The 57671-nt window shown below is 70.4% G+C and carries 53 protein-coding genes and 1 tRNA gene (1 of these 54 only partly in view); 24 read left to right on the top strand and 30 right to left on the bottom strand.

Features of this window, described 5'->3' with window-relative positions; all coding sequences use genetic code 11:
• On the top strand, positions 1-1990 hold the 3' portion of the coding sequence (locus RM445_RS19690; protein WP_311558180.1) for an ATP-dependent helicase. The gene continues 1361 nt to the left of window position 1, outside the view; the window shows 1990 of its 3351 coding nt (coding positions 1362-3351); its start codon lies beyond the left edge, outside the window; it ends in the stop codon at positions 1988-1990.
• A gap of 140 nt (positions 1991-2130) precedes the next feature.
• Here the strand turns inward: RM445_RS19690 and RM445_RS19685 are convergent, their stop codons facing one another.
• Positions 2131-3771 (bottom strand): solute symporter family protein, encoded by a 1641-nt coding sequence (locus RM445_RS19685; RefSeq protein ID WP_397469368.1) that lies wholly within the window; start codon positions 3769-3771, stop codon positions 2131-2133.
• The gene (locus RM445_RS19680) at positions 3771-4154 is read right to left on the bottom strand and encodes a DUF485 domain-containing protein (protein ID WP_397469367.1); all 384 of its coding nucleotides are present in this window, start codon (positions 4152-4154) and stop codon (positions 3771-3773) included. Before RM445_RS19680 ends, RM445_RS19685 begins: the two co-directional genes overlap by 1 nt.
• A 232-nt stretch (positions 4155-4386) precedes the next feature.
• Between RM445_RS19680 and RM445_RS19675 the strand changes: the two genes are divergently transcribed.
• Complete coding sequence (locus tag RM445_RS19675) at positions 4387-5313, top strand: alpha/beta fold hydrolase (RefSeq protein WP_311558177.1); 927 nt, start codon at positions 4387-4389, stop codon at positions 5311-5313.
• A gap of 48 nt (positions 5314-5361) precedes the next feature.
• The gene (locus RM445_RS19670) at positions 5362-6597 is read left to right on the top strand and encodes a helix-turn-helix domain-containing protein (RefSeq protein ID WP_311558176.1); all 1236 of its coding nucleotides are present in this window, start codon (positions 5362-5364) and stop codon (positions 6595-6597) included.
• A gap of 7 nt (positions 6598-6604) precedes the next feature.
• Here RM445_RS19670 and RM445_RS19665 read toward each other — a convergent pair whose 3' ends face one another.
• From RM445_RS19665 to RM445_RS19645, 5 genes are all read right to left on the bottom strand, one after another.
• Positions 6605-8287, bottom strand: a complete 1683-nt coding sequence (locus tag RM445_RS19665; RefSeq protein WP_311558174.1) for a sodium/solute symporter — start codon at positions 8285-8287, stop codon at positions 6605-6607.
• Complete coding sequence (locus RM445_RS19660) at positions 8284-8658, bottom strand: hypothetical protein (protein ID WP_311558172.1); 375 nt, start codon at positions 8656-8658, stop codon at positions 8284-8286. Before RM445_RS19660 ends, RM445_RS19665 begins: the two co-directional genes overlap by 4 nt.
• Before the next feature lie 13 nt (positions 8659-8671).
• On the bottom strand, positions 8672-9460 hold the full coding sequence (locus tag RM445_RS19655) for a LytR/AlgR family response regulator transcription factor (protein WP_311558171.1): 789 nt from the start codon (positions 9458-9460) through the stop codon (positions 8672-8674).
• Entirely contained in the window at positions 9457-10563 is a 1107-nt protein-coding gene (locus RM445_RS19650; RefSeq protein ID WP_397469366.1) for a sensor histidine kinase, read from the bottom strand. Before RM445_RS19650 ends, RM445_RS19655 begins: the two co-directional genes overlap by 4 nt.
• 87 nt (positions 10564-10650) lie before the next feature.
• Complete coding sequence (locus RM445_RS19645; RefSeq protein ID WP_311558169.1) at positions 10651-11019, bottom strand: DoxX family protein; 369 nt, start codon at positions 11017-11019, stop codon at positions 10651-10653.
• Between the two features lie 208 nt (positions 11020-11227).
• On the opposite strand from RM445_RS19645, the gene RM445_RS19640 reads away from it, so the two are divergent.
• From RM445_RS19640 to nudC, 9 genes are all read left to right on the top strand, one after another.
• Complete coding sequence (locus RM445_RS19640) at positions 11228-12226, top strand: potassium channel family protein (protein ID WP_311558278.1); 999 nt, start codon at positions 11228-11230, stop codon at positions 12224-12226.
• Positions 12227-12247: 21 nt separating this feature from the next.
• Positions 12248-13102 carry an exodeoxyribonuclease III gene (locus tag RM445_RS19635; protein ID WP_311558168.1) on the top strand — a complete coding sequence of 285 codons (855 nt, stop codon included), beginning with the start codon at positions 12248-12250 and terminating at the stop codon, positions 13100-13102.
• A 73-nt stretch (positions 13103-13175) separates the two neighbouring features.
• The gene (locus RM445_RS19630; protein WP_397469365.1) at positions 13176-14534 is read left to right on the top strand and encodes an aldehyde dehydrogenase family protein; all 1359 of its coding nucleotides are present in this window, start codon (positions 13176-13178) and stop codon (positions 14532-14534) included.
• A 103-nt stretch (positions 14535-14637) separates the two neighbouring features.
• Entirely contained in the window at positions 14638-15390 is a 753-nt protein-coding gene (locus RM445_RS19625) for a DUF4142 domain-containing protein (RefSeq protein WP_311558166.1), read from the top strand.
• Positions 15391-15507: 117 nt separating this feature from the next.
• A complete protein-coding gene (locus RM445_RS19620; RefSeq protein WP_311558164.1) occupies positions 15508-16065 on the top strand; it encodes a class F sortase in 558 nt (185 codons plus the stop codon).
• 123 nt (positions 16066-16188) lie between these two features.
• The gene (locus tag RM445_RS19615) at positions 16189-17460 is read left to right on the top strand and encodes an aldehyde dehydrogenase family protein (protein ID WP_311558163.1); all 1272 of its coding nucleotides are present in this window, start codon (positions 16189-16191) and stop codon (positions 17458-17460) included.
• A gap of 46 nt (positions 17461-17506) precedes the next feature.
• Positions 17507-18802, top strand: coding sequence for a M16 family metallopeptidase (locus RM445_RS19610; protein WP_311558161.1), 1296 nt, complete (start codon positions 17507-17509; stop codon positions 18800-18802).
• A complete protein-coding gene (locus RM445_RS19605) occupies positions 18799-20223 on the top strand; it encodes a M16 family metallopeptidase (protein WP_311558160.1) in 1425 nt (474 codons plus the stop codon). The genes RM445_RS19610 and RM445_RS19605 overlap by 4 nt, the downstream gene beginning before the upstream one ends.
• Entirely contained in the window at positions 20220-21236 is a 1017-nt protein-coding gene (nudC, locus tag RM445_RS19600) for an NAD(+) diphosphatase (protein ID WP_311558159.1), read from the top strand. Before RM445_RS19605 ends, nudC begins: the two co-directional genes overlap by 4 nt.
• A 209-nt stretch (positions 21237-21445) precedes the next feature.
• Here nudC and RM445_RS19595 read toward each other — a convergent pair whose 3' ends face one another.
• Entirely contained in the window at positions 21446-21694 is a 249-nt protein-coding gene (locus RM445_RS19595; protein WP_311558158.1) for a mycoredoxin, read from the bottom strand.
• A gap of 85 nt (positions 21695-21779) precedes the next feature.
• Here RM445_RS19595 and RM445_RS19590 point away from each other — a divergent pair, with 85 nt between their 5' ends.
• A complete protein-coding gene (locus tag RM445_RS19590) occupies positions 21780-23858 on the top strand; it encodes an ATP-dependent DNA helicase UvrD2 (RefSeq protein WP_311558157.1) in 2079 nt (692 codons plus the stop codon).
• 357 nt (positions 23859-24215) lie between these two features.
• Positions 24216-24587, top strand: coding sequence for a WhiB family transcriptional regulator (locus RM445_RS19585; protein ID WP_311558156.1), 372 nt, complete (start codon positions 24216-24218; stop codon positions 24585-24587).
• A 214-nt stretch (positions 24588-24801) separates the two neighbouring features.
• On the opposite strand, the gene RM445_RS19580 is transcribed toward RM445_RS19585, so the two are convergent.
• From RM445_RS19580 to RM445_RS19570, 3 genes are read right to left on the bottom strand one after another with little or no spacing between them, the layout of a single operon-like run.
• The gene (locus RM445_RS19580) at positions 24802-25737 is read right to left on the bottom strand and encodes a quinone oxidoreductase family protein (protein ID WP_311558155.1); all 936 of its coding nucleotides are present in this window, start codon (positions 25735-25737) and stop codon (positions 24802-24804) included.
• A gap of 55 nt (positions 25738-25792) precedes the next feature.
• A complete protein-coding gene (locus tag RM445_RS19575) occupies positions 25793-27109 on the bottom strand; it encodes an ABC1 kinase family protein (protein ID WP_311558153.1) in 1317 nt (438 codons plus the stop codon).
• Between the two features lie 22 nt (positions 27110-27131).
• A complete protein-coding gene (locus RM445_RS19570) occupies positions 27132-28166 on the bottom strand; it encodes a ubiquitin-activating E1 family protein (RefSeq protein WP_311558152.1) in 1035 nt (344 codons plus the stop codon).
• 181 nt (positions 28167-28347) lie between these two features.
• On the opposite strand from RM445_RS19570, the gene RM445_RS19565 reads away from it, so the two are divergent.
• The gene (locus RM445_RS19565; protein WP_311558277.1) at positions 28348-28887 is read left to right on the top strand and encodes a M48 metallopeptidase family protein; all 540 of its coding nucleotides are present in this window, start codon (positions 28348-28350) and stop codon (positions 28885-28887) included.
• 33 nt (positions 28888-28920) lie between these two features.
• Here the strand turns inward: RM445_RS19565 and RM445_RS19560 are convergent, their stop codons facing one another.
• Entirely contained in the window at positions 28921-30384 is a 1464-nt protein-coding gene (locus RM445_RS19560) for a zinc-dependent metalloprotease (RefSeq protein ID WP_311558151.1), read from the bottom strand.
• A 49-nt stretch (positions 30385-30433) separates the two neighbouring features.
• On the opposite strand from RM445_RS19560, the gene RM445_RS19555 reads away from it, so the two are divergent.
• From RM445_RS19555 to RM445_RS19545, 3 genes are all read left to right on the top strand, one after another.
• Positions 30434-31450 (top strand): YlbL family protein, encoded by a 1017-nt coding sequence (locus RM445_RS19555; protein ID WP_311558150.1) that lies wholly within the window; start codon positions 30434-30436, stop codon positions 31448-31450.
• A gap of 179 nt (positions 31451-31629) precedes the next feature.
• Positions 31630-34560, top strand: coding sequence for a UPF0182 family protein (locus RM445_RS19550; protein WP_311558276.1), 2931 nt, complete (start codon positions 31630-31632; stop codon positions 34558-34560).
• A gap of 166 nt (positions 34561-34726) precedes the next feature.
• Positions 34727-34803: transfer RNA gene (locus RM445_RS19545), tRNA-Met, on the top strand.
• Positions 34804-34881: 78 nt separating this feature from the next.
• On the opposite strand, the gene RM445_RS19540 is transcribed toward RM445_RS19545, so the two are convergent.
• From RM445_RS19540 to RM445_RS19485, 12 genes are all read right to left on the bottom strand, one after another.
• Positions 34882-36246 carry a tyrosine-type recombinase/integrase gene (locus tag RM445_RS19540; RefSeq protein WP_311558148.1) on the bottom strand — a complete coding sequence of 455 codons (1365 nt, stop codon included), beginning with the start codon at positions 36244-36246 and terminating at the stop codon, positions 34882-34884.
• Positions 36243-36437, bottom strand: a complete 195-nt coding sequence (locus tag RM445_RS19535; RefSeq protein WP_311558146.1) for a helix-turn-helix domain-containing protein — start codon at positions 36435-36437, stop codon at positions 36243-36245. Before RM445_RS19535 ends, RM445_RS19540 begins: the two co-directional genes overlap by 4 nt.
• The gene (locus tag RM445_RS19530) at positions 36434-37849 is read right to left on the bottom strand and encodes a replication initiator (protein WP_311558144.1); all 1416 of its coding nucleotides are present in this window, start codon (positions 37847-37849) and stop codon (positions 36434-36436) included. Before RM445_RS19530 ends, RM445_RS19535 begins: the two co-directional genes overlap by 4 nt.
• Positions 37846-38061, bottom strand: a complete 216-nt coding sequence (locus RM445_RS19525) for a hypothetical protein (RefSeq protein ID WP_311558143.1) — start codon at positions 38059-38061, stop codon at positions 37846-37848. The genes RM445_RS19530 and RM445_RS19525 overlap by 4 nt, the downstream gene beginning before the upstream one ends.
• Complete coding sequence (locus RM445_RS19520) at positions 38061-38345, bottom strand: hypothetical protein (RefSeq protein WP_311558142.1); 285 nt, start codon at positions 38343-38345, stop codon at positions 38061-38063. The genes RM445_RS19525 and RM445_RS19520 overlap by 1 nt, the downstream gene beginning before the upstream one ends.
• Positions 38342-39817, bottom strand: coding sequence for an FtsK/SpoIIIE domain-containing protein (locus RM445_RS19515; RefSeq protein WP_311558141.1), 1476 nt, complete (start codon positions 39815-39817; stop codon positions 38342-38344). Before RM445_RS19515 ends, RM445_RS19520 begins: the two co-directional genes overlap by 4 nt.
• 136 nt (positions 39818-39953) lie before the next feature.
• Positions 39954-40142 (bottom strand): hypothetical protein, encoded by a 189-nt coding sequence (locus RM445_RS19510; protein WP_311558140.1) that lies wholly within the window; start codon positions 40140-40142, stop codon positions 39954-39956.
• Positions 40143-40144: 2 nt separating this feature from the next.
• Positions 40145-40465, bottom strand: a complete 321-nt coding sequence (locus RM445_RS19505; protein ID WP_311558139.1) for a hypothetical protein — start codon at positions 40463-40465, stop codon at positions 40145-40147.
• A gap of 4 nt (positions 40466-40469) precedes the next feature.
• Positions 40470-40706 (bottom strand): hypothetical protein, encoded by a 237-nt coding sequence (locus tag RM445_RS19500; protein WP_311558138.1) that lies wholly within the window; start codon positions 40704-40706, stop codon positions 40470-40472.
• A gap of 332 nt (positions 40707-41038) precedes the next feature.
• Positions 41039-41242, bottom strand: a complete 204-nt coding sequence (locus tag RM445_RS19495; protein WP_311558136.1) for a hypothetical protein — start codon at positions 41240-41242, stop codon at positions 41039-41041.
• Positions 41243-41341: 99 nt separating this feature from the next.
• Complete coding sequence (locus tag RM445_RS19490; RefSeq protein ID WP_311558135.1) at positions 41342-41731, bottom strand: hypothetical protein; 390 nt, start codon at positions 41729-41731, stop codon at positions 41342-41344.
• 139 nt (positions 41732-41870) lie between these two features.
• The gene (locus RM445_RS19485) at positions 41871-42647 is read right to left on the bottom strand and encodes a GntR family transcriptional regulator (protein ID WP_311558134.1); all 777 of its coding nucleotides are present in this window, start codon (positions 42645-42647) and stop codon (positions 41871-41873) included.
• A 67-nt stretch (positions 42648-42714) separates the two neighbouring features.
• Here RM445_RS19485 and RM445_RS19480 point away from each other — a divergent pair, with 67 nt between their 5' ends.
• Complete coding sequence (locus RM445_RS19480) at positions 42715-43143, top strand: NUDIX hydrolase (protein WP_311558132.1); 429 nt, start codon at positions 42715-42717, stop codon at positions 43141-43143.
• Between the two features lie 346 nt (positions 43144-43489).
• Entirely contained in the window at positions 43490-44359 is an 870-nt protein-coding gene (locus RM445_RS19475) for an alpha/beta fold hydrolase (RefSeq protein ID WP_311558131.1), read from the top strand.
• A 561-nt stretch (positions 44360-44920) separates the two neighbouring features.
• Here the strand turns inward: RM445_RS19475 and RM445_RS19470 are convergent.
• The 3 genes from RM445_RS19470 to RM445_RS19460 form a co-directional block, all read right to left on the bottom strand.
• Positions 44921-48604 (bottom strand): NACHT domain-containing protein, encoded by a 3684-nt coding sequence (locus RM445_RS19470; protein WP_311558130.1) that lies wholly within the window; start codon positions 48602-48604, stop codon positions 44921-44923.
• A gap of 986 nt (positions 48605-49590) precedes the next feature.
• Positions 49591-50022: a pyridoxamine 5'-phosphate oxidase family protein gene (locus RM445_RS19465; RefSeq protein WP_311558128.1), complete on the bottom strand. Its 432-nt coding sequence runs from the start codon at positions 50020-50022 to the stop codon at positions 49591-49593.
• Positions 50023-50386: 364 nt separating this feature from the next.
• A complete protein-coding gene (locus RM445_RS19460) occupies positions 50387-50659 on the bottom strand; it encodes a helix-turn-helix domain-containing protein (protein ID WP_311558127.1) in 273 nt (90 codons plus the stop codon).
• A 273-nt stretch (positions 50660-50932) separates the two neighbouring features.
• Between RM445_RS19460 and RM445_RS19455 the strand changes: the two genes are divergently transcribed.
• The gene (locus tag RM445_RS19455) at positions 50933-51058 is read left to right on the top strand and encodes a hypothetical protein (protein WP_311558126.1); all 126 of its coding nucleotides are present in this window, start codon (positions 50933-50935) and stop codon (positions 51056-51058) included.
• Positions 51059-51214: 156 nt separating this feature from the next.
• Here the strand turns inward: RM445_RS19455 and RM445_RS19450 are convergent, their stop codons facing one another.
• Positions 51215-52684, bottom strand: coding sequence for a sugar porter family MFS transporter (locus tag RM445_RS19450; protein ID WP_311558124.1), 1470 nt, complete (start codon positions 52682-52684; stop codon positions 51215-51217).
• A 1007-nt stretch (positions 52685-53691) separates the two neighbouring features.
• Here RM445_RS19450 and RM445_RS19445 point away from each other — a divergent pair.
• The 3 genes from RM445_RS19445 to RM445_RS19435 all read left to right on the top strand — a co-directional run bounded on the left by RM445_RS19445 (position 53692) and on the right by RM445_RS19435 (position 56392).
• Positions 53692-54723, top strand: coding sequence for a Gfo/Idh/MocA family oxidoreductase (locus RM445_RS19445; RefSeq protein ID WP_311558122.1), 1032 nt, complete (start codon positions 53692-53694; stop codon positions 54721-54723).
• Complete coding sequence (locus tag RM445_RS19440) at positions 54720-55520, top strand: TIM barrel protein (RefSeq protein ID WP_311558120.1); 801 nt, start codon at positions 54720-54722, stop codon at positions 55518-55520. The genes RM445_RS19445 and RM445_RS19440 overlap by 4 nt, the downstream gene beginning before the upstream one ends.
• Positions 55521-55633: 113 nt before the next feature.
• Entirely contained in the window at positions 55634-56392 is a 759-nt protein-coding gene (locus RM445_RS19435) for an IclR family transcriptional regulator (RefSeq protein ID WP_311558119.1), read from the top strand.
• Positions 56393-56450: 58 nt separating this feature from the next.
• Here the strand turns inward: RM445_RS19435 and RM445_RS32430 are convergent, their stop codons facing one another.
• Both RM445_RS32430 and RM445_RS19430 read right to left on the bottom strand, forming a co-directional pair.
• Complete coding sequence (locus RM445_RS32430) at positions 56451-56753, bottom strand: helix-turn-helix domain-containing protein (RefSeq protein ID WP_397469364.1); 303 nt, start codon at positions 56751-56753, stop codon at positions 56451-56453.
• A 156-nt stretch (positions 56754-56909) separates the two neighbouring features.
• Positions 56910-57500 carry a helix-turn-helix transcriptional regulator gene (locus tag RM445_RS19430; RefSeq protein ID WP_311558117.1) on the bottom strand — a complete coding sequence of 197 codons (591 nt, stop codon included), beginning with the start codon at positions 57498-57500 and terminating at the stop codon, positions 56910-56912.
• Positions 57501-57671 lie beyond the last annotated feature (171 nt).

Below are 57671 nucleotides of genomic sequence, written 5' to 3'. Positions count from 1 at the left end.
CGACCTGCCCGTGGAGGTGGTGGGCCTGGGTGGGCTGCTCGACACCCCCGAGGTGCGCGACCTGGTCAGCGCCCTGCGCCTCGTCGCGGATCCGCTGGCCGGACCGGCTGCGGTGCGCCTCCTCACCGGTCCGCGGTGGCGGCTGGGCGTGGCGGACCTCGCAGCGCTGTGGGCGCGCGCCCGCGAGCTGGCTCCGGGGCCGTCCACCTACGCCGCGTCGTCGAGCGCCGCGGAGCTGGCACTCGGCGCGCTGCCCGGGGAGCACGCCGAGCAGGCCGGCCTCGTCGACGCGCTGGACGATCCGGGGGAGCCCGGGCGCTACTCCCCGGCGGGCTTCGCGCGGGTCCGCCGGCTCGCCGGCGAGCTGCGCCGCCTGCGGGCGCGGGCGTCGGTGCCCCTGACGGACCTGGTCGCCGACACCGAGCGTCTTCTCCTGCTCGACGCGGAGACGGCCGCCCGTCCCGGACCGGTCGGCCGGGCCCACCTCGACGCCTTCGCGGACGTCGTCGCCGACTTCACCGCGGGCGCGGAGGTCTCCACGCTGCCCGCCCTGCTCGACTACCTCGACACCGCGGAGCGGGCGGAAGACGGGTTCGCGCCCGGCGAGGTCGAGGTGGCGCCGGACCGCGTGCAGGTGCTCACGGTGCACGCCGCGAAGGGCCTCGAGTGGGAGATCGTCGCCGTGCCGCACCTCGTGGGGCAGGTGTTCCCCGGACGCAAGATCAGCGGGAGCTGGCTGACCGATCCCGCCGCGCTGCCCGTCCCGCTGCGCGGCGACGCCGCGGACCTTCCGGGGTTCGAGGCGCCGCCTCCGGGCGCGGACCGGAAGGTCGTGGAGGCCGCCCTGACGGCCCACGACGATGCCCTGGACGAGCGGCGGCTGGTGGAGGAGCGGCGGCTGTTCTACGTGGCGCTGACCCGGGCGGAACGGGTGCTGCTCGTGTCCGGGCACCGGTGGGGCCCGACCGGCGACCGGCCGCGGCTGCCGTCGGCGTTCCTGCAGGAGGTCCGCGACACGGTGGAGGCGACCGGGGTGGGTCGTGTCGAGCACTGGGCGGAGGAGCCCGAGTTCGGCGTGCACAACCCGGCCACCGCGGAGACCGTCACGGCCGAGTGGCCGGTCGACCCGCTGGGTGCGCGGTCCGCCGCCGTGCACGGCGGGGCCGAGCTGGTGCGCGCGGCGCTGCAGGAGCAGGCAGCGGCCGAGCCCGAGCAGCCGGCCGAGCCCGAGCAGCCGGCCGAGCCTGAGCACCCGGCCGAGCCCGACGACCCGGAGGTGCCCGACGACCCGGAGGTGCCCGACGACCCGGCCGACCCGGACGGCTGGGCCTCCGACGTCGACGTGCTCCTCGCCGAGCGCGCCGCCGCGGGAGTACGCCCGGTCGTCGCGCTGCCCGCGCACCTGTCGGTCAGCAGGCTCGTCGAGCTGGCGACCGACCAGGGCGCCCTGGCCGCGCGGCTGCGTCGCCCGCTCCCGCTGCCGCCGAACCCGCACGCCCGCCGCGGCACGGCCTTCCACGCCTGGCTCGAGCAGCGGTTCGGTGCCGCTCAGCTGCTCGACGTCGACGAGCTGCCCGGCGCCGCGGACGAGGGCGCCGCGTCGGACGACCTGCTGGAGGAACTGCAGGAGGCGTTCCTGGCGTCGCGGTGGGCGGAACGCGAGCCGTACGAGGTGGAGGTGCCGTTCGAGACCGTGATCGACGGGATCTCCGTGCGCGGGCGGATGGACGCGGTGTACGCCGAGGCCGACGGGGGCTGGACGGTCGTCGACTGGAAGACCGGCGCGCTGCCCGATCCCGCACGCCGGGCGACGCTGAACGTGCAGCTCGCCGCGTACCGGATCGCCTGGGCCGCACTGGCGGGATGCCCGCCGGAGCGCGTGCGGGCGGCGTTCCACTACGTCCGCCACGGCGTGACGCTGCGCCCCGTCGACCTGCTCGACGCTGACGGCCTGCGCGCGTTGCTCGCCGCGGTCCCGGTGGCCGGCTGACCACGTCATGACAGACATCTGGCCCCGCTCGATGTCGAGCGGGGCCAGAACGGGGCAGTTCGGCGTCCGCCTGTCTGTTCACGTAAGACGACAGCGGGTGTCCGGACGCCGAGCTGCCCCGGTGAGGGGGAGTGGACGTGTCAGTGCACGAGCGCCTTGGCCGCGTCCGCGCCGGTCAGCGACTTGACCTCCATCTCGGCGACCTTCTTCGCGTTCGGCCGCTCCTTGCTGAGCACGGTGCCCAGGTAGCCGAGCAGGAACGACAGCGGGATGGAGACCAGGCCCGGGTTGTCGAGCGGGAACCAGTGGAAGTCGACGCCCTGGATCATCGACGTGCTGCGGCCCGTCGCCGGGTCGACCGGCTTCCCGGACACCACCGGCGAGAAGATGATCAGGATCAGGGTGATCCCGAGGCCGCCGTAGATGCTGCACAGCGCGCCCATGGTGTTGAACCGCTTCCAGAACAGCGAGTACAGGATCGTCGGCAGGTTCGCCGAGGCCGCCACCGCGAAGGCCAGCGCCACCAGGAAGGCGATGTTCTGACCGTTCGCCAGGATGCCGCCGAGGATGGCGACGATGCCGATGACGATGGCCGTGCGCCGGGCGATCTTGACCTCGGTGTGCTGCTCGTCCTGCACCTTGCCGTGCTTGATCACGTTGATGTAGATGTCGTGGGCGAACGACGCCGACGCGGTGATCGTCAGGCCGGCCACCACCGCGAGGATCGTCGCGAAGGCGACCGCGGCGATGATGCCGAGCAGGATGGTGCCGCCGAGCTCGTAGGCCAGCAGCGGAGCGGCCGAGTTGGCACCGCCCGGAGCCTTCTTGATCGCATCCGGGCCGACCAGCGCGCCCGCGCCGTACCCGAGGGTCAGCGTGAACAGGTAGAACAGGCCGATCAGGGAGATCGCCCAGACCACCGAGCGGCGGGCCTCCTTGGCCGTGGGCACCGTGTAGAAGCGCATGAGAATGTGCGGCAGGCCTGCGGTGCCCAGCACCAGCGCGAGGCCCAGGGAGATGAAGTCGAGCCGGGTCGTGCCGTTCTTGCCGTACTGCGCGCCTGGCGACAGCAGCTTCTCACCGCCCTGGCCGGCGCGGTCGACAGCGGCGCCCATCACCGACGAGAGGTTGAAGCCGAACTTGGCGAGCACCCAGACCGTCATGATCCCGGCGCCGGCGATGAGCAGCACCGCCTTGATGATCTGTACCCAGGTCGTGCCACGCATGCCGCCGATGAGCACGTAGGCGATCATCACGGCGCCGACGATCGCGATGACGACGCCCTGGCCGGTCTTGCTGGTGATGTTGAGCAGCAGCGCGACGAGGCCGCCGGCGCCCGCCATCTGGGCCAGCAGGTAGAAGAACGAGACAGCGAGCGTGGACGTGGCGGCCGCCGCGCGGACCGGGCGCTGCCGCATCCGGAACGCCAGCACGTCGCCCATCGTGTACTTGCCGGTGTTGCGCAGCAGTTCGGCCACCAGCAGCAGCGCCACCAGCCACGCGACGAGGAACCCGACGGAGTAGAGGAAGCCGTCGTAGCCGTTGATCGCGATGGCGCCGGCGATGCCGAGGAACGACGCGGCCGAGAGGTAGTCGCCCGAGATCGCCACGCCGTTCTGCGGGCCGGAGAAGCCGCCGCCCGCGGTGTAGAAGTCGGACGCGCCGCTGGAGGCGCGCTTGCTGACGCGGATCACGATGGCGAGCGTGACCACGACGAACAGCCCGAAGATCGCCAGGTTGAGGATCGGGTTGCTGCCCGCAACCCCTTGGGCGAGCGGCATCACTTGGCGTCTCCTTCGGTTCCTTCGGTGCGGCGGCCGTGCTCGATGTCGTCACGCAGCTGGAAGGCCAACGGGTCCAGTTTCCGGTCCGCGAAGCGGACGTAGAGGAACGTGATCAGGAACGTCGACACGAACTGCAGCAACCCGAACACGAGCCCGACGTTGATGTTGCCGAAGAGCTTGATGGCCATGAAGGCCGGCGCGTAGCTGGCCAGCAGCACGTAGAGCAGGTACCAGCCGAGGAACAGCCCCGTCATCGGGAACACGAAGCTGCGCAGCCGGTGGCGCAGGATCTGGAACTCGGGTCGGGAGGAGATCTCCTCCCAGTCCCGCTCCTCTGACCCCGACGGATCGGGGGGTGACGGTCGTTCGGTCGCAGTCACGGTGCCTCCTCGCACGTCACGGCGCCCTCGCGGGCTCCCGGTGGACAAGGAAAGGCCGAAACCGGTCGTCGAGGAAGTCGTGCGGGCCGCGCCGCCGAGGGAATCGACAAACGGCCGACGAACGGTCGAAGTTCCCGACGAACGGTGATGTGGGTCACGCGCGGGTCTCGGACGTCATTGCAAGGTTCGTGCAACGGTGGCGAACCGGGCCGGACGCGCACCACCCTCCGTCGTGACGAACGACCACGACGAGGAGGTCGAGATGTCCGAGCTCGGACGCGGCCGGGTAGCGGCCAACGGCATCACCTTCGAGTACCTGGAGGCCGGCGAGGGTCCGCTCGCGCTGTGCATGCACGGATTCCCGGACTCTCCGTTCACCTACCGGTACCTGCTGCCCGAGCTCGCGCGGGCCGGCTTCCACGCCGTCGCCCCGTTCGTCCGCGGGTTCGCCCCCACCGAGCTGCCTCCGTTGCGCTACAACGTCCACACCAGCGTGATGGTCGCCGACCAGATCGCGCTGGCACGGGCGCTGGGCGGGGATTCCGACGCGCTGCTCGTGGCCCACGACTGGGGTGCGGTCGGGGCGTGGGGCGCACTGGGTCGCGCACCGGAGCTGTGGGGCCGGGCCGTCATCATCAACATCCCGCCGTTCGACATCTTCGGCGAGAACCTCGGCACCTACAGCCAGATCAAGAAGAGCTTTTATTTCTGGTATTTCCAGATGCAGCGGGTGATCGAGGACCGCATCCGGCAGGACGACTTCCAGTTCATCCAGGACATCTGGGGCGACTGGTCGCCGGGCTACCGGGCCGACGACGACATGGTCCACATCCGCGAGGCGCTGCGCGATCCCGACCACCTGCGCGCCGCCCTCGGGTACTACTGGGGCCAGTTCGACCCGACGCGCTTCGGCTCGCCTGAGTGGGCCGCCGAGCAAGAGTCGGCGTGGGGCGGCAGCGCGCCCCAGCCGGTGCTCTACCTGCACGGCACCAACGACGGTTGCCACGGCGTGACGAAGGAGCAGGTCGAGCGGGTCAAGGGCTACGCCGGAACGGACTCGGACGCCGAGCTGATCGAGGGTGTCGGGCACTTCATGCTCGTCGAGCGCCCCGAGGAGATCAATAAGCGCATCACGGACTGGCTGGCCCGCACCTCGTAGCACCGGTCGACGCTGGTCAGGATGATGTTGCGGGCGCAGGATGAGGACGTGGACGACGGGGTCTGGGCGGTGCGCCGGGGCACCGACCTGCGCAGCCACGCCCACCTGCTGCACCGCACCCACGAGGCGATGCTGACCGGGCACACGCTGCCCGCCGCCCCGCGTGGCGTCGTGGCCCGTTCCTGGACGCGGATGCAGGCCGACGGGCACGACCCGGACCGGGCATCGGCGGGCGACCCGGTCGGGGTGGACGACGTCGAGCGGCGCCGCCGGGCCAGTCCGCTGCACGGCGTGCTGCCCGGTCTGCGGGCGAGCCTCGCGGCGGTCGCGGACGAGGCGCAGCACATCATGGTCGTCACCGACGCGGACGGCGTGGTGCTGTGGCGCGACGGGTGCAACGGCGTCCGGCGCCGGGCGGACGTGCTCGGCTTCACCGAGGGAGCGACCTGGACCGAGACCGCGGTCGGGACGAACGCGATCGGCACCGCGATGGTCGAGCGGGCCGCTGTGCAGCTGTTCTCCGCCGAGCACTACCAGCGCAGCCTGCACTCGTGGACGTGCACCGCCGCTCCGGTGCACGACCCGCGGACCGGGGCCCTGCTCGGGATCGTCGACATCTCCGGGCCTGCGGCGACCGTGCACCCCGCGGCGGTGGCGCTGGTCGGCACTGCGGTGCGGCTCGCCGAGGCGGACCTGTGGCGGCAGCGCGAGGCCGGCTTGGAAGCGCTCCGGGTGACCGCCGCCCCGATCCTGCGCCGGGTCGGCGGCCCCGCGGCCGTCGTCGACCACGACGGCTGGGTGGCGGCGGTCAGCGGGGCGATCGGGACGGCCCGGGTCGCCGTGCCCGTCCAGGGCGAGCGGTGCATGGTGCCCGGCATCGGCAGCTGCGTGCCGGAGCCGGTGCCCGGCGGCTGGCTGTTGCGCCGCGACGAGTTCGGCGCCGTCCCGACGCGGTTGCGGCTGGACCTGCGTTCCCGCCCGCCGCACGCCGTCGTCGAGGGCAGCGCGGTCTGGCGGCACCCGCTGACCCCGCGGCACGCCGAGCTGCTCGCGCTGCTCATGCGGGCAGGACCGGCGGGTATGGACGCCTTCGCGCTGAGTTCGGCGGTGTTCGGCGACGACCGGCACGCGGTGACGGTGCGCGCCGAGGTGTCGCGGCTGCGCCGTCGGCTCGGCGGCATCCTGCTGGCGCGGCCCTACCGGATCGCGCCGAACATCGTCGTGCAGCCGTGTGACCCGGCAGCGGTGCGGGCCCTCCGCCCGCCCCGGCCGTCCGCAACCTAGAGCCGCGTCAGGGCCGCGGAGCCGCCGGCGCCGACTCGTCGAGGTGCAGCCGCAGCATCGCCGACGCCGCTCCCGAGGGCGGGTTGCCGCGCAGCGAGACCGCGATCATCGTGACGAACGCCAACGGCACCGACCACAGCGCAGGCTGGGCCAGCAGGAGCGCCGGGATCCCGGGCTCCAGGCCGGCAACCAGCCCGGCGGCCATCACGCCTGCCGAGCTCACCAACCCGACGACCATCCCCACCAGCGCCCCGCGCGCCGTCAGCCGTCGCCACCAGATCCCGAGCACGAGCAGCGGGCAGAACGTCGACGCGGCGACCGCGAACGCGGAGGTGACCAGCGCCCCGACGTCGAGGCGCGCTCCCGGTAGCGCGAGCAGCACGGCGACGGCCGCGGCGGCGAGCGGCGTCAGCCGGAGCCGGCGCAGGCCGGCGGGGACCAGGTCGTGCGAGACCGCCCCCGAGACCGCGAGCAGCATCCCCAGCGACGTCGCCAGGAACGCCGCGAAGGCGCCCGCGGTGAGCAGCGCGGTGAACAGGTCGCCCGGCCAGCCCGGGTCGACCCGCAAAGGAAGCGCGACGACGACCGTGTCGGTGGCACCGGAGAGGTACAGCTGCGGGAGCAGCACCGCGCCCAGCAGCCCGTACACCGCCGGGAACAGGTAGAACGCGCCGAGCAGCGCGACGGTGATCGCGGCGGTGCGCCGGGCGGCGCGGCCATCCGGGCTGGTGTGGAAGCGGACCAGCACATGCGGCAGCCCCATCGTGCCCAGCGCCGTCGCCATCAGCACCGACCACGTCCCCAGCAGCGGGTGCCCGGCCGACCCGGCGTCGAGCAGCGGGCGTTGCCAGGTCGCGCTGCCGGGTACGGCCGCGCCGTCGATCCGCGGCACGGCCGCACCGGCCGGGAACTCCCAGCGTGCTCCGCCTTCCGCTGTATGCGGTCCCGGCTCGAGCGGCACGGCACCGCCGCCGTCGATCCGGACCGTCACCGGCTCCGTCAGCTCGAAGCGGGTGTCGAGGGTGAAATCGACGGCGGTCGGTGCGGTGAACCGGGTGAACTCCACCGGGTGCACGGCCTGGTGGCGGACCTCCGGGCCCACCGCGAGCAGCAGCCACAGCGCCGGAACCGCGAAGAGCACCAGCTTGAGCGCGAACTGGAACGCCTGGACGTAGGTCGCCGCCCGCATGCCGCCCAGGGCCAGCGTCACGCTCACCACGACCCCGGCCACCACCACACCCACCCAGTAGGGCACGCCGCCGACCAGCGTCAGCACCTGGCCGGCCGCCGTGAACTGCGGCACCAGGTACAGGTAGCCGATCACGAGCACCACCAGGGCGCACAGCTTGCGCAGCACGGGGGAGGCGAGCCGGGCCTCGGCGAAGTCGGGGACGGTCAGCGCGCCGGTACGCCGCATGGGCGCGGCCACCAGCGTCAGCATCAGCAGGTAGCCGGCGGTGAACCCGACCGGGTACCAGAGCGCCCCGACCCCGCCCTTGACGACCAGGCCGGCGATGCCCAAGAACGACGCGGCCGACAGGTACTCCCCGGACACGGCCGCGGCGTTGAAGGCGGGGGAGATGCGGCGGGAGGCGACGAGGAAGTCCGACGTCGTGCGCATCGCCGCCACCCCCCGGGCGCCGATGAGGAGCGTGGCCAGCACCACGGGCACGACCGCGAGTGCGATCACGGGCGGTCCTCCTCCGCCTCGGCCCGTTCGGCCCGGCGCAGCTGCCACCAGGCCAGCGCGGTGAGCACCGGCCACGGCAGTACGGCGACCGCCAGCCAGGAGACCGGCACATCGAACAGCCGCACGTCGTCGAGCGCGGGGACGAGCTGCAGCAGCAGCGGCAGGCCCACCAGGAAGGCCCCGCCGGCGAGCAGGGCTGTCACCGCCCGGCGCAGCTGCACCGCGCGGACCCGCTCGGCCCGCGCCAGCTCGTCCGGTGTCAACCGCGGAGCACGGACGGGCGGACCGCGCCGCCCGCCGAGCGCGACGCGGGTCTGCGGGCTGGTCACCGCGACCCGGCGCGGCTGCTTCCCCCCGGGCCGGCCCGTCACCGCAACCTCCGGTTCATCGACCGTCCCGGCGGGCCCCGGAGTCGAACTCGCCGCGCGTGGCGGCGTCGAGCAGCCGGTCGCGCAGCTCCCGGGCGTGCCGGCGGCTGACCGGGACGTCGCCGACGTCCGTGTGCGCCAACAGCCCGCCGCTGACGTCGCTGCGCAGCTCCTGCACCGCGTGCACCGAGAGCAGGTAGCTGCGGTGCACGCGGACGTAGCCGACGCCACGCCAGTGCTCCTCCAGCCGGGAGATCGGGATGCGGACCAGGTGACTGCCGTTGCGGGTGTGCAGGCGGACGTAGTCGCCCTGCGCCTCGGCGAAGCGGACGTCCGCGCGGCGCACGAAGCGGGTGCGTCCGCCGAGTTCGACCGGCACGGCCGCCAGCTCGTCGACGGCCTGCGCCGGGGCCGCCCCGGCGTTGCGGACCCGGTGGACGCGCCCCAGTGCGGCGCCCAGCCGCTCGGCCGAGACTGGCTTGAGCAGGTAGTCGACCGCTCCCACGCCGTATGCCGACACCGCGTGCTGCTCGAACGCCGTGACGAACACGATCGCGGGCGGGTCCGTCATCCGCCCCAGCAGCCCGGCCAGCTCCAGCCCGTCCATGCCGGGCATCGAGATGTCGAGGAACACTGCGTCCGGGGTCGTCGTGGGGATCATCCGCAGGGCCGTGAGCGCGTCGGCCGCCGCCTCGACCGAGGTCACCCCGGGGGCCTCGCGCAGCAGCTGGCACATCTCGTCGAGAGCGGGCGCCACGTCGTCGACGACCAGCACGCGCAGCCCGGCGGTCGCGGCTGCGGTCATGTCGCCACCACACCCGGATGGAATCGCGGCACCCGCACGACGACCCGGGTACCCGCGCCCGGCGCGGTCTCGATCACGAGGCCGTAGCCGGCGCCGAACACCGCGCGCAGCCGCCGGTCGACGTTCAGCAGGCCGAGGCTCGCCCCGGTCCCTCGACCGGCCAGCACGTCCTCGGCCCGCTCGGGTGACATCCCCGGCCCGTCGTCCTCGACGGCGATGACGCAGTCCTCGCCCTGCGCCTCGCCGCTGACCTGCACCGATCCGCCGCCCTCCCGGTGCTCGACGCCGTGCTGCACGGCGTTCTCCACCAGCGGCTGCAGCGCGAGGAACGGGATCGCGACCGGCAGCACCTCCGGGGCGATGCGCACCTGCACCCGCAGCCGCTCGCCCAGCACCGCGCGGGCGAGCGCGAGGTAGGCCTCCACCGCGCGGAACTCGCCCGCCAGCGTCGTGTACTCGCCGTGACGGGCGAGGTTGTGCCGGATGTAGAGGGCGAAGTCGAGCAGCAGCTCACGGGCGCGGGTGGCGTCGGAGCGCACGAACGACGCGATCGTGGTGAGCGCGTTGTAGACGAAGTGCGGCGAGATCTCGGCCCGCAGTGCCCGCAGCTCGGCCTGCTCCGCGGCGTCGGCCGACGACTCCAGACGGCCGCGGTGCAGGGCGTCGGAGACGAAGTCAGCGGCCTTCCGGACAGCTGCGTCGGGAACCGCGCCGGCGACGACGAGCACGCCGGCGGGCTCGTCGCGGACCCGCAGCGGCAGGGCGGTGACGTCGCCGTACGCAGCCCGGCGGTCCGTCCGGAGCACGTCGTCGACGAGTGCGTCGGCGGCGACCTCGTGGCCGCTCCAGGTGCGCGCACCGTCGAGGCCGATCAGGCCGACGGCGTCCGCGTCGAGCAGCCCGCGCAGGCGCCGTGTCGCGCCCGCAGCGGCCGGTGCGGCGAGTCCGTCGCGCAGCGCCGTCGCGATCTCGATCCCGGTGGCCAGGGCGTCCATCGACTCACCCGCACCCGACGCGGCCCGGCGCCCGAGCAGCCCGCGGCGGCGGGGAACGGGCAACTGCGCGTCTCCGGCGGCCACACCCCCCGGGTCGGCACCGACCATGTCCGCCTCCGCTGTCGCTGCCAGGACGGTCTGTGGCTGCCGCAACCGGCAGGGGGCACCCTAACCGGACAGTGGCGCGGACGGGGATCAGCCGTGGCGGCGGACCGCGAGCGCCCAGCCGATCAGCGGGAGCTGCAGCGGCAGCCGCGCCCAGGCGACGGCTCGCGCCGGCAGCGGGCGGTCCGACCAGTCGCGGGCCATCTTCACGTTCGCGGGGAAGACGGCGACGAACAGGCCGGCGGCCCCCGCTGCTCCGAGCCGTCGAGTGCGCGGGGCGGCGATCGCGGCGGCGACGCCGAGCTCCGCGATCCCCGAGGCGAGCGTCCAGAACCGGGGCGTGCCGGGTAGCGAGCGGGGGACGATCCGGTCGAGGGGAGCCGGTGCGACCAGGTGCAGCACGCCGGTGGTGGTGAGCGTGGCGGCGAGTGCCGTGGCGCCGGGGTAGCGGGATCGCATGCCCGCAGCGTGCCCCGTCGTGTCAGCAAGGCCACCTTCAGGGCGTGAGAGGTCCTGAAGGTGGCCTTCCGGACGACGACGCGGAACCGCCCCGACCCGGACGGGGTGGGGCCGGCGAGGTTAGGGTCCGCACGTGGAGTCCCGGCAGGTGAACGCCTCGAGGCGCGGCCGTTCGTTGGCCGACCCGTCGCTGGTCGGGCTCATCCGCATGCCGGCGGCTGCCGAGGCGCCGGTCGTGTCGCTGCTGCAGCGGCTCGCCGTCGCACTGGGCTCGCTCTTCCTCGCCGCGCTGATCGTCTGGCTCGGCGGCAAGGGCTACACCGACAACAGCAGCGACAGCCCGATCTCGTTCAACGACGCCTTCTACTACGCGACGGTGTCGCTCTCCACCACCGGCTACGGCGACATCGTCCCGGTCTCCCCGCAAGCCCGGCTGATCACCACGCTGGTGATCACGCCGCTGCGGCTGCTGTTCCTCATCGTCCTGGTCGGCACCACCGTCGAGCTGCTCACCGAGCGCTCCCGGCAGTCGTTCCGCATTTCGCGCTGGAGGTCCCGCGTGCGTGACCACACGATCGTCGTCGGCTACGGCACCAAGGGCCGGGCCGCCGTCGAGACGCTGCTCGGCGACGGCGCCGAACCGACCGACATCGTCGTCGTCGACACGGACCGCGCCAACCTCGACGCCGCGTCCGGGCTGGGCCTGGTGACGGTGACCGGCAACGCGACCCGCTCGAGCGTGCTGCGGATCGCCGGGGTGATGCAGGCGTCTGCGCTGGTGGTGGCGGTCAACCGCGACGACACCGCGGTCCTCGTCACGCTGACGGCCCGCGAGCTGTCGCCGAACGTGCGGATCGTGGCGTCGGTGCGGGAGTCGGAGAACGTGCACCTGCTGCGCCAGTCGGGCGCCAGCTCGGTGGTGGTGTCGGCGGAGACGGCCGGGCGGCTGCTGGGGATGGCGACGACCACCCCGAGCGTCGTCGAGGTCGTCGAGGACCTGCTGACCCCGGACGCCGGGTTCGCGATCAGCGAGCGCGAGGTCGACGAGTCGGAGGTCGGCGGGTCGCCGCGGCACCTGACCGACATCGTCCTCGGGGTCGTGCGCGACGAGCAGCTGTACCGGGTCGACGCGTCCGCGGTCGACGCCCTGGAGCAGGGCGACCGCCTGCTCTACGTCCGCAAGGCCTCGGCCCCGGAGTCGGACTGACCCCGGGGTAGCGTCGCCCGCGTGCGCGTGGCGACGTGGAACGTGAACTCCGTCCTGGCCCGGCTGCCCCGGCTGCTGCCCTGGCTCGACGAGCGCGCCCCGGACGTCGTCTGCCTGCAGGAGACCAAGCTCTCCGACGAGGCGTTCGCCGACGCCCTCGGCGCCTCACTGGCCGAGCGCGGGTACGCCGTCGCGCACCACGGCCAGGGGCAGTGGAACGGGGTCGCGCTGCTCTCCCGCGTCGGGCTCGACGACGTCGTCCGAGGCCTGCCCGACGAGCCGCGGTTCCCGGCCGCCGACTCCCCGCCCGACGCCCGCGCGGTCACCGCGACCTGCGGCGGCCTGCGCGTCACCTCGGTCTACGTCCCCAACGGCCGCAGCCCGGACGACCCGCACTACCTCTACAAGCTCGACTGGCTCGCCGCGCTGCGGGCGTCGGTCACCGACCCCGCGACCGCGATCGTCGCCGGCGACATGAACATCGCCCCCACCGACGACGACGTCTGGGACCCGGCGCTGTTCGTCACGTCCACCCACGTCACTCCCGCCGAGCGCAAGGCGCTGGCCGAGCTGACCGGGCTGGGCCTGCGCGACGTGGTCCGCGACCGCTGGCCGGACCCCCGCGTCTTCACCTACTGGGACTACCGCGCCGGCCGCTTCCACCAGGACCTCGGGATGCGCATCGACCTGGTTCTCGCCGGTGCGGACCCCGCCGGGCGGGTGGCCGCGGTGTGGATCGATCGCAAGGCGCGCAAAGGCAAGGGCCCCAGCGACCACGCGCCGGTGATCGTCGACCTCGACACTGCGCCGGACGGCGACATCGGCCCGGTCGTCCCGCCGCCGTCGGCCCCCGCACCACGCCGGTCTCGCTCCTGACGGCGTTCGTCGCACCGATCGACGACGGCGCGCATAACACCGTCCCGAACGGGTAGCGGCAGGTGTGACCGACGTGCTGACCCGAGAGATCACCGTGCTGGACCCGCGCACCGGCGAGACGGTCGGGCACGTCCCGATCGCCACGCCGCAGGAGGCGGAACGGGCGCTGGGCCGGGCGCGTGCCGCCGCCGTCGGCTGGGCCCGCACCCCCGCCGCCGAGCGCGCCGCCGCGCTGCACGCCGCCGCGTCGGCCGTCCGTGACGCCGCCGACGAGCTCGCCGCGAGCAACGAGCGTGAGACGGGCAAGCCGTTCGACGACGCGCGCGGGGGCGTGGATGCCGGGATCGGCACGCTGGTCCAGTACGCCGAGCTGGGGCCGGTGCACCGCGGGCGCACCCTGCACGGCAGCTGGGACGCCACCGACTTCATGGTGCCCGGCCCGCGTGGCGTCGTCGCCGTGCTGACTCCGTGGAACGACCCGGTCGCCGTCGCCGCGGGCCTGCTCGGTGCCGCGCTCGTCACCGGCAACACCGTCGTGCACAAGCCGAGCGAGCGCTGCCCGCTGACCGGCCGCCGCTTCGCCGAACTGCTCGCCGCGCACCTGCCCGAGGGCGTGCTGGAGATCCTCGACGGCGACGGCTCGGTGGGCGCGCAGCTCGCGGCCGGCGACGTCGACGTCGTCGCGCACGTCGGCAGCACCGCGACCGGCCGGGCGATCGCCCTCGACTGCGCCCGCACCGGTGCGAAGGCCGTGCTGGAGAACGGCGGCAACGACCCGCTGATCGTCGACGAGGGCGTCGACCCGGCGTGGGCCGCGAGCCAGGCTGCGCTCGGCGCGTTCGCGAACGCCGGGCAGATCTGCGTGTCGGTCGAGCGGATCTACTGCCACGCCGCGCTCGCCGACCCGTTCCTCGCCGCGCTCACCGCGGAGGCCGCCGCGTGGCAGGAGCGGCTCGGTCCCCTGGTCGACCGCAGGCACCGCGACCACGTGCACGGCCACGTCACCGAGGCGCTCGCCGCCGGAGCGCGCACGCTGACGGGCGGCGAGGTGCCCGACGGCCAGGGCTCCTACTACCCGCCGACCGTGCTGATCGGGTGCACGCCGCAGATGAGGGTGATGCGGGAGGAGACCTTCGGGCCGGTCGCCCCGGTGCGGGTGGTCCCGGACTTCGACGCCGCGCTGCTCGAGGCGGTGCACGACGACTACGGCCTCGCCGCCACCGTGCTCACCCCGGACATGGCGCACGCGCAGGCCGCCTGGCGGGCGCTGCCGGTCGGGACCGTGAAGATCAACAACGTGTTCGGCGGGGCGCCGGGCGGTGCCGCGCAGCCGCGCCGGGGGAGCGGCTCGGGTTTCGGGTACGGGCCGGAACTGCTCGACGAGATGACCACCACGAAGGTGGTGCACGTCGCCGCCCCGCCGTCGCGTTGATCACCGCAGGGTCACGACCCGGCTGCGAGTGCAGGTCGGCGTAGGCGCTGCGAGGAGGACGACGCGACGATGAGTCACCGATAGTGACTCGTTGGAGGATCTCGTGAGCGTCCCACCCACCCGGCTGCTCCTCGCGACGGCGCTGACCGTCGTCGCCCTGCTGGGTGGCGCGTGCAGCGCGGGTCAGCCGGCGGCCACGACCGCGTCGAGCGGCACGGCGGGCGCGTCCGCCACCGCCGGTGCCGGTGGGTCAGGCACCGGGACGGCGGCGGCGCCGTCGGGTGTGTCCGGGTTGTCGGCCGACCAGGCCGCGCAGGCCCACCAGGCGGCGCTCGGCCTGGTCGCCCTCGGCGGCCTGGGCAGCGACAAGGGCACCACCGACGGTCTGCGCACGCTCGCCGACCGGGTCTCGACCGAGGGCCGGGCGCTCGACGAGCAGATCCGCACGCTGGCGACCGCGCAGGGTCTGACGCTGACCGACGACGTAAGTGCGCAGATCCAGGGTGTGCTGAACGACCTGCAGGGCCGCAGCGGTCAGCCGTTCGACCAGGCCTGGCTGCGGGCCGTCGGCGACCTGGTCGAGCAGGGCCGGGCCGCGGCGAACGCCGTGCTGTCGTCGTCGGACGCCTCCGACGAGGCGAAGGCCGCCGCGCGGGACGCACTGGCGCGTCTCGACGCCCTCACTGCCGCGATCCGCGACGCGGCGACCACGTCCGGTGCGGGCACGCCGAACTCGGTGAACGCCGGCACCGGCGGCCAGGCCGCGGATACGGATCCCGCGCTGCCCGCGGCGCTGGTCGGGCTCGGCGCCCTGCTGCTCGCCGCCGCGTTGCGCCTGCGGCGCCGGAAGGCGTAGACCCGTCGCGTGCGGATGCAGCGAAAGCGGCTTTGGGTGCACTCAACGCACCGAACGCCGCTTTCGCTGCATCCGGGCCGGTCGCTCGCCACGTGGGCCGCAGCCGTCGCCGGTGTCGTGTGCATCGCCGCGGGCGTGCTGCTCGCGGTCGGCCCGGACGGGGCGGCCGATGCAGGGGTGGTCCCGGCCGCCGCTGCGGTCCCGGCTGCGGCTGCGGTCCCGAACGCCGCCGGCACGGTCCCCGTCGCCGTCGCGCTGCCCGACCGGAGCGTCAGCGCCCCCGTCGTCCCCACCGGCACCACTCCCGACGGCGCCCTCGTCGTTCCCGACCCGCCCACCACGGTCGGGTGGTGGTCCCCGGGCGCGCTGGCCGGCGCCACGTCCGGGACGACGGTGCTCGCCGGACACGTCGACTCGGCCGCAGCCGGGCTGGGAGCGTTCGCCGTGCTCCGGCAGGTGGGCGTGGGGGAGCGGGTCGAGCTGCGCGGGGCGGACGGCCGGACGCTCGCCTACCGGGTCGTCGCGCGCCGGCAGCTCGGGAAGGCCGACCTCCCCGCCGACCTGTTCGCCCACGGCGGCCCGCCGCGTCTGGTGCTGATCACCTGCGCCGGCCGGTTCGACCGGACGACCCGCCACTACACCGACAACGTGATCGTCTACACGGAGCCGGCGTAGCGGGTCGCCCACCTCGCAGAGGCCGTGCCCGCTCCGCAGAGGTGATAGTCCCTGCGACGTGCACCCGGGCTCTGCGAGGTCCGCGTGAGCCCGTCCAGGTCGTGACGTGGCAACCTTGCCGGCGTGAGCACCAGCACCGCCGCCGCCGTCGACCACGCCGAGACCCCCGAGCACGCCGCCGTCCGCCTCGCCGCCCAGCGGGCCGCCGCCGCGGCTCCCGGCGTCCGCTCCGCCGGTGGACCGGCTGTCGACGCCGCCCTGCGCACCATGGCGGCGGCGCTGCGGGACAGGACCGACGACCTGCTGGCCGCGAACACCGCGGACGTCGACGCCGCCGAGCGCGGCGGCATGACCGGTGGCCTGCTCGACCGCCTCCGCCTGACCCCCGAGCGCCTCGCCGACATGGCCGTGCAGCTCGAGGTGCTTGCCGACACCCCCGAGCCGCCCCTGCAGCACTTCGTCCGCAGCCTGCCGTCGGGCGAGCGGGTGTTCGAGCGCCGGGTGCCCGTCGGGGTGATCGGTGCGGTGTTCGAGGCCCGGCCGAACGTGACCGTCGACGTCGCCTCCCAGGTCCTCAAGGCCCGCAGCGCCGCCGTGCTACGCACCGGGTCCGCCGCGCTGGGCAGCGCGACCGCGCTGGTCGAGCTGGTGATCGCGCCATCGCTGCGGGAGAACGGCGTCCCCGCCGGCGCGGTGCAGCTCGTCCCGACCCCCGGGCACGCCGGCGCGGACGCGCTCGTCGGCCTGCCCGACCTCGTCCCCCTCGTGGTCGTGCGCGGCAGCGGCGAGGTCACCCGCCGGCTCTCCGCGCTCGGTGCCGCCGCGGGCACCCGCGTCCTGGCCCACGCCGACGGCGGGGGAGTGCTCTACCTCGACGCGAGCGCGGACGAGAAGGTCGTCGCGCGGATGGTGCACGACAGCACGGACCGGCTCGGCGTCTGCAACCGGCTCAACCTGCTGCTGATCGACCGTCCCGCGCACGACCGGCTCTGGCCCGTCGCCCAGGCGGCGCTCCGCGAGCGTGACCTGACGCCGAGCCTGCCGCCGCACTCGCACCGGCTCGGCCACGAGTGGGCGCTGGACGCCGGCAACGAGGCGCACGTGACGGTCGCCGAGGTCGACGGCCCCGTCGACGCCGCCCTCACCGCGGCCCGCGAGACGTCGGGCCTGGCCGCGGCCGTCTGCGCCGAGGACGAGAAGGCAGCGACGGCGTTCATCGACGCGTACACGGGCACCGGCGTGTTCTGGAACGCCCCGACCCGCCTGCTCGACGGCTACAAGCTGCTGGGGCTGCCCGAGACCGGGATCAACGTCGACCACACCCCGGGCCCCCGCGGGCCGGTGACGTACCTGGACCTGTCGCTGCGCCAGTTCGTGGTGCTGCCCCCGGACTGACCGCGCGCCCGGCGAGGTGTCGGTGGGGGCGGTTAGGGTCGGAGTCGTGCCCGACCTCCACCGCGCCACCCTCTCCAACGGGCTTCGCGTGCTCCTCGCGCCCGACCCGAACACCCCTGTCGTCGGGGTCGCAGTCCACGTCGACGTCGGGTTCCGCTCCGAGCCCGAGGGCCGCACCGGCTTCGCGCACCTGTTCGAGCACCTCATGTTCCAGGGCAGCGAGAGCCTGGAGAAGCTCGCCCACTTCCGGCACGTCCAGGGCTCCGGCGGGGTGTTCAACGGCTCCACGCACCAGGACTACACCGACTACTTCGAGGTGCTGCCCGCCGCCGCGCTGGAACGGGCGCTGTTCCTGGAGGCCGACCGGCTGCGGGCCCCCAAGCTGACCGCGGAGAACCTGCGCAACCAGGTCGACGTCGTCAAGGAGGAGATCCGGCTCAACGTCCTGAACCGGCCCTACGGCGGCTTCCCCTGGATCCTGCTGCCCCCGGTCCTCTACGACACGTTCCCGAACGCGCACAACGGCTACGGCGACTTCACCGAGCTCGAGCAGGCGTCCCTCGACGATGCCGCGGCGTTCTTCGACACCTACTACGCCCCGGGCAACGCGCAGGTGACGGTCGCCGGGTACCTCGGCGCGGACGTCGACCGGGTGCTCGCGCTGGTCGAGAAGCACTTCGGCGACATCCCGGCGCGGCCCACCCCGATCCGTCCGTCGTTCGCGGAGCCGCTGCCCGGCACCGAGCGTCGCGCGGTGAGCCCGGACGCGCACGCCCCGCTGCCCGCGCTCGCCGTCGGCTACCGACTGCCCGACCCCGGCGCGGAGCTCGACGCCTACCTCGGCCACGCGCTGCTCGCCTCGATCCTGGGCGACGGTGAGGCCGCCCGTCTGCAGCGCCGGCTGGTGCACGTCGACGGGCTGGTCACGGACGTCTCGGCGAGCGCGGGCCTGATGGGGCCGCTGGACGCCCGCGACCCCGACACCTTCACCATCACCGCCGTGCACCCGCCGTCGGTGGACCCGGACCGGGTGCTGTCGGCGGTCGACGAGGAGCTCGACAAGCTGGCGGCCGCCGGGCCGGACGTCGACGAGCTGGCCCGTCAGGTCGCGCGCTGGTCCGCTGCGCTGCACCACGAAGACGACCGGGTGATGTACCGGATGCTCGGCCTCGGCGCCCGCGAGCTGCTCTACGGGCGCGCCGAGCTCGCGCTGGAGCTTCCGGAACGGCTCGCAGCCGTCACGTCCGAGCAGGTCCGCGAGGCCGCCGCCGCGCTGCGCGGGCAGGGACGCGCGGTGCTCATCGTCGAACCCGGGACCCAGCCCACCGAGGAGCAGGCGTGACCGTCACCGTGCCCACCGATCCGGCACACCGCACCGCCGAGGAGATCGGCCGCACCGCCGCCGGCCCGCGGCCCCTGCCCCCGCTCGGGCCGACACGTGAGGTGCCGCTGCCGGACGTCCTCGACGTCACGCTGGCCAACGGCCTGCGGGTGCTCGTCGCCCGCAACCCGCGGGTGCCGATGGCCGAGTTGCGGCTGCGGGTCCCGTTCGGGCCCGACGCCGTTGCGACGGGTCTGGCGGAGACCGACGACGCCGCGGTCTCCCGCCACCTCGCCGCCGCCGAACTGCTCACCGCGACGCTGCTCACCGGCACGTCGAGCCGGGACCGCGTCGGGATCGACGACGAGCTGGCCGGAGTGGGCGCGGACCTGGGCGTCGGGGTCGATCCCGAGCGGCTGCAGATCGGCGGGTCCGGGCTCGCCGTCGGGCTGCCGACGATCCTCGACGTGCTCGCGGACGTCCTCACCGACGCCCAGCACCCGGACGCCGAGGTGCTGCGCGAGCGCGAGCGTCTGGTCGAGCGGATCACCGTCGCCCGGGCCCAGCCGCGGACGATCGCCCGGGAAGCACTGCAGCGCAAGCGGTTCGGCAACCACCCCGTCGCCCGGGAGATGCCGACCGGTCCGGACGTGGCCGCCGTCGAGCCCGCCGACGTCCGCGCACTGCAAGCCGCCGGCCTCGTTCCGGGCGGCGCGATCCTCACCCTCGTCGGCGACCTCGACCCGCACGACGCGGTCGCGCTCATCGAGCAGTACCTCGGCGGCTGGACGGCCCCGCATCCTGCGCGTCGACTGACCGCGCCACCGCCCGTGGCGGCGTCGAACCTGGAACTCGTCTCGCGTGCCGGGTCCGTCCAGTCGCAGCTGCGGCTGTCCGCGCCGGCGCTGCCCCGCCTGGACGACCGCTACGCCGCGCTGCAGCTGGCGAACCTCGTGTTCGGCGGCTACTTCTCCTCGCGCTGGATGGAGAACATCCGCGAGGACAAGGGCTACACCTACGGCGCGCACTCGGGCACCGAGTTCGTCCCCGGTGGTGCGGTCCTGTCGGTCGAGACGGACGTGGCCAGCGACGTCACTGCAGCCGCGCTGCTGGAGACCCGCTACGAGCTGGGGCGCATGACCGCGGTGCCGCCGACGGCCGACGAGATCGACGCCGCGCGCCGCTACGCCGTCGGCTCGCTGCTGATCTCGCTCGACAGCCAGGGCGGATTCGGCTCCACACTCGCCACGCTCGCCGCCGACGACGTCCCCGTGCAGTGGCTGCGTGATCACCCCGCCCGGCTGGAGGCGGTCACGGTCGAGGAGGTGGGCGCCGCGTCGCGGGAGTTCTTCGCGCCGAGCGCGTTCACCGGCGTCATCGTCGGCGATGCCGAGGTCGTCGGGCCCGGCCTGCGCGCCTTGGGCGGGGTCGACCTCCCATGACACCACGGACGGACGTGGCCGCCGGTGCACCGGAGGCCGGCACCGCCGAGGTGGTGCGGTTCGACCTGCTCGGGCCGCCCGTGCTGTCGCGCTCGGCCGTGCTCCGCGACGAGACGTTGCGCAAGGACACCGCCCGGCAGCGTGCGGGGTGGCGCACGGCGCGGCTGCTGGTCGTCGACACCGCCGGGCGTGTCCCGGTCGCCTGGACCGGGCGGCGGCCTGAGGGCCCGTGGGCGATGGACACCGACGGCACCGCCCGTCTCGTCACGGTGCCCACCACCGGCGACGTTCCGCCGGACGACGCGGTGCTGCTGGGCGAGGCGGACGGCGTGGCGTACTGGGCCGTCCGCGACGCCGGCGAGCTGGTGCCGGGCGAAGACCCGGTGGACCGCGCTGACCTGCGCACCGCCGGTGCCGCGCTCGACGCGCTCGGTGCCGGCCTGCTCACCACCGCCGTCGCCGTACTGAACTGGCACGACGCCGCACAGTTCTGCGGTCGCGACGGCTCGCCCACCCACCCCGAAGCGGCCGGCTGGCACCGCGTCTGCGAGGCCCACGGCCACGAGGACTACCCCCGCACCGACCCGGCGGTGATCTGCCTGGTGCACGACGGCGCCGACCGGGTCCTGCTCGCCCGCCAACCCGTCTGGCCCGAGGGCCGCTTCTCGGTGCTCGCGGGGTTCGTCGAGGCGGGGGAGTCGCTCGAGGCCTGCGTGCTGCGGGAGATCCACGAGGAGGTCGGCGTCCCGGTCCGCGACATCGCGTACCTGGGCAGCCAGGCCTGGCCGTTCCCGCGGTCGCTCATGGTCGGGTTCCGGGCGGTCGCGGACGCGGACGCACCGCTGCGCCCGGCGGAGGGGGAGATCGCCGAGGCGATGTGGGTGACCCGCGCAGAGGTGCGGCGGGCCCTGGCCGCCGGCGACTGGGCAGGCGCAGAGGGATCGCCGCTGCTGCTCCCGGGCGGGGTGTCGATCGCCCGGGCGATGCTGGAGGCCTGGGCCGCGATCGACTGACCGCGCGCTCGCACCAAGAACGCCGGACTGACACACAGGTCACGACCTGTGTGCCGGCCCGGTGTCCTGTGTACGAGCCGTCGACGCCACCTCGGCGGCCGGCTCGCCGGTTGTCCACACCCTGACCGCTCGTACACAAGAAACTGGGCTCGTACCCAGGTCACGACCTGTGTACGAGCCCGACATCCTGGGTGCGAGCACCCGTGGGACTACGCGGCGAGGGCATCCAGCTTGGCGGTCACCTGCGCGAGCGAGGGGTTCGTCAGCGCCGAGTCGTCGGGGAAGCGCACGGTCGGCACCGTACGGTTTCCGCCGTTCACGCCTTCGACGAACGCCGCGGCGTCGGCGTCGCGCTCGATGTTCACCTCGTCGTAGGTCACACCGGCGGCGTCGAGCTGGATCTTCAGGCGCCGGCAGTAGCCGCACCACGTGGTGGAGTACATCGTCAGCTGAGGCATGCACCTTTCAACCATTGAGCGGCGCCGGTTCTTCCCCTGTGGACAGCCGTCACAGGGTGTCGGTGCGGGGTGTCAGGATGGTCCGGTGAGCTCCCCCGAAGACCCGGCTTCCGGTCTGGACGACGAGCAGGGTGCGGCCGTGGCGGCGCCTCGCGGGCCGGTGTGCGTGCTCGCGGGAGCCGGCACCGGCAAGACCCGCACCATCACCCGCCGGATCGCGCACCTCGTCCGCGCCGGGCACGTCGCACCGGGGCAGGTCCTCGCGGTGACGTTCACCGCCCGCGCCGCGGGCGAGATGCGTACGCGGCTGCGCGTGCTGGGCGTCTCCGGGGTGCAGGCGCGGACGTTCCACGCCGCGGCGCTGCGCCAGCTCCGCTACTTCTGGCCGCAGGTCGTCGGCGGCGAGCAGTGGCAGCTCCTCGAGGGCAAGCTGCGGATCGTCGGGCAGGCGGCGGCGCGCGCCCGTGCGGGAACGGATGCGGCGTCGCTGCGCGACCTCGCGGGCGAGATCGAGTGGGCGAAGGCGAGCCTGGTCACGCCCGGCGACTACCCGGCGACCGTCGCCCGGCTGCGCCGCGACGTCCCCGGGCCCGCCGAGCAGGTCGCCGCCGTCTACGCCGGCTACGAGGAGCTCAAGAACCGCGCCGAGCTGCTCGACTTCGACGACCTGCTGCTGCACACCGCGGCGGCGCTGGAGGAGAACCGCGGTGTGGCGGAGGAGTTCCGCGACCGCTACCGCTGCTTCGTCGTCGACGAGTACCAGGACGTCACGGCTCTCCAGCAGCGTGTGCTCGACGCCTGGCTCGGCGGTCGCGACGACCTGACCGTCGTCGGCGACGCCAACCAGACGATCTACACCTTCGCCGGGGCGGATCCGCGGCATCTGCTCGACTTCCCGCGCCGGTTCCCTGAGGCCGTGGTGGTGCGCCTGACGCGCGACTACCGGTCAACCCCGCAGGTCGTGTCGGCGGCGAACACGCTGATCGGCGCCGCGCGGGGCCGGGTCGCGGGCACGCGCCTGCAGCTCGTGGGGCAGCTGCCACCGGGGCCGGACCCGCGGTTCCAGGAGTACGACGACGAGCCCGCGGAGGCCGCGGCCGTCGCGCGGGCGATCCGGCGCCTGGTCGACGACGGCACGCCGGCGGCGGAGATCGCGGTGCTGTTCCGGGTGAACGCGCAGTCGGAGGTCTACGAGCAGGCACTGACCGAGGCGGGGATCCCGTACCAGGTGCGCGGCGGCGAACGCTTCTTCTCGCGTCCCGAGGTGCGGCGGGCGATGACGGCGGTCCGCGTGGCAGGAATCGGGCCGGAGGGAGCGGCGCTGCCGGACGCCGTGCGGGCCGTCCTGGAACCCGTCGGACTGACGGCCGAGCCGCCCGGCGGTGCGGCGCAACGCGCGCAGTGGGAGTCGCTGCTCGCGCTGGTGGAGCTGGCCGAGGAGCTCGTCGGTGTCGAGCCGTCGGCGGACCTGCGCCGGTTCTCTGCCGAGCTGGACGCCCGGGCGGACGCCGCGCACCCACCGACGGTGCAGGGCGTCACGCTGGCGTCGCTGCACGCCGCGAAGGGCCTGGAGTGGGACGCCGTGTACCTCGTCGGCCTGGTCGACGGCACGCTGCCCATTCAGCACGCCGAGGGCGACGACGCGGCGATCGAGGAGGAGCGGCGCCTGCTCTACGTCGGGATCACGCGGGCGCGGCGGCTGCTGTCGCTGTCCTGGGCCCTGTCGCGCCAGCCCGGCGGCAGCCGCCGTCGCCGCCGCAGCCGCTTCCTCTACGGGCTGATCCCCGACGAGCATCCCGCCGCCCGGGTCCCCACCGGCGGCCGGACCGCCGGCGGCGCGAAGCCGCGCTGCCGCGTGTGCGGGAAGCCGTTGCTCGGCACGATGGCGATGAAGGTGCGTCGGTGCGACGACTGCCCGTCGGACGTCGACGTCGAGCTGCTCGACCGGCTCAAGGACTGGCGGCGGTCGGCGGCGAAGGAGCAGCAGGTGCCGGCGTACGTGGTATTCACCGACGCCACGCTCACGGCGATCGCCGAGCAACGTCCGGCCGACTCGTCGGCGCTGGTCTCGATACCCGGGATCGGCGCGAACAAGCTCGACCGGTACGGCGAGGCCGTCCTCGCTCTCGTCGCCGAGGGCGACGACCGGGCGAACCTGTCGTAAATAGGTTGTGCACCCCTCGGGGTGTCCCTACTGTCGTGGTCCGAGGGAGCGCATCCGCGCGTCCTGACGAGCGATCTCCTGGAGGAGGTGCCGAGATGGAGTACACGATGCAGACCGTGATGATCCTCGGCACCCACGTGTCCGGGATCGACGTGTCACTGAATCGCCGTGGCTGGCAGCGGAAGCGTACGTGCTCCGTCGCGCTCGACGCGTTCCCGACCGTCAACGGAATCGGTGTGTCCGCACGAGGGCGCCCCTGCTAGGGCGCACCCCAGGCCGAAGTTCGAGGGCCACGGATCTCACCGGGATCCGTGGCCCTCTTTCTTTTGTCCACTCAACCCACCAGGAGGTAGTGCGGTGTTCATCCGTTCGGTTCCGTTGGAGGGCGGAACCTGCGACCAACCCGAGGCCGGTGCGCTGGGCACCCTGCTCGACGCGGCTCCAAGTGCCGGGCTCGACCTGCCCTGCCGCTCCGGCGACGCGGACCTGTGGTTCGCCGAGTCACCGGCCGAGCTGGAACAGGCGAAAGCGCTCTGCGCAGGCTGTCCGGTCCGGATCGCGTGTCTGACCGGTGCGCTGCAGCGCGAGGAACCCTGGGGCGTCTGGGGCGGTGAGATCTTCGAGCGCGGGGCCGTCGTCCCGCGCAAGCGGCCACGTGGCCGGCCCAGCAAGGCCGACCTGGCCCGTGACGCCGCATACGCGGCGGCGCTGGCCGGCGTGGGCGCCTGATCGTACGACCCGAGCACACACCCGAAGGAGATTCACCGATGACCACTCAGCGACTGCCGATCCGCCCGATGACCCGTTCCGCCTCACTGCTCCACGAAGCGCAGGCGCGATCCCATCAACGGGCGACGGGTGCGGATCAGCTTATGTAGCGACGGCCACCGTGGGGGCGCATCCCGCCCTCACGGTGGCCGTCGTCGTTCGTCATGGCCGCCGCCTACGGCAGCAGCACGACCTTGCCGCCCGCATGACCGTCGCGGACGAACTGGAGCGCCCCGGCCGCCTCCGCCAACGGATAGGTGCGGGCAACGACGATCTTCAGCGAGCCGTCCGCGGCGGCCGGCAACAGCCGCTGCCAGGAGTTCGCCCGGACCTTCGTCTCCGGGTCGTCCCCGCTGATCAGCTTGATGCCGCTGTCGGCCCGCCCGAACGCCGCGATCGACACGATCCGGCTGTGGTCGGCGACGAGCTCCAGGGAGACGTCGACGGCCTCGTCCGTGCCGATCGTGTCGATCGCGGCGTCCACCCCTTCGGGCGCGACGGCGCGGACCCGGTCGGCCAGCCCGGGTCCGTACGTCACCGGGATCACCCCGTAGCTGCGCAGCAGCTCGTGGTTGGACTCGCCCGCGGTCCCGACCACCCGGACCCCGTCCTGTACGGCGATCTGGACGGCGATCTGGCCGACGCTGCCCGCAGCGCCGTGCACCAGAAGGGTCTCGCCGGGCTTCGCCCCGGCGACCTGCAGTGCGTGGGCCGCTGTGCCGCCGACGAGCAGGACCGACCCCGCGACCGTCCAGTCGAGCGCCGGTGGCTTCGGCACGACCACCTTCGCGGGAGCGGTGACGCTCTCGGCGTACCCACCGCTGACGGGGTGCGCCACGACCTCGTCACCGACTGCAATCGGCCCGCCGGGCCCGGTCGCGTCCGGACCGACGGCGGTCACCACCCCCGCGACCTCGAGCCCCACCGGCAACGGCAGGCGCTCCGGATCCGCCCCCATCATCCCCGACACGATCTTGTGGTCGGCCCGATTGACGCCCGCGGCCTTCACCGCGATCACCACCTGACCGGGCCCGGGCTGCGGGACCTCGACCTCCACCGGGGACAGGACCTCCGGGCCACCGAACGTGGTGGCCACGATCTGGGTTGCCATGACCCGCGCAACCTCGGCGGACGCTGCGAAATTTCCCCCGCGCGCCGCCTCCCTGCTAGACGTCGACGAACGTCGCGGGGTTCCACCTGTTGACGATGTCGCGCAACGGCACCCGGGCGTCGAGCTGGCACAGCACCCCGAGCGTCCCCATCGTCACCCGGTGCACGAGGAGGTACTGCGCCGGCAGGTTCAGCCGGCGGCCGATGTCGAAGGTCGAGCTGCGCATGTCGCCCAACCGCTCCGCCTGGCTCTGCAGCCAGCGGCGGGTGAAGTGGAAGTTCTCGGTGCGCAACGGCTCGGCGAACGGGGCGAGGTACGCGATGAGGTCGGCTCCGGTCACGTTCGTCCCCGGCAGCAGGAACCCCTCGCCGCGCAGCAGACCGACCAGGTCGTCCGGCCGGTTCTCCAGGGCGAGCCGGGTCATCACCGACAACGGGCGCGGCAGACCGTCGGGCAGCCGGGCGACGGCGCCGAAGTCCAGCACCAGCAGCCGCCCGTCGGGCAGGATCTGGAAGTTGCCCGGGTGCGGATCGGCGTGCAGGAGGCCGGACCGCGCGGGAGCCGAGTAGTGGAACTCGGACAGGAGCGCTCCGGCGTGGTCCCGCTCCGCCGCCGTACCGTTCGCGATCACGTCCGACAGCTTCCGCCCGCTGACCCACTCGCTCACCATCGCGCGGGGCGCCGACGCCACCACCCGGGGCACCGTGATGAGCGGATCGTCGGCGAACACCTCGGCGAACGCTCGCTGGTTCGCGGCCTCGTCGCGGTAGTCGAGCTCCTCCTCCATGCGGTCGCGCAGCTCCTCGACCAGCGGCTTGACGTCCTGGCCCGGCACCAGCGGCTGCAGCAGCCTGCTCATGCGCGAGAGCTGGCGCAGGTCCGACCGCAGCGCCTCCTCGGCACCTGGGTACTGGACCTTCACCGCGACGTCGCGACCGTCGTGCCACACGGCCCGGTGCACCTGGCCGATGCTGGCGGCCGCGGCGGGCGTCTCGTCGAACTCGCGGAAGCGCTCGGACCACCGCCGCCCGAACTGCTCGACGAGCATCCGGTGGACGTCGCGGGTCGGCATGGGCGGGGCGGCGTGCTGCAGCTTCGTCAGCGACTCGCGGAACGGGCCCGCCAGCTCGTCCGGCACCGCGGCCTCGAACACCGACAGCGCCTGACCGAACTTCATCGCGCCGCCCTTGAGCTCGCCCAGTACGGCGAACAGCTGCTCGGCGCTGCGCGCCATCATCTGCGCGGAGATCTCCTCGCTGTTGCCACCGGCCAGCCGACGGCCCCACCCGGCCGCGGCCCGGCCGGCCACTCCCAGCGGAAGGCTCGCGAGCTTGGCCGTTCGTGCTGCTGTACGCCGGGGGATGTCACTCACTTCGAGGGCCTCGCTGCGGTCATCACCTCATGATTGTCCCCCGCTCGGCGCGCGGCCCGCATGTCTGCGCGAATGGTGGTGCACCACACCCGCAGTCCGGGTGCGCCGGCCACCCGCGGCGCAGCAGCCCGCCCGAGGCGATGTCGATCTCCAGCGTGGCGCCGAGCACCGACGGCGCGGGCGTCGCTCCGCCCGCCGCTGCGTCCAGCGCGGCGAGCACCTGGGCCACACCCAACGCCGCAGTGGCGGCCGCCGTCGCAGCGTCTCCCCGGCCCGGCTGCCCGACGAGCTGGGCCGTGACGGCCGGCCAGCCGGGATCGCGGCCGCACCGGTGCAGCTCGATGCACGTCAGGCACGCTGAGCGACCCGGCAACACCAGCGGTCCGACGACTCCCGTGCCGTCGCGCAGACGCACAGGCAGGTGCGCGATCCGGTCGCGGTGCAGGGCCGCGAGCAGCGAGGGGTCCGGGACGACGGCGTCGGCCAGCACGCACAGGTCGGGAACGGCCCGGGCCGGCGGCGGCCCGACGCTCGTGCCCGGTGCGACACGTCGGACGACGTCGGCGATCGCCTCAGCCCGGGGCCGGCCACGATCGCCGTCGAGCAGACCCGTGCCGAGATCGCACTCCTGCACCGGACCGTCCGGGCCGGCCTCGACCCACACGCTGCCGATGCCCGCGAGCCCGAGCCCTGCTGCGATTCCCGCGGCGAGCCGGCCGCCGCCGACGACGGTCACGGCCGCCGCCGCACGCTGCCGGGCCACCCGGTCCGGCCTGTCCGCATCCACGAGCACTCCGCTGCCGACCAGCCGCCCGAGCAGCTCCTCGGCCGCGTCGCGGTCCGCACCCCGTTGCTCCGCCCGGGCCACCAGGCCCACTCGCTCCACCGGCGCGGCCAGCTCGTCGAGCATCCGTGCCAGCGGCGGCGGCAGGTCGTCGACCACGAGCGCCGTCCGCGGATCCAGGCCCAGCAGCCGCGCGGACGGTCCCCGCAGGAGGAGCGACCGGTGTGGCGGCAGGCGCAGCCGGCGCGGCAGGGCGGAGGGAGACCACGTCATGCACAGAGAATCCCGTTCGTCGCGTTCCGTCGCATCCGGCTGTCCACAGGCCGCCCCGGGTTGTGGACAACTCGGGACGGCCGGCGCCGACGGCTCCGTGGGGCGGACCGGCCGGGGATAGTCTTGGTCCGTGGTCAGGCCCGCTGTCGTGGAGGTCCGTCGTAGCGAACGCCGTCGCCGGATGGTCAGTGCCCGGCGCGAGGGCGACACGGTCATCGTCTTCATCCCCGGCTGGATGAGCGAGTCGGAGGAGACGCGCTGGGTGGACGAGATGGTGCGCCGGCTCGAACGCAGCGAGGCTCGTCGCCGCTCGCCCGCACGCACGGGCGACGACGCACTGCGCCGCCGCAGCGTCGAGCTCGCGCGTCGCTATCTGGAGGGCCGCGCCGAGCCCACCACCGTCCGGTGGGTGCCCACGATGAGCACCCGCTGGGCGTCGTGCACCCCGGCCGACGGCACGATCCGGGTCAGCGAGCGCCTGCGCGACGCGCCGGCCTGGGTCGTCGACTACGTGCTCGTCCACGAGCTGGCGCACCTGCTCGAACCCGGCCACGACAAGGCGTTCTGGGCCTGGGTCCGCCGCTACCCGCGCACGGAGCGCGCCATGGGCTACCTGGAGGGTCTGTCGGCCGCGGCCGGACTCGGCCTGGTGGGCACCGACGGCGACGTCCCCACGGACGCCGACCCCGACGCACCGACGAGCGGCACCGTCGCCGTCTGAAGCTCGAAGAAGGTGCCGCTCGTCAGCGATCCGTCAGGACTTGGCCGGTCCCTCGCCGCCCTCGGACCCCTCGGCCGGGGACTCGGGCTCTGACGACTCCGACTCCTCGGTCTTCGAGGACTCCGCCTTCGAGGCCTCCGCCGCGCTCTCCGCGCGCATCGTCTTCTCCAGCTCGGCGATCGGGTCGCCGAGCTCTTCGCGGGAGACGAACGCCGCGGGGTCTTCCAGGTCTTCGGCCGACGGGATCAGGTCAGGGTGCGCCCACAGCGCGTCGCGCCCCGCGACACCGCGCAGCTCGCCCAACCTCCGCCAGAGCTCGGCCGCGTTGCGTAGCTGGCGCGGCCGCATCTCCAGCCCGACGATCGTCGCGAACGTCTGCTCGGCCGGGCCGCCGGACGCCCGCCGCCGCCGCAGGGTCTCCCGCAGTGCCGCCGCACCGGGCAGCCGGTCGCCGACGGCGTCCGCGACCGTGGCGTCCACCCAGCCTTCGATCAGCGCGAGCAGTGTCTCGAGCCGGGCCAGCGCCGCCTTCTGCGCGGGGGTGGTCTGCTGCTCGAACATGCCCGACTGCATGGCCTCTTCGATGGCGCCAGGGTTCGACGGGTCGATGCCGCGGGCCAGTTCCTCGATCCGCGAGGTGTCGACGGTGATGCCCCGCGCGTACTCCTCGACCGTGCCGAGCAGCCGCTCCCGCAGCCAGCCGACGTGGGCGAACAGCCGCTGGTGCGCCGCCTCCCGGGCCGCGAGGTAGATCATCACTTCGCTGGCGGGCCGGTCCAGGCCCGCGGTGAACTTCTCGATGTTCTCCGGCAGCAGCGCGGCGGTGCCGGCCGGGCCGACGGGCACACCGACGTCCGTCGAGCTGAGCACCTCGGCGGCGAGCTGGCCCAGTCCGCCTCCGAGCTGGCTGCCGAACGCGAGGCCGCCCATCTGGCCGAGCATCGCCAGCATCGGCCCGGCACCTGCGCGGACCTCCTCGGGCAACGCCTCGACCCAGGCCACGGACACGCGCTGGGCGACCGGGTCGCAGAGCCGCTTCCACGTGGGCAGGCTCGCGGTCACCCACTCGCTCGCCGACCACGCGGCCACCTCGGAGGCGCCGGCCGGGAACGTGGTCGCCGGGTCGAGCCAGAGCTCGGCCAACCGGATCGCGTCGCGCACGGCAGAGCGCTGCGCGTCGGTCAGCGACGACGTGGTCCCCGCCAGGCGCTGCTTCGCGATGTTCGCCGCGAGGTCGTAGTTCACCGGGCCACCGCCGGTGTTCTGGGCCTGGCTGAGCATCTGACCCAGCTGCGTGAGCATCTGCCCGAGTTGGTTCACGTCGAAGCCACCCGGCGGCATCCCGGGCATTCCCGGCATGCCGGGCATCCCGCCCGGAAGACCCGGGAAGCCGGCGCCGAAGCCGAAGGGGTTCTGGTCGGGCTCGCGGTCGGGGTCGCGGTCGGGGTCCCGGTCGGACGGCCCGAAGCCGAACCCGAACGGCGGCTCGTTCGTCATGGCCCCACGGTACGCGGATCGCACAGGCGGCCGCCTAGGCTGCTCTCCCGTGGTAGGCCGTTCGAGCACGCTCCTGCCCGCCGCCCTGCTCGCGGCGGTGCTGTGCGTGCTCGGCACGAGCACGCCCGTCCCGCTGGTGGCGCTGGGCCCGGGCCCGACCTACGACACGCTCGGCGACGTCGGCGGAGCCCCGGTCGTCACCGTCGACGGGCTGCCGACCTTCCCGACTTCCGGGCACCTCAACATGACTACGGTGGCGGTCTCGGACCGCCTGACGTTCGTGCAGATGCTGCGGGCCTGGATGTCGGGCGACCGGCAGGTGGTGCCCCGAGCGCAGATCTTCCCGCCCGGCAAGACCGACGCCCAGGTGCGTGCCGAGAACACCCAGCAGTTCGCCACCTCCGAGTCGAACGCCGAGCTCGCCGCCATGACGCAGCTGGCGATCCCCACCCGCGTCGTCGTCGGCGAGGTCGTCCCGGACTCCCCGGCCGCCTCCGCGCTGCGGATCGGCGACGAGATCATCGCCGTGTCGGGGCGCCCCGTCGGCACGCCCGCCTCGGTGTCTCAGGCGCTCGCCGGCACCACCCCGGGCCAGAACGTGACCGTGACCTACCGCCGCGGCGGACAGGAGCAGACGGCGGACGTCGCGCTGGCCGCGAGCCCCGACCGGACCCAGGGCCTACTCGGGGTGCGGCCCAGCGTGGAGCCGCGGGCCGGCGACATCCGCATCAGCCTCGGCGACATCGGCGGCCCCTCGGCCGGGTTGATGTTCGCGCTCGCGGTGGTCGACAAGCTCTCGCCGGGTGAGCTCACCGGAGGCCGGTTCGTCGCCGGGACCGGCGCGATCGACGCGGCCGGCGACGTGTCGCCGATCGGCGGCATCCCCTTCAAGATGCGCGCCGCCCACGACGCCGGGGCGACGGTGTTCCTCGTGCCGGACGAGAACTGCACCGAGGCCGCCTCCACCGCGCCCGCGGGCCTGCAGCTGATCCGGGTGACCGGCCTGGGCGACGCGGTCACCCAGCTGGAGGCGCTCGACGGCGGCGCCCCACCCCGATCCTGCTGAGCCGACGGCGCGCGGAGCGGTTATTTCTCCCGTTTGCCCAACTCCGCCCAGCCCACGGGAACTCCACACGCCGTCCGTAGAGTTGGCACACCAGGGCCCGCCACCGCCGAGTGCCGTCGGCGCAGCGTGAGGCGGGCCCGCACGAGAAGTCCCCGAACACTGGAGCGTGTCCCGTGGCCATGCGGCCCCCGGTGGGAGCCCCGACGCTGAACCGCCGTACCCGGATCCTGCTCATCGCCGCGGGCGTCCTCGTGCTGCTGCTGCTGGGCGGGTCCCGCCTGATCACCTTCTACGTCGACTGGCTGTGGTTCGGCGAGGTCGGCTACCGCAGCGTCTTCTCCACCATCATCTTCACCCGCGTCCTGCAGTTCCTGCTCGGTGCGGTGCTCATCGGCGGGGCCGTCGCGCTCGCGCTGTGGATCGCCTACCGGTTCCGGCCCGTCTTCGTCCCCGTGTCCGGGCCGGAAGACCCGATCGCCCGCTACCGCACGGTGATCATCTCGAGGCTGCGGGTGTTCGGGATCGGCATCCCGGTGCTGGTCGGCCTGATCGCGGGTCTCGCGGCGCAGGGCGACTGGCAGACCGTGCAGCAGTTCCTGCACTCCACCGCCTTCGGGGTCACCGACCCCGAGTTCGGCATCGACATCAGCTTCTACGCCTTCGAGCTGCCGTTCTACCGCTGGGTGCTCGACTGGCTGTTCATCGCGGTCACGATCAGCTTCATCGTCGCGTTGGTCGCCCACTACCTGTTCGGCGGCATCCGCCTGACCGGCCGCGCCGGGCAGGTCTCCGCCGCCGCGCGCGCCCACCTGGCCGTGCTGGCCGGCGTGTTCGTGCTGCTCAAGGCCGTGGCCTACTACCTCGACCGCTACGAGCTGCTGTACTCGACGCGCAACCCGACGTTCACCGGTGCCACCTACACCGACCTGAACGCCGTCATGCCGGCGAAGCTGATCCTGCTGTTCATCTCGGTGATCTGCGCGGCGGCGTTCTTCGTGGCGGTCTTCCGCCGCAACCTGCAGCTCCCCGCGATCGCGGTCGTGCTGCTGGTGCTGTCGAGCGTGCTCGTCGGTGCGGCGTGGCCCGCGGTGCTGCAGCAGTTCGTCGTCGCCCCGAACGCGAACGAGCGCGAGGCCCCGTCGATCCAGCGCAACATCGACGCCACCCGCCAGGCGTTCGGCCTGACCCAGGACAAGGTCGACATCCAGCCCTACGCGGGGACGTCGGAGGCGACGCCCGCCGAGGTCGGGGCGGACCGCGACACGATCCCGAACATCCGCCTGCTCGACCCGAGCAAGCTCGGCGACACGTTCACGCAGTTCCAGCAGCGGCGGAACTTCTACGGGTTCCCGGAGAACCTCGACATCGACCGCTACACGGTCAACGGCCAGACGCAGGACTACATCGTCGCGGCGCGTGAGCTCAACAGCGAGGGCCTGGTCAACAACCAGCAGGACTGGATCAACCGGCACCTCGTCTACACCCACGGCAACGGGATGGTGGTGGCCCCGGCGAACGAGGTCAACGCCCAGCTCCAGGACGCCGGCGGCCAGGGCGGCCTGCCCCGCTTCACCAGCATCGACACCGGCAACGCCGCGTCCGCGCCCGAGGGTCTGCGGGTCACCGAGCCGCGGATCTACTACGGCGAGCTGATCACGGACTACTCGATCGTCGGCGCCGACCCGGGCGGACCGCCGCGCGAGTACGACTCCGACACGCAGAGCTACACCTACAACGGGCGTGGCGGGGTGTCGCTCGGCAACTTCTTCAACCGGCTCGTGTTCTCGCTGGTGCACGGCGAGCGGAACATCCTGTTCAACGCGTCGATCAACGACAACTCGAAGATCATGTACGTCCGGAACCCGTCGGACCGGGTCAAGGCGGTGGCCCCGTGGCTGACGCTGGACACCGACCCGTACCCGGCCGTGGTCGACGGGCGCGTCACCTGGATCGTCGACGGCTACACGACGCTGGCGAACTACCCCTACGCGAAGCAGATGTCGTTGGGCGACGCCACCGCGACCGCGCTCCAGGGCGTCCCGCGGCTGCCCGACGAGGAGATCAGCTACATCCGCAACTCGGTGAAGGCCACCGTCGACGCCTACGACGGCACCGTCACGATCTACGGCTTCGACGAGACGGACCCGGTGCTGCGGACGTGGGCGGCGGCCTTCCCGGACGTCGTGAAGCCGGCCTCGGCGATCTCGGACAGCCTCCGGTCGCACTTCCGCTACCCGGAGGACCTGTTCAAGGTCCAGCGCGAGCTGCTCACCGAGTACCACGTCGACACCCCGGGCGAGTTCTTCTCGACGGTGTCGTTCTGGGACGTCCCGTCCGACCCGACGGTGCAGGGCGCCGCGGGCACGGCCGGCTCGGCGCAACCGCCCTACTACCTGCTCGCGGGGCTACCAGGGCAGCAGGGCGCGACCTTCCAGCTCACGAGTGCGCTGGTGAGCCGGGCGCGACAGTTCCTCTCGGCGTACGTCACCGCGAGCTCCGATCCCGCGAGCTACGGGAAGATCACCGTGCTCGAGTTGCCCGCGGAGACGCAGACGCTGGGGCCGCAACAGGTGCAGGCCCAGTTCCTCGGCTCACCGGAGGTCAGCTCCCAGCTGAACCTGCTGAGACAGAACCAGACGACGATCGAGTACGGCAACCTGCTCACGCTGCCGGTGGCAGGAGGTCTGCTCTACGTGGAGCCCGTCTACATCGAACGGGCGGGGCAGAGCGCCTCGTACCCGGTGCTGGCCCGCGTGCTGGTGAGCTACAACGGCCGGGTCGGGTACGACGCGAGCCTCGAAGGCGCGCTGGAAGACGTGTTCGGCCCGGGTGCGGGTAGTGCCGTCACCCAGCCGGGACAGCAGCCGCAGGCAGCGCCAGGCGCGCCGGGCGCGGTGGTCGCGGCCCCGAACCCGGCCAGCGCGGACCAGGCGGCGGCCGCCGCCGCGATCCAGCAGGCCCTCGGCCAGCTCAAGGCTGCGCAGCAGAGCGGCGACTTCGCGGCGCAGGGGCAGGCCCTGTCGGCGCTCGACCAGGCGGTGCAGCGCTACCAGCAGGTCGCGACGGCCCCGGCCCCCGCTCCTGTTCCGGCGGGGACGGGCGGCGGCTGACCGATCGAGATCGACGAACGGGCGACATGAGGCTCGGATACGAGCCTCATGTCCCCTTCTCGTTGATCACCGCCGGGCCGCGGGTGAATCTGCACCCCCCCTGCAGCAGCCCCGGCGCGAGGTGTAAAGTCGTTCTCACAACAGCAAGACAGCGTTCACGCGCTAGCGCGGGGTGGAGCAGCTCGGTAGCTCGCTGGGCTCATAACCCAGAGGTCGTAGGTTCGAATCCTACCCCCGCTACCAGCCGAAACGGCCCTCGGGAGATCATCCCGGGGGCCGTTTCTCATGTGTTGTGACCAGATCTGTGACCAGCGGGGTCCGTCAGCCGGCCTCCGGCGCGTCGTCGAGGCGCCGACGGATCAAACCGGCGACCAGCTCCGCGGCGGCCCGGTCATGACCGGTCGAGCGGTGCCCGTAGATCGCCACGGTGATCCCCTCGTGGGCGTGCCCAATCCGGTCGCTGACGATCTTCGCGTGGACGCCGCTGTCCAACGAGAGCGTGGCGTAGGTGTGCCGGACGTCGTGCAGCCGGATGCGCCGAACCCCGGCCAGGTCCACTAGTCGGTTAAACCGGCGCGTGATCGTGTCGGCGTGCAGCGCGCGCCCGTCCGGGTAGCGCAGGAGCTTGTGATGGCTCGTGTCGTACCCCGAACCGAACGCCTCCTGCTCCTCGCCGAGCCCGGCGAGGTAGGCACGCAGCAGCTCCACCGTGAAGTCGTCGAGGGAGATCACCCGGATCCCGGCGTTGGACTTGCCGTCGGACTCGACCGTGTAGCCAGCGACCACGACCCGGGTGTCCTCGATAGCCAGCGTGCGCGCGTCCAGGTCGAGCAGCTCCCGGTCCACGCCGGCCAGCTCGGAGCGGCGCATGCCCGTGGTCGCGGCGAGCAGCCACATCGCGGCGAACCGGTCGGAGAGCGCGAGTCGTAGCCATGCTGTCAGCTCGTCGACCGTCCACGGCTTTGGTCGGGTGCGCGAGGTGCGCCGTTGCTCGCGGGGGAGGCTGGCGTGCTCAGCCGGGTTAGCAATCAGGTACTCCCACGCCACCGCATCGGAGAAGGCACGGTGCAGCATCCGGTGAACGTTCTTGACCGTCTTGGGTGCCAGCCCGGCTCCGGCGTCGACCGGCTCCCGGCCCCGTCGAAACCGCAGCACCGCTGCCCGCGCCGCGTGGATGCTCACCCCGCAGGCCGTGACGAGCTGGGCGGGCGTCGGCCCGAGCCCGTCGCGTTCGGCCCGGTGCTCCGACCAGTAGGCGAACATCGCGGAGTTGCGGTCTGTCTTCACCCGGCCCTCGGTGAGCAGGCGTCGATAGAACAGGTTCAGCACCGGAACGGTGATGTCCTGCAGCCGCCGGTCGCCGATGATCGGGTCGACGTAGGCGCGGATGTAGTCGGCATAGTTCTGCCCGGTCGACGGCTTGACCGAGTCGCCTACCGCAGCCTGCCATTCCAGGAGGAACGCCCGCACGGTGCGTCGGGTGGTCCGGATATGACGACCGCCGCCGTGTCGTTGTTTGGACGCCATCGCGGCAGTCCAGGCGTCGGCCTCCGACTCGAACCCGCCGCGGTTCTCCCGCTGGCGTTTGCCGGTCAGCGGGTCCGCTTCGAGGTCCAGGCGGTAGTACCAGCGGGAACCGCGCTGGTGGACCGTGATGCCCTTCGTGGGTTGCGCGCGCCTGCTCATGCCGCCGCCGTCTCCTCGATCATGGCGAGCAGGCGCGCGGTGACGACGTACACCCGGCCGCCGAGGCGTCGCACCGGAAGCTCCCCCGATGCGGCGTAGCGGTAGGCCGAGGCCCGGCTGATGCCGAGCAGCTCCGCCGCTCGCGGGACCGTCAGCAGCGCCGGAAGCTGATCCGTTGTCTGCCTGTTCATGCGGCTGCCCTCCGAGTGATCCGAGTGGTGCGTCCCTGTGTGCACTGGCGTGCGGCGATAGCGAGCGCGAGTTCGCGTTCGGCGTGGTCGTGGTGGCCGATGTGGACGACACGCCAGTCGTTGATCACGGTGATGGTGTCGAGGTCGGCGAGGGCGTGACCTGGGTCGTCGGTCTCGCGGGCGAGCTGGTCGAGGTCGGTGCGGAGGCGCCAGGTGCGGCGTTCGGAGCGGATGGCGGTGAAGGTGACCGAGTACGAGCGGCTCTTGGTCATGAAGTGGCCGCGGAAGCCGAGCATGTGCGCCCAGCGCCGCAGGTTCAGGTCTGCATACTCGACGAGGCCGCCGAGCTGCCAGGCCGTATTGATCATGCGGCGGTGGTGCGGGGAGACGTCGAGGTGGGCGATGTGTTCGCCGTCGCGGATCGGGCGGTCGGCACCTTCGCCGCCGTCTACGGCTCCGGTGCTTTTGGTGGCGTACTTGGCGATGTAGCCGGCCAACGCGGCGTCGGTGATCTGCCCGGTCTCGTCCTCGAGGTGTCGGGCCGCGGTGGGGGTGACGGGCCGCAGGTCGAGCTGGGCGCCCCAGCCGAGGACAAGCGGGGCGGCGTTCTGCCGGGTGGTGATGAGTTGGGCGGCCCGTGCGGCCGAGGTGATCGCCGTCCGCATTACTTCGTGGGTCAGGCCCGAGGGGGGCGGATCGGCGGGCCCGCCGGTTCCGTCGAGGCGGATGACGGCGTGGAAGTGGACGAGCCCGCGGCGCTGGTATTCGGCGACCTTGGCGTACGACAGCCGGGCGTGCTGCCCGAACTCGCGAGCCCCGATCCCGAGGGCAGCGGCGAGGGCGCGGCGCACGGTGGTGGTGAACCGGGCCCATAAGGCTCCGGCGTGGGCCTGCCAGAGCACGGCCCCGTCGTAGTCGTAGCTGTCGGGGTCGACGGGGGTGGCAATGCGGGGGTCGGCCGGGTGGTGCCGCTCGCCGCAGCGGCAGGGGACGACGTGCCCGCGACGGGTCACCGTGCGGGTGTGGACGTGCCCGAACGAGGGGGCGGTCAGGGTGAGGAACGCACGGGGGTGCTCAGTGACGGTGTCCGGGACACCTTTCGATTCGTCTCCGGCTAGGCCGGCGCGCAGGAGGTGGTAGGCGTCGGCGGCGTAGCGGTCGGAGCAGGCGGGGCAGAGCGCGGCACGGCGGTTCCCGCACGGAGCCAGGACGGTGCCGGCACGTTCGACGAGGACTGCGCCGTCGCGGTCGAGGATCTGGGTGGAGCCGGTGAGGTGGATGGGGGCGGCGCAGCCGCCGGTGGCTTGGACCTGGGCGCGCCATTGCTGGTAGTCGGGGGCGCGCAGGCGGGCGCCGAGCTGGTCGACGACGGGCAGGTCGACGGCGGCCGGTCGTCGGAGAGAGTGGGTCATCGGGTCCACCACCAGCGGAGTCCGGCTTCGTCGTTCCACTCCCGGAGCAGCTGGCGGGACAGGTAGAGCTCACCGGCGGTGGCGGCGGCGCAGATGAGCCAGAAGGCGCCGGAGTGCGTGCCGAGCGCGAGCCAGCCGACCGCGACGGCGGCGACCAGGGCGAGGGTGACGCGTAGCCAGGTAGCGATCGCCCAGCCGGTGACGGCCCACATCACGCCACCTCCGTCCGGTGGTGGTCGGGCATGTGACGGGCACGCCATGCCGCTGCGGCGAGGGCGTCAGCGGCGTTCTCTCGACGTTCCCGAATGGCCCGGGCGGCGTGGCGGGCGGCGACGGGCACGAGGGCGAGCGTGGCCAGGGCCAGCCCGGTCAGGACGGGGTGACCGGTGGCGAGGAGCACGGCTCGGAGCTGCGCGCCGATGCCGGCGAGCCCGACGAGTGCGGCGAGGACGACGGCGGTGATGTGGTCGTGGCGTCGGCCGGGGTCGGTGATCACGACACGCCCTCCTTACTGGTGCTCGTGCCGTTGGCGGAGTGGGTGGTGCCGGGGAAGGGCAGGACGTCGCCCTCGTCCGGGCCGTTGTCATCGCGGCTCGCCTGGTTGGGGGCGCAGCGGGTGGTGAGGTCGTCGATGTCGGTGTCGGTGACCCACCCGGCGCGGAACCGGACGGGCAGGCGGGAGCCGGTGTCGATGACGAATCCGATGCCGGCGTGGTCGGGGTCTCCGGGGATCTCGTCGGCGAGGGCTCCGCGGTCCCTCGCGCCGTCGCCGAGGGCCATGTCGACGTGGGAGGCGGCGGTGACGCCGAGGCAGATGCGGGTGTCGAACAGTTCCCGGACGTCGACGACGTCTTTGGTGGGTTCCTGCACGTAACCGGCGACCCCGTGGTCGGACGCCCGGCCTTGGGTGAGGACCTCGGCAAGCAGGCGGAGTGCTTCGCGCACAGCCGACCGGTCGCCGTAGGCGGTGAGCATGGCCAGCTCGTCGATCATCAACAGCTCGTACGGCGTGTCGACACCGATTTCGCAGCGGCGGACCTTCTCGGCGCGCATCCATGCTTGGCGCTCGACCATGGAGTCGCGGAAGTCGGTCAGGAGGTCGATCGCGTCGTCGAGGGTGGTGGCCCAGCGGTGGAAGAGGGCCTGTCCGCGGTCGGTCTCGGTGCCGCCCTTCAAATCGATCATCCAGACGCGGAGCAGGCCTTCGCGGATCATCGGCCCTGCCGCCCGTAGCGGGTTCCATAACAGGCTCGACTTGCCCGCACCCGAGGCGCCGACGACGAGCAGGCGCTTGCCGCGCAGGTTCAGCAGGAACGGGCCGCCGTACTCGTTGTCCCCGACATCCAGGCGGCAGAGGTTGACGTCGGCGGCCGACTCGGGGATGGGGGTGGCGTCGATGGCGTGCGGGAACGGGTTGCGCCGCTCCACGATCACCGTCAGCACACTGGGCCGGCGCCGGGACACGGCGACGCGTTCGGCGCGGAGGGCGTCGGCGAGGGCCGGGGTGTGGTCGGTCCACGCTTGCAGGTCCTGGCCGCGGACCATCCGCACGGTCAGGGTGTCGATCGACGGGGTGACCGAGCGGACCCGCAGCACCCGCGGGCAGAGGGTCTGGCCGGTACGCCGGTTCTCGCGGGTCAGTTCGCAGTCGTCGAGCACCCGCTGCCAGCGCCGGCCGCGGTAGACCGTCCACCGCCGCCGGGCCGATCGGAGCCGGGGTGCGGCCCACCGGTCGAAAGATGCGGGGTGCGCCCGCCACCAGATCACCAGCACCGCGGCCAGGCCGGCGAAGCCGTAGCTGACGGCCGGAGCGCCCCACTGCCGCACAGCGAGGACGACCAGGGCGGGCACGAACGCGAAGAGGGGGTGGCGGAGCAGCCACGCCGTAGCCCGGAACTCGCCGCCGGTCCGCCGGGTCGACGCCCGCGCCGAGTTGCCGCGGACCAGAACCGCACTATTTCTGCTCATCACTGACTCACCTCGTGCTAGGAGGAAGGGTGGGCGTGTGAGGACTCGGTCGCGCATCCCGAAGATTGCTCACCGGAATGCGCGACCGGCCCTGGTCGTGCGAACTGCGAGTGCCGGTACCGCGGGAACCGACCTGCTATTTGTCGCGAAGGGCGCCACGGGCGGAGTCGATCTGCACCATGAGGAAGGCGACGTCGCGGGCGAGGTTGTGGTGGGTGGTACGGAAACTCCCCGCCCGGAGCGGGATGCCGCGCATCGCCCGGCGCAGGCTGCGCATGGCCCGGTCGAGGTCCTCGACAGTCCGGTCAACGGTGGTGGCGGCCACGGTCAGGCCCGCCAGTCGCGGGAGACGAGGTCGGCTTCCCAGCGTTTGGCGGAGGTGGCGATGACTCGCAGCGAGCCGTGCGCCTTCTTCGCCGCCGCCCGCATCTCCTCCGGTGTGGCCACCGACCAGGACCGCCGGCCGCCGCGGCCGTTGCTGGCCTTCGCGGGTTGGGCGTCGGTGATCTTGGCGGCGAGCTTCTCGGCCTGGCCGAGGGCGTCGCCGACGGCCTGCAACGCCATCCAGAACTCGGCGTACTTGCGCAGGGCGCGGCGGTTGATGGGGCCCCGCGGCCGGTACCGAGTCCTGTCCAACGGCGTGGTCATCGGCTCAGACCCCCCTGCGGATCGCGGTCTGCGCCAGCCGCAGCCCCTCGGAAACCCCGGCCCGCCACGCCTGCTCGGTCGGCACCATCGGCCCGTTGTGGCCCGGCTGGCGGGTCCAGGTCCGGCGCTCCCGCTCCAGACGGCGGACCAGCCGCCCGACCCCGGCCGCTGGCTGCCGGCCCCTTCCCGTCGTCTTCGTCTTGCTGCTGCTTGCCCTCGTAGTGGCGGTGGTGGTGGTCATCCCACGCTCACATCCGATCCCTGCTCGATTACCGACTCCTGCTTGATGGACTTCTGTGTTCCGGTGCCGTGGCAGTCCGGGCAGCACCCGGACGACTCGCAGATCTCGCACTCCGGTCCGTCTCCCGCGCCTGGATAGGAGTCCGGGTAGAAGCCGTATCCGTCGCACGGATCGCACGCCCCGGATCCGTTGCATTCCTCGCAGTTCACGCCGATCCGCCTCCTGTTTTCGGCATGGCTCCACCCCGACCCGCATTCCGCGGCTATGACTGCTAAATCGATGTGGGCGGATTCGCCCGAGAAGTACGACCGGTCAGGCCGGTCGAGCGGCCGTCAGGCGGCCGAGTCGCGCACGGTCTCGGACCCGTACGAGCCGTCAGTGCCGGCAGTGCTCGTGTTGATGTTCGTGGAATCTGTGAGTGGCCGGATGGCGTTGTCGAGCTCCGCCAGCGCGATGGTGAGGGTGTCGCGGAACGCGGACAGGACCGGGCGACTCAGGTAGAGGTCGACCCGCGGCCAGCCGCTGTTGTCACCCACGAGCACCACCGCCCCGCGCGTCCTCGGGGTGGAGCCGGACCGTGACCGGGGTGGCCGCCCGCAGGTGTGCACTCACGGTCACCCACACCGGCTGCTCGCTCACTTGTCCTCACCACCCTTCGCCGACGACCCCGAGGATCCGAATGCGCTGACCGAGGGAGCAGCGGGAAGCGGGGCCGGTGTGGCGGGCTTGAGCCCGACGGCCTTGAACGCCAGCCCGGAGATCGACCGACCGTCCGGGGAGTCGATCTGATAGGGGCTGATCCGCGGATCCACCAGCTCCACACGGGTGTCCTCGTCGAACCCCGGCCCGGGATCCGTCGCCAGGGTCACCTTGATCTCCTCGCCCTTCGGCGCCCGCTCACCTGCGGGGACCCGCTGCTTGACGAACAGCGACACCACGAACTGCGTCACCCCGTTCCGGTCGGTCACCACCAGCTGACCTCCCGCACCGTCGTCGCGGGTCTTCGGGCACGGCGGGTCGACCACTGTGCACCTGTAACCACTCAGCATCACCGGCAGATCTCGCATCGCTCCTCCTCGGCAACCACTCACCTACACGTCTAGGTGAGTAGCGCTACGCTACAACACGTCTAGATGAGTCGGCAAGAGGGGCGGTGAGGCGGCCTCAGCGGGCAGGGATGTCGTACTCCAACACGTATGCGGGAGCGGCCTTGACGGTGTCGCAGACCTCCAGCGGCTGCCCACCGGTGTCGAAGGCGGTGCGCACGACGACAAGTACCGGAACACCGTCGGCAAGCTCGAGCCGGCGACGTTCGTCGGTGGTCGGCATGCGGGCGGTGACCTCCTCGACGAAGTGGCCCAGTTCATGGCCTGCTTCCTCCAGGCGTGCGTAGATCCCGCCGGGCCCGGTGTTCACCTCAGTGATCGCTGTGCCGTCTGCGATGCGCAACGGCAGATAGGACACGGCGGTCTCCACCGGTCGATCGTCAGCCAGGTAGCGGCGGGATCGCACGACGACCGGCTCGTCGTCGGCCAGGCGCAGCCGCTCGCGCACATCCGCTGGCGGCGCCGTCTTGGTGACCTCGATCTGGTCGACCCGCGGCCGCACGCCGGACTTGTCGGCCTCGGCGAGGAAGGCTGCTTGACCCGCGTCGCGATGCCGACGGAGGAACCGATCAGAGGCAAGTCGGCGAACCGGTGCCGGCTGCTGGACGAACACCCCGCGGCCGTGCTCGGCGACCACACGACCCTCTGTACGTAGCTCCTGGATCGCCTGCCGGACCGTCATCCGTGCCACGCCGTAGTGCTGGATCAGCGTGGCTTCCGACGGGAGACGGTCGCCGGGGCGCAGCTCGCCTCGCTCGATCGCTGCCCGCAGTTGGTCTGCGATCTGCCGGAACGGCGGCCGATCGTCGCGGCGGTCCACCGTCCCGAGCTGCACGCGAACTCCTCCAGTCGTCCAGTCAAGCGATACTCTAGCTGCCCCAAGTGACTGCGAGGCATCTGAGATGACCGACAACCCGCACCACTCCGTCAGCGTCGCTGGCATCGTGGTGCGCCAGGACGGCCGCATCCTGGCCATCCAGCGCCGCGACACCGGCCGGTGGGAACCACCCGGCGGCATCCTCGAACTCGACGAAACCTTCGAAGACGGCGTCCGCCGCGAAGTCGCCGAAGAGACCGGCGTCGCCGTCGAGGTCGAACGCCTCACCGGCGCCTACAAGAACCTCACCCGCGGAGTCGTCGCCCTCGTCTTCCGCTGCCACCCCGTCGGCGGCGAAGCCACACCCACCGACGAGTCCCAGCGCGTCGGCTGGCTCACTCCCGACGACATCACCACCTGCATGACCCCAGCCTTCGCCATCCGCGTACTCGACGCCCTCGCCGACGGCGCAGCCTCCCGAGCACACGACGGCGTCCACCTCGTCGCCCCCTGACAGTCGACCGCCGGCCCTCGTAGCCATCTCCGCCGACTGCGCGTTTGCAGACACAGTGTTCAGCCCAAGATCGAGGCGCTGATCAGCCCGACCCTGGAGTTGGTGTCGCGGGGTTCAGCGCTCTGGTCGACCCGGTCAATGGCTGCGTATCTGGGCCTTCAGTGCTCGGACTGCCTCGTCGAGTTCACGATCAGGTCCGAAGCACGCCGCATCGCACTCATCCAATCGACCCAATCGGACACCGAGTAAAAATCAGACCGTTTGGAGCTTTCCGGGCGCTGCCATACGCGTCACCCTCGTCGTGCGTCCGTCCCTGAACACGGACATGTCGGAGCGGAGGCTCGACATGACATTGGTCGACGTCAATCACACCACCCTCTACTACGAGCTGCGCGGGAACGGTCCGTCGGTGATGTTCGTTTCCGGTGCGAGCGGCGATGCCGGGCACTGGACAGCCGTCGCAGACGCGTTGTCAGACACGTTCACGGTGCTGACCTATGATCGTCGCGCGAATTCGCGTAGCCCTCGACCGCAGAACTGGACGGCGGCTCCGATCGACGAGCAGGCCGACGACGCGGCCGAACTGCTCAGAGCCCTCGATCTCGCACCCGTCGTCGCGTACGGGAACAGCTCCGGCGCGAGCATCGTGACAAGCATCCTGCTCCGTCACCCCGAAGTCCTGCGGGGAGCGATCCTGCATGAGCCTCCCTTCTGGCAGGTCACGGCAGGCGGAGAGCAGTTCAATGCCACGCTGGGGCAGATCATTTCTGAGGGCATGGAGGAGGGCGGGCCTCGGACGGCGATGGAGCGCTTCCTGCGCTTCGTCGTCGGGAACGAGGTCTTCGAGTCGTTCGACCCGGACCTTCGTGATCGGATGCTCGGCAACGGTGAGGCCTTCTTCGGCCTGGAGCTGGAAGCGGTGGTGTCCTACCTGCCCACGCCCGACCAGCTCGGTGCGGTACGGGTGCCATGTGTCACGGCTGCCGGTGTGGGCAACCGCGACCCTGCCGGGGAACTCCACTGGTTCTACGAGGCGTCCCAGTGGGCCGCGAGCCGGCTCGGAGCGCCCTTCATCGAGACGCCCGGGGTGCACGTTCCCCAGGCTTCGCACCCGGACGCCCTCGTCGACGTACTGCGTCCGCTCCTCGGCAAGCTCACCGCCCCACAGCCAGAGTCAGACCATGGGGCGGATCGCCCCCTCAAGGAGCGTGTCTGAATCGGCTGCGCTCACGCTCTGAGCCGCTGCACACCCGACAACAGCAACTGCGCGGGCTCCGCCCGCACCCGGCACCCATTAGAGATCGGGGGAGGGCACTATCGGTGGTGATCTCCTCCCGCCACGCCACGAGGACAACCAGACCGGCCACCAGGGCGCAAGGCGGGAAAGCGTGCCCTGCGCCCTGGTACCCGACCCGGCAGGGACGAGCCCGCGCCGCGAGGAGATCACCACCTACAACCGGGGGCTGCAAGCTGCCGCGACCTTGTCTGCCGCGACCTGCCTGACGCGACCTGCGTGTTCAGACTTTCCCTATTTGTTCAAGGCGGCGCCCTCCGGGCGCCGCGCGGCGCCGTGTCCCATGCAGCCGCAAGTGCACGCGCGGGGCGTGCGGCCTGCCGGCCGGTCCCCGCGCGTGCACACTGCCGCCTACTGCGTGCCGAGCCGACGCTGGCCGCATGTAAACCAACGCCTATCGCCGTCGTCCATGCATTCAGCACGCCAATAGACTCGCGTATTGAGTAACGCAGCACGATTTAATCGCTGGACAGGACGGACGCCTCACAGAGTAATGGCGCCTGCCACACCTAGACGCATTAGGACGATGTCGGGAACGCCTACAACGCTCGCCAGCTTCGCATCCCGAAACCGCTCGTTTACGCACACTACGCGCTCGATCGAACCGTCGCGAGCGGATCGAACCTCGATGCCGCCGAAAGCATCCACCACCACGCATCGACTGCCCGCGTCAACAACTGCCATCGACGTACTTTTCGCCACGTTGTCCGCTGCCCAGAGATACTGCCCATCCGAAATTTGGAAAGCTACCAGCTTGCGCGCCGTTACGAGAGTGCCAATTCCCGAAGACTTGTCCGCAAACACCCAATTCTTAATTTGCGTAAATGGTCCGACACTAAGCGCAAGGTCAGTCTCGTCCTCCGGGAATAGCACCACTGCAACACGTTCGCCAGTCAGGTCGTAGGCGACGACTTTATTAGTCGACGTCACGGCCCATAGGAGCTCGCCGGAGTACGTGACACGCAGGAACTCAATGGGGTCACCGAAGGGGACATCTTCATGTGCAACGAGCTCGGTGAAATCAATTCTCCCCATTTCGAGCAGCCTAGTGTCGCCATCGCCTAGCTCTAAAGCATGAATAACGCCAGCGTAATCAAGGAAGAACGTCTTGCCGAGCCTCGAACTGTAGTAGCCGAGCCGCCACCTGTTGCCTGTCTCGACGTTGCCAAGTCTTCGGCCCGCAAAGTCATGTATGTGAATTTCCTCAAGCGTTCGATCGCCGCGATAAGAAACCGCAAAGCCTTCAATATTGCTCTGATCGACTCCCGTAACACCGTCTGCATCCACTACCTTCTCGATGAGCGCGCCGGTCACCGTGTCGTAGAAGTAAAACTGCCCATCCTGTGTTGACGCAATCAACCATTTCGCTCCCACCATTTCGAATTCACGCAGATGCCCAGAAGCGGTATGCACTACCCTTGGATCGTCGACACCAATGCGAGACGAGGAGACCCAAGAAACGATGGAGCCTCCAACGGTAGAAGCGTAGATGGCACCCGTACTAGGCTGAACGAGGACACTGTCAAAGCCGCTGCTATTCAACCCGAAGTATCGACTATTCGTAAGTTTCGCCAGCGAGAGGTCGGCTCCGGTGAAGATTACATTTTCAAAGTCTGTATCGGAGAGATCAGCACCGGCCAAGTTCGTTGCGGTCATGTCGACCTCTCCCTTCCCGAATAAATCAAGTCTCGCGCCACGAAGGCTGGTGCCCGACAGATCCTGGCCACACAACGATCTCGCATCAATTCTCGCGAGTATCGATGCACAGTTGCCACCAACGAAACCCGTTTCCTCGGAAGTCCTGCCACGCGTGTTGCGGATGATGTCGGCCAGCCTAGTCTCGGCCACCTTTGTATCAATCATCGGCAGAAGTAGCTCAAGTACCGCCGGAGAAAGTTGGGCTGAGCCGATTGAGCTAACCAATGCAGCCATAGGTTCGACAGCAAACTCGCTAACCGAATCAACGCCATGTTTATTACTGTTTGGCAACTTTCCCAGTACACTCCATTGAACCCCTGCTCCATTGTCTGCAGAACTACCATCTTCGCAAGCGATAAGCCCAATGAAATCCGAGTTCATAACACCGAGCTCTGCTGCAAACTTGTACGCAACAAAAAACTCTAGCAGCGATTTATGCGCTGGACTGTAATCGCCTTGGCTATTCCGAATTAGCAGTGACTGACCCATCATATCGTGATGCCAGTGATCCAGATCACGCTCTTCGCGGACAGCATCGCCGAAACATGCGCGGATTCGTTCCGGGAACTCTCGATAATTGATACTCATGCTCGCCGTCGACAGCATTTCCCATGACAACTCCGAAAGGAAGTAAACCTTGTCTCGCGTCGAAGTAAAGGTGCGCTCGGCGTGAATATCCCGGGTTATTTTGCGCCGTACAGCGTACAGGTAAATACGAGCAATATCGACGGCGCCCCCTGCAGATATCTCGGGCAGGGCGTCTAACACGAGCTCACTCATTACCGGCCTGCGCATGAGATCCAGCAGATCGGAGTTCGCCATGATTGTGTCTATAGTAGTATCATCAGTTAAGTGCTTTAAAAGTTCCCGTACCTGAACATCGTCAAAAGGCAGGATGTCCACGACCTCAAACTGGGGTGGCTCGCCTGTCAGATTCTGCGTGGATGCCCTGAGGCGGGCGCTCAAAAGGTCTCGACTCTCAGCTGCTTCCGGAAAGTGTTCTGTCCGACACGTCAGTAGAACCTTAGCATTATCTGTGACAGCACGAGCGAGCTCCCAAAAGTTGTTAATTCTTGCTTGTCGATCTACTCGATCGGCCATCTCATCGAAGCCATCGAAGATCAGTAAGAGTCGGCCTGTCCGGTTCAGGTATTCGAACGCCGAATAACCCGGGAGGTTGACCTCGTGCTTGCGGAAGAAAAACTCGGAGAATAACGATTCAATCGATACGGCCTTCGCATAATCTCTGAGCGGCACGAGCAATGGTAGTCGCGGTCGCGGAAGCCCGCGCTTCTTGGCCTGTCGGTACTGTTGGGCACGTGTCCAAGCGAAGTGAATACAGAACCACGTCTTTCCTGTGCCAAACTCTCCAAGCACGGACAAGTGTTCCATGGTTGAATCCGCTAGCCATGTTTCAACGTAGTGTTCCAACCCGCCGTCACCGGAAAGATAGGTACTCTGATGTCGGACTACTCCGGCCGGATCTACTTCATCCTTCTTGCACCCCACCTGCACATATCGAGTATCGATTCCCCGCCGCTGAACTTCGCTCTCGAGCCACTGCAAGTAGGGATCGAAGTCAGCGTCTTGATCAATTAACGAGTCGAGCGTATAGCAAGCAACTCGATTTCCGGTGCCGATAACCATGCTTGCGGCTGCCGCACTGATTCGACGCGGAACGACTAGCCAACCCTCGTCGGCCGATTTAGTCCGAACCAGGGTAGCTAGCTCGTCAACGTCTTCCGCCGTTGCCTCTCCGGCAACTCCTCGTACTATTATTCGATCATATCGGCGTCGCGCAGGTACATTTATGATCCACGTAAACTGTAACTCTGTGCTTAACTCGTAGGTCTCAAACCGATACCCAATCGCCTTAAACCACTCGCGCACTTCTTTACGAAGAGCTTCAAGAGCAGCAGCATTACCAGTAGGCGGGTCTGGAGTGAGCCTCTGAACATCTGAGACGGCACGAGTCTCATTAATCTGCTGTTTCAACTCCGAGAGAACGATGTGGAGACTCTTGCCGTACTGCTCAATCTTCCGTTCTGAGCGAACAGTCGCCGGGCTACGGGTCCGATCAACGACCGCATCAAACATCGCCGTGAAGCCTGCAAGGTCGCGACGGAAGTCGTAATCAAGTCGACCTAACGCACCTGTCTCATCGTTCCATCTAAAGATCTCATCCGCCTCCCTATTCAGATAAGTTGTATCGCCGGTTTCAAACGACCTGCGGAAGGCTGACTGAATATACTCGTTCCGAAAGAAATTGATGATCGGTTCGGGCATGCCATAACAGTACTCAATAAGTGCATACGTGTACACACCTTCAAAGTTTGACGGCGGCATATCAGGCGCCAGCTTGAACTTCTTAAGTAGTGCCACTACTTCCTCCTGGCGCTTCAACCGATCAATTGCCGGCTTCGCAGCAAGTGAAATCAGTGTCTTCACAACAGTTTCGAGCAGGCTCACTTCGACTCCTTTGACGGCCGAGAGTAGTGGCGTCCCACCGTAGCGTTCGGATCACCGCGCTGCAGGAGCGGGGTGAGATCGACATAGACTGCGCAATCCTAGCTTCACTGCGGGATCACACTCCGTCGGGAATGTCGGTAATACTTCTTGAGCAAGTGATGGCGCTGCGGCGGTCTGCACCAGAGTATCGAGACGTTGGTGGTCAATTGTTCGTCAGGACAGCCCCGAACAGCAACAGACGGCGGGTGGCAGTCCGGTCCGGCGAAGCTTGCCAGAACGGACCGACGCTGATTGCTGCAGGTACGTCGGAAGCGCGGATGCGTTTCGGTTCAACGTGGTTGAGCAGGTCGGTGGAGTGTCTGCCCATCGAGATACGGCGATGTCCCTCATGGATGCGTGAATGAGTCACAACCAACGACAGGCCCTCGCCGGGCGGGCAGGTCTCCGGGATGGTCGGGAGCGTGGCACCCCGACGACCTCCCCGAGGGCTACCACACGTCGTCCCGGAGGCAGAGCTGCCCGAGCTCGGCCGGCGGCTGAGTTGAGGGCTGCCCCCGGGCCGACGCGCGGTCGGGCTGCGCCAGGTCGACGGGATGCCACGCGAGCCCGGGTCGGTTCGGCGGAGCAAACCCGGAGCGGACCACCTGCGAGCGCCCGTCACGCCCTGAGACGCACGAGCAGGAACACGCAGCTCAACCGGCACACGACGACACCAGGCATCACCGGCCAACAGCCCGCGTCCACGTTCGGGACGAAGAGATCGAATTACCGAATGCATATGTGTATATGCGCGGCCCGCGGCCGGCCCTGGCACTGCAGTCGGTCGCCGTCCTCCGACATGACCTCGGCAGCAGGACACCTGCCGGACTGTGCACACGCTCGACCGAATCTGCCCATGGCGTCGAGCCGTCGAGCGATCTTTCGGTCTGCGGGATCCACGACAACCACCCGTTGAGCGTTTCTCCTCCTTTCCAGTTTGCCTTGGGCTACCGCCGGTCCATGGGTAGCTTGCGGAAGTCCCAACTGACGATCTTCTCGGGTTTGAGCCGCAGCCACGCGTGACGGCCGTCGCGATCCACAACCCCGCCGGTGTACCGGTCGGCGAACACCTGCTCGACGGCCTCGAGTTCCGGATGCGGTTCGCCCGTGCGCGGCACCTCGCCGACCACCTCGGCGCGTCCCCGCAGTTCCACCCCGCGCAGCTCGCCGTACGTCTCGCCGGTGTCGACGACGACCGCGATGCGCGGGTCGCGCTGGAGATCCGCCCAGCGCTGGCTGCGGGTGATCGAGGTCAGCCACAAGAAGCCCGCATGCCAGGCGAACCACAGCGGAGTTACATGCGGCCCGGTCAGAGCGACCGTCGCGACGCGACAAGTGCGCTGTTCGGCGAGGAACGCGTCGACCTCGTCGTCCGTCATGGCAATTGCACGAGCGCGGCGTTGCGGTTTCACGCCATCTCCTCTTCGAAGGGCTCGGCGGGTGGGCAGCGGACCCACAGCATTCAGCACTTACCCGGTGGAGGCCTGACGCCACGCCCTCACACCGGCGGCGTTCACGCCGACGGGCGGCCGCGTCCCGGCGGGCATCAAGCGCAGCATCCGAGACATCACGGGCCGTCCAGGACCACACGGCGCGGCAGTTCGACCAGCAGAGACAGGAGCGGGAGCTGGGCGCGCCGGGGTGAACGAAAGTTGGCTAGAGGGCTCTGCGGTTCCGAAGCGTGGTCTTGCCGAACCTGCCGGGAGCGCAGACCGGGGCATGCCCTCGCGAGCGCGACGCTGTTCAGAGGAGCCGGAGCTGCTTGGCCCGCCGGACGGCGTCGCGTCGACCGGCGGCGCCGAGTTTGCGGTAGATCATGCGCTGATGAGTTTTCACGGTGTTCACCGACAGGTACAGCTGCGCGGCGATCTCGGAGTTGGACAGGGTGCTCGCGAGGTAGCGCAGGACGACCTGCTCGCGCTCGGTCAGGGGGTCGACGAGCGTGGCCGGTGCAGGGAGAGGCCGGTCGTCGTGTGGGGACATCCGGCCCAGCAGGTCCACGGCGAAGGCGGCCACCGCAACAGCGCGCTTCGAAGAAGCTCCGGCTGCGTCCTCGGGACACCGAGCCTCTCAAGTGGATCTGGCGCGAGGGATCTCGGCGTCCTGACAACTCGCTTCGCGCTCGGACGTAGCAACCCGCGGTGGCCATGACGTGGGCCGCCAGTTCGCGTCGTCGGCTGGGTGTCAGCTTGACGTTCGCGTGTTGCAGTGATGAGGGCAACCTTCTTGATTCCTGATCGACCCGTAAAGTATCTCTCGTACCCCTTCGCCGAACAAGGAGCAGGAACCATGACCGAGATGCTGCGGCGCGCCCTGCGCCGTCTCGAGACCGTCGCTGAGTCGTCCTTCGCCACCGTCGGCTCGATACTCAGCCGCCACTACGGAGCGCTGTCGCACCCCTCATCGCGCGCCTGACGAGTAGGGCCGGGTGGCGACGCCGGCTTACGACAGCACGCAGGCCGCCGGTGAACCCTCATGGGTCGACCGGCGGCCTGCGTACGTCTGACTTCCTCCATGATCTGCGACTGGACCGTGAACAGCCGGGCTCGTCCGACGTGCCTGGCCCGACGTCTACTTTCTGCCGATGGAGTGGAAGATGGAGCCGTCGGTGACGTGCTCCTCCAGTTCCTCGAGCGTGTGGCCCTTGGTCTCGGGAACGTTCTTCAGGAAGAAGAAGAACGCAATGACGTTCAGTGCCGCGAAGGCGAAGAAGGAACCGGAGATCCCGATCGCGGCGATGATCGTCGGGAAGAAGAGCGTGAGGAACCCGTTGGTCATCCACAGGACGGCGACTGCCAGGCCCATGCCGAAGGCGCGGATCTTCTGCGGGAAGATCTCCGAGAGCGTCACCCAGGTGGCGATGTTCAGGAAGAGCTGCATCGAGCCGACGAAGAACACGATCAGGATCAGCAGGACGTACGGCTTGGCCGCGCCGCCGTCGGGCAGTACCACGTCGGCCGTGCCAATCAACACGTGTGAGAAGGCAACGAGGGCGTAACCCACCAAGAACGTCTTGCGGCGGCTGACGCGGTCCATCATCTGCAGCGCGATGAGCGCGGTGATCACCGAGATCGCTGCCGGGGCGATGTTCGCGATGAGCGCGCCACCGGTACCGAATCCGGCCTCTTCGAGCACGTCCGAGCCGTAGTACAGGATCGAGTTGATGCCGGTCGTCTGCTGGAAGAAGCCGATCCCGCAGCCGACCAGGATGATCCTCACCAGGTTCTTGTTGTGGAAGATCTTGCCGATATCTTCGGAGACGCGCTGCTTCTCGATTTCCCTCGTGTGGATGATGTCGTCGAGCTCCGGCTTGGCGCGACCCGGGGGGCGCATGCTCTCGAGGATCTCGAGTGCCTCGTCGTCGCGGCCCTTGTCGGCGAGCCAGCGCGGGGACTCCGGCATCCGGGACACGCCGAGGAGGAGCAGGATCGCTGGGATTGCTGCCAGCGCGAACATGATGCGCCAGACCCAGGGATACTGATCGCCCCAGACGTTGCCGATGATCGCGTTCATGATGATGGCCACCAGTTGGCCGGTGACGATCATCATCTCGTTGCGGCCGGCGAGCGAGCCGCGGATCTCGTAGGGAGCGAGCTCGGCCAGGAACACCGGCACCACGACCGCGGCCGCACCCACGGCGAGGCCCAGTACGACCCGACCGACGACGACAACGGCAAGGCTCGGCGCGATGCTCACGACGGCCACGCCGATGATGAACATGACCGCCAGCACCGCGATGGTCCGCTTGCGCCCCCAGGCGTCAGAGATGCGTCCGCCGGTGAAGGCGCCGATCACGGCCGCATACACGAGCGCAGACGCCGCGACGCCCAGGCCCAGCGGGGAGAGGTCCAATTGATCTGGCCTCGCCATGAAACCACCAGCGCCGTTGATCACGCTCGTGTCGTAGCCGAAGAGCAGACCGCCAAAAGTCGCAACCAGTGCGACGAATCCGAGGCGCCTCCGATATGGGCCCGGAGTGAGGGGTGGAAGCTTCGTTTCGCCAGCTGATGCGCCGTGACCGGCTACGCCGCCGCCTGCCATGTTGACTCCTTTGTCTTTTCGTTAAAGTCGACACGCTTGAAGTGGCTCGTCGTTCGCTGCCGGCTCAGGAGCACCAACCCGGCACGCATTGGCGGAGGCGGCTGGTAGTAAGTGATGCGGGCGTAGCCGTCAGACGATCAAGACCGTCAGTGTGAACTTCGGAGCCTGGAACTGCTGCGCGTGTGAATCGGATGCCGAACCATCCCTGCTGCCTCAACTTTGAGCGCGGCTTCCACTCAAGGCGCATAGCTCCATGCGAACGTGACCCGGCGCTGCTCCACAAACGTCGTCCCGAGGCCACGAGCGCATCGTCGGACACGCGCTCCATGTCGTCCACAGGAAGTGTGAAGGTGTCGCTGCTGGACGCATGCAGTCGCACACGAGCGCCCGCATCAGAAGCCTGCGACCAGGAGCATGCCTGTCGACAGAACTCTCAATGGTCAGTTCGTTCTGGCTCTAACGCACGATGCGTGATCGACCGCGGCTGGGGATAGTCCTCACGGGCCAGCCTCGCGCGCCGCGGAGGTTGCCCGCCCGCACTGTGTAGCTCGAGGTCGACGCCCTGCTCCTCAGCTGCGACCAGACCACGCTGGGCAGGGCGACGCGACCGCACACCTCTGCTGCTCACCCTTCAGAGCGGGCATGGCTTGCGCTGTCGATCTGGTCGAGCCCATCTGCGAGGGTCAGGCGTTGCGTCCAGAGGCGTCCACCGGCGACACCCTGCAGTCACGAGTGGACGGTGGGCAGCCCGCCGACCCAGGATGGCCGCGTGACGGGTGGCCAGTGGTGACCAACGCCGACGGCCCCCGGCTGCTCGACCCACGGCGCGAACCGTCGGAGAAACCCGCCACGGGGTTGCTGGTCGATCACGAGAAGTCAGCGCGTGCCTAAACGTTGATCTCTTACTCGAGGATCTAGTCACGGCCGGCCACCTCACCAGCGGAGGGCCGGCGTGCTTGGCGAGCGCGAGTGGTGTGACCACGTTGATGATCGCAAGGAGGACGCACATGAGTGACGTCGAGGCAAATCGACCGGTCGGCATGGCCCTGATCGGGTCGGGCCGGATGGGCGCGTATCACGGGCTGACGCTCGCCCAGCGGCTGCCGGGTGCGCGGTTGGTCGCGATTGCAGACCCCGCTCCCGATGCAGCCGAGAAGCTGGCGGCCACGCTCGGCGCCGACTCGGCGTACACCGACGCGGCGGAGGCATTCGCCGACCCCGCGGTCGATGCGGTGGTCATCGCGGCACCGGCCCGGTTCCACACCGATCTCGTGGTGGCGGCTGCCGCTGCGGGCAAGGGTGTGTTCTGCGAGAAGCCGATGGCGCTGACGATCGCCGACGCCGACCGGGCGATCGACGCGGCGCGGGCTGCCGGAGTGGTCCTGCAAGTGGGGTTCAACCGGCGGTTCGCGCCGGACTGGGCGGCCGCCCGTGCCCTGCTCGACGACGGCACGCTGGGCACACCGCGGCTGGTGCGTTCGGTAACTCGTGACCCGGGTGGTTTCGATCCGTCGCGGGTTCCCCCGAACACGATCTTCAACGAGACGCTGATCCACGACTTCGACGCGTTGCGTTTCCTCAACCCGGGCGCCGAGGCGGTCGAGGTGTACGCGACGGCGGATGCGCTCGTCGAGCCCGACTGGAAGGACCGCGGCCTGCTCGACACAGCCGTGGTGATCGTGAAGTTCGACAACGGCGCGGTCGGTGTCGCCGAGGCGTGCTTCGAAGCGGCATACGGCTACGACGTGCGCGGGGAGGTGTTCGGTTCGGGTGGCATGGCCACGATGGGTGACGGGCGCCGGACCGGAATGACGTTCTCCGGACCGAACGGCCGCGCTGTGGAGACAACTCGCAGCGACCAGGAGCTGCTCGGCAGCGCTTACGTGGGTGAGCTTGCGGCCTTCGTCGAGGCTGTTCGCAGCGGTAGCCCGGCTTCGGTCGGTGGCGAGGACGCCCGTGCCGCGTTGGCCATCGCGCTGACATCGGCGGAGTCCATGCGGGTCGGTGGGCCGGTGCGAATCGCGGAGGTAGGCAAGTGAGCGACCGGATCAACACCGGTAGTTCCTACCGGCTCGCGGTGTCCGCAGAGATGGTGTTCGTCGACCTGCCCTTCGAGGAGCGGGTCCGGCGGATCTCCGACGCGGGGTTCGACGTCGAGATCTGGGACTGGACCAAGAAGGACATCGATGCGCTGGTGGGCACAGGTGCTCGGTTCGCGTCGATGACCGGGTACGTCACCGGCACGCTGGCCGACCCGGACGGGGCCGAAGAGCTGCTGCGTACGGCCGAGGAGTCGCTCAAGGTCGCTGAGAAGCTGGACTGCCCGAGTCTGAACGTGCACGGCACGGGGTTGGACGGCAGGGGTTTGCCGGTGGTGGCGTCCGAGGTTGTCACCCCGGGAATGTGGCTGCAGGCGGTGAAGACTCTGTCACGGCTGGCCGAGCTGGGGGAGCGGGCCGGGCGGGTGTTCACGCTGGAGAACCTCAACACCGTCGTCGACCACCCCGGCACGCCGTTCGCAAAGGCCGCGGACACTCTGGCTCTTGTGGAAGCTGTCGACAGCCCGCACGTGCGGATGAACTTGGATCTCTACCACGCCCAGATCGGCGAGGGGAACCTCGTGCAGCTGGTCGAGCGGGCGCTGCCGGCGGTCGGGGAGATCCAAGTCGCGGACGTCCCCGGGCGCTGTGAGCCGGGCACCGGGGAGATCCACTACCCGGCGGTCGCAGCGGCGTTGCACCGCCTCGGCTACGACGGTGTCGTCGGGCTCGAGGGCTGGGCGTCGGGCGATCCGGAGCTTGCCCTGCAGCGCTTCCGCACGGCCTTCACCGTGTAGCGGTAGCCGCCAATGGGCGACAGGCGCGTCTCCGCTGCGTACGTTCTTTCAGTCTTGGGAAGGGTATGTCGGGCAACTCCAGCGAGCCGCATCGGACCGTCACGAGCAAGACCGTGGCAATTCTCTTGGCGCTGACGACAGGTCAGAACCATACCCTTTCCACGATCGCTCGCGATACGGCCCTGCCGCGATCCACGGTGTACCGGCTGATTTGTCAACTCGTCGCCTCACCGCTCGTCGAGTGCGAAAATGGCAAGCAATACCGACTAGGAACACCGTTGCTCAGCCTGGCTTGTGCACCAGTGTCGCCGACCCTGAATTCACTTGGTCCACTGATCGTTGACGACCTCGTCGATGCGCTGAGAAGTACTGTGCGCCTCGGCGTGGTCGAGGCGGGGGAAATCGCCTACATCGTCAGGGAGACTGGCTCGAACCCGGGAACATTGTTCCCCAATCGTGCCAGGCTGCCGTTGCACGCTACGGCCATGGGTAAAGCACTCCTGGCCTTCGGCTCGACAGCGTCGATACACGCCGCAGCGGCAGTCGGACTGACGAGATTCACGCCGCGAACCATCACCGAGAGCGCAACGCTCCGATACGATCTCCTGCGGACGCGGCTACGCGGATACGCAACCTCTGACCGCGAGCTGGACCCGACCGTACGCGCTGTAGGTGTCCCCGTGCTCGACTCACGTGGCACGGCCACAGCCGCGATTGAGGTTTACGTGACCGACCTGAGCGAACGGGCTCTCGCACACGTCACCCCGGCGCTCAGCGTGGCCGCACACGCCCTCGCCCGCCAGCTCGACGGAACATACGAGAACGGCCGGGATGACGAGGGTAGGCAGGCCTCCGGCAGTAGCCATTCGTGATGCGAGGAGCTCGCTGAGACTGGTGAGCCTGCTCCAATTGGGCGCTACGATCCCGTAGTCAGGCTGGAAAGTTTTTATCCCTCAGGCGGCCGATAGCCGCATTATGATCGCTGCCAGACGTACTCTGTTCGCGCTGATCGGTCACCGAGAGCGGTGCGGAGTCGGGCAGTGTGACCGTGCTCAAGCGCCGCAGCGTCGGTCCGATGCGATACCGCATATCGCTGGTTCGAGCAAGGGCTCCCCACTCGGTCAGCTCTCCGGCTAATCGGTGAGTGGTCGACGACGACAACCCTGTTCGCCTTCTGATGTCCGCAAGCCCTAGAACGGGATGATCTTGCGAGAAAGCGGAGAGAATTGCCATCACTCGGGCCGTCACTGTTCGAGGTGTGCCTTCCCTGCGCCTCCCCGACACCGGTCAGTCCTCCAGTTTCTGGGGTCGAGCATCAACGAGCAGCACGACCGACCCGTCATATCCCAATAGCTCTACCACCTCTATGGCGCGCTCTAGCCTCTGCGCTCACGACTCTTGACCACCATGAGTCGGCGTCGCCGTTTGCTCTCCGGCCAGCGAGTTGACGTACGCCTCGATATCGGCGAGACGAAGTCGGGACGCCCGTTCGATGTGCAGCAGTGGAAGTTGACCGTGAGCAATGAGGCGCTCAACGGTCCGTACCGAGACGCCGAGCAACTCTGCGGCCTCGGCCTTGCTCACCAATAGCCGCCCCGTCATCTTGTCATCGTGAGCCGCCCGGCTCATCGCCGTCCACTCATGTTCAGCAAGTGTCGCTACCTGGCGCGTCTGGACGTAATGCACGAGCACTGCCGCCAGCTCATCGACCGACGGGGGGACCCGAAGCGCGTCCTGACGCAGGTTGCGAACGTGCATCGTCATCGCCAGCGCCAGGTGCTCCAGGAGCTCGCCGAGATGGCTGCCGCCCCCGTTGCTGGACTTGGTCAACGAGTACCTTCCGTTGTTGCGGTGCAAGTCGGTCGTCGTGCGTCGTTGGCCGCTCGAAAGAGCCGTGCCGGAGATCGCTGGATGCGGGGCGGCGATTGCCCGCGTTCCTGCTGTCCGTCGCCCGCGGTCCGTGCTCAGGTAGTGGGCCACCCCCTTGCTCCTTCCACGGCAGACGGTCAACCGGCAGCGGCGCTGCCAGAGTCGGTTCGAGCCCACGCGGTGTCGTCCACGTTCTCGACGCCGTACAGGCTGAGGCTTCGACTTTGGGTGCACGGCGCTCAGATCATCAGGGCCATCGAGTCGCCCGATTGACCTAGAACG

It is taken from the genome of Pseudonocardia charpentierae (assembly GCF_031845345.1).
In the GTDB taxonomy this organism is placed as follows: Bacteria; Actinomycetota; Actinomycetes; order Mycobacteriales; family Pseudonocardiaceae; genus Pseudonocardia; species Pseudonocardia charpentierae.
Note: the sequence above shows the minus strand (reverse complement) of the source record. Positions and strands in the feature narration are given on the sequence as shown.

Coding starts and splice junctions, on each gene's coding strand:
- RM445_RS19475 (WP_311558131.1), top strand. CDS start 43,490: ATGACATTGGTCGACGTCAATCACACCACCCTCTACTACGAGCTGCGC.
- RM445_RS19540 (WP_311558148.1), bottom strand. CDS start 36,246: ATGAGCAGGCGCGCGCAACCCACGAAGGGCATCACGGTCCACCAGCGC.
- RM445_RS19655 (WP_311558171.1), bottom strand. CDS start 9,460: ATGACCGCAGCCGCGACCGCCGGGCTGCGCGTGCTGGTCGTCGACGAC.
- RM445_RS19560 (WP_311558151.1), bottom strand. CDS start 30,384: ATGACGAACGAGCCGCCGTTCGGGTTCGGCTTCGGGCCGTCCGACCGG.
- RM445_RS19515 (WP_311558141.1), bottom strand. CDS start 39,817: ATGAGCAGAAATAGTGCGGTTCTGGTCCGCGGCAACTCGGCGCGGGCG.
- RM445_RS19535 (WP_311558146.1), bottom strand. CDS start 36,437: ATGAACAGGCAGACAACGGATCAGCTTCCGGCGCTGCTGACGGTCCCG.
- RM445_RS19595 (WP_311558158.1), bottom strand. CDS start 21,694: ATGCCTCAGCTGACGATGTACTCCACCACGTGGTGCGGCTACTGCCGG.
- RM445_RS32430 (WP_397469364.1), bottom strand. CDS start 56,753: ATGGCAATTCTCTCCGCTTTCTCGCAAGATCATCCCGTTCTAGGGCTT.
- RM445_RS19640 (WP_311558278.1), top strand. CDS start 11,228: ATGCCGGCGGCTGCCGAGGCGCCGGTCGTGTCGCTGCTGCAGCGGCTC.
- RM445_RS19550 (WP_311558276.1), top strand. CDS start 31,630: ATGCGGCCCCCGGTGGGAGCCCCGACGCTGAACCGCCGTACCCGGATC.
- RM445_RS19645 (WP_311558169.1), bottom strand. CDS start 11,019: ATGCGATCCCGCTACCCCGGCGCCACGGCACTCGCCGCCACGCTCACC.
- RM445_RS19455 (WP_311558126.1), top strand. CDS start 50,933: ATGACCGAGATGCTGCGGCGCGCCCTGCGCCGTCTCGAGACCGTCGCT.
- RM445_RS19650 (WP_397469366.1), bottom strand. CDS start 10,563: ATGGTCGGTGCCGACCCGGGGGGTGTGGCCGCCGGAGACGCGCAGTTG.
- RM445_RS19565 (WP_311558277.1), top strand. CDS start 28,348: ATGGTCAGTGCCCGGCGCGAGGGCGACACGGTCATCGTCTTCATCCCC.
- RM445_RS19480 (WP_311558132.1), top strand. CDS start 42,715: ATGACCGACAACCCGCACCACTCCGTCAGCGTCGCTGGCATCGTGGTG.
- RM445_RS19530 (WP_311558144.1), bottom strand. CDS start 37,849: ATGACCCACTCTCTCCGACGACCGGCCGCCGTCGACCTGCCCGTCGTC.
- RM445_RS19445 (WP_311558122.1), top strand. CDS start 53,692: ATGAGTGACGTCGAGGCAAATCGACCGGTCGGCATGGCCCTGATCGGG.
- RM445_RS19525 (WP_311558143.1), bottom strand. CDS start 38,061: ATGTGGGCCGTCACCGGCTGGGCGATCGCTACCTGGCTACGCGTCACC.
- nudC (WP_311558159.1), top strand. CDS start 20,220: ATGACACCACGGACGGACGTGGCCGCCGGTGCACCGGAGGCCGGCACC.
- RM445_RS19685 (WP_397469368.1), bottom strand. CDS start 3,771: ATGCCGCTCGCCCAAGGGGTTGCGGGCAGCAACCCGATCCTCAACCTG.
- RM445_RS19450 (WP_311558124.1), bottom strand. CDS start 52,684: ATGGCAGGCGGCGGCGTAGCCGGTCACGGCGCATCAGCTGGCGAAACG.
- RM445_RS19570 (WP_311558152.1), bottom strand. CDS start 28,166: ATGACGTGGTCTCCCTCCGCCCTGCCGCGCCGGCTGCGCCTGCCGCCA.
- RM445_RS19465 (WP_311558128.1), bottom strand. CDS start 50,022: ATGACGGACGACGAGGTCGACGCGTTCCTCGCCGAACAGCGCACTTGT.
- RM445_RS19580 (WP_311558155.1), bottom strand. CDS start 25,737: ATGGCAACCCAGATCGTGGCCACCACGTTCGGTGGCCCGGAGGTCCTG.
- RM445_RS19505 (WP_311558139.1), bottom strand. CDS start 40,465: ATGACCACGCCGTTGGACAGGACTCGGTACCGGCCGCGGGGCCCCATC.
- RM445_RS19500 (WP_311558138.1), bottom strand. CDS start 40,706: ATGACCACCACCACCGCCACTACGAGGGCAAGCAGCAGCAAGACGAAG.